This is a genomic window from Aestuarium sp. (assembly GCF_023253315.1).
In the GTDB taxonomy this organism is placed as follows: domain Bacteria; phylum Pseudomonadota; class Alphaproteobacteria; order Rhodobacterales; family Rhodobacteraceae; genus Marivivens; species Marivivens donghaensis.
Genome location: NZ_JALRGW010000005.1, coordinates 1 through 55,824 on the forward strand (window position 1 = coordinate 1; position 55,824 = coordinate 55,824).

A 55,824-nucleotide genomic window follows, 5' to 3' on the forward strand; every position below is an offset into this window, starting at 1 on the left:
ATGGTGTTGGCCAATAACAAAACTGGAGACTGAAATGCTGAAACAAACAACTCTTGCTGCCCTCGCGCTGACTGCAACCTTTGCTGCGGCCACCTCTGCTTCTGCCGCTGACGCATACTTTGGCGTTCAGAACGCTGTGAAAGACAGCGGCGACCTCACGATCGGCTACGTGAACTCGCCTGCGGATGGCGTCATCGAAATCTATGACTACGACGGCAGCGTCAAAGGTCGCCTGCTCGGCACTGAGGCAGTCAAAGCTGGCGGCAACATCAACACAGAGGTCGACATTACGAACTACCCCGCGTCCAAAGTGATCGCAGTCCTGAAAGTCGGCGGCCAAGAGCTTACGACGAAAACGCTCTACGTGAACAACTAAGTTAGACCTGTGTCTCTCTCACGGGGTCGCCTAAGGGTGGCCCCGAAAACATTTAGAACCATTCTAAACCTTGACTTCGATGCCTTGAGGGCAGATATGTAAGTCCGACAGAAAAGGTTGGCTTCCATGTTTATCCAGACCGAATCCACGCCGAACCCGGCGACACTGAAATTCCTGCCTGGTCAGGCCGTTCTCGAAGTTGGCACCGCCGATTTCCCGACCGCTGACGCTGCTGCGCAATCCCCGCTTGCTTCCCGTATTTTCGGAATCGACGGCGTAAGCGGTGTGTTCTTTGGCACTGACTTTGTGACCGTGACCAAATCCGACAGCGTTGAATGGGACCATATCAAGCCAGCGATCCTTGGCGCGATCATGGAGCATTTCCAGTCCGGCGCTGCTGTGATGAGCGGCGAAGGCTCTGGTGGTCACGCGGACAACCATAGCGAAGAAGACACCGATATCGTCAACCAGATCAAAGAACTACTCGATACCCGTGTGCGTCCTGCGGTGGCTCAAGACGGCGGCGACATCACGTTCCATGGCTTTGATCGCGGCATCGTTTACCTGCACATGCAGGGTGCCTGCGCGGGTTGCCCGTCTTCGACCCTGACCCTGAAAATGGGCATTGAGAACCTGCTGCGCCACTACATTCCCGAAGTGCTCGAGGTGCGCCCCGTTGCTGCATAAGTCACCAACGATACTGGCATTTGATACATCGGCGGCGCATTGCGCCGCCGCTTTGTTACAGGGTGACACGATCACCACCCGCATCGACGAAATGGCCAAGGGTCAGGCAGAGCATTTGATGCCGATGTTGACCGAAGTGCTCTCTGACGCGGGGCTCACGTGGTCAGATCTGGATGCGATCGGTGTCGGCACTGGGCCTGGTAATTTTACGGGTATCCGCATTTCCGTCTCAGCGGCGCGTGGTCTGGCCCTTGGCCTATCGATCCCCGCGATTGGGGTGAATGGGTTTGAGGCGCTGACACATGGCCTGCCCCTCCCCATCACAGCACTGATCGACGCCCCACGGGGCAGCGCATACCTCCAGCATTTCACCGTTGATGGTCCACAATCGCCCGAAATGATCGTGGTCGCGGATCATCCCATCGACGGGCCTATCGCGCCTGTGCTGAGTGCCGCCGATCATGTTGCAAACATTGCCCGCGTCGCGGCAGAGCGTTTAGGCCAGACCCAACCACGCCCTGCACCGCTCTATGTGCGGGCGGCGGATGCAGCCCCCCCGCGCGACCCTGCACCGGTGATCCTTCCATGAACGCCGACGCGCTCGCCCAAATTCACGCGGAGTGTTTTTCGACGCCACGACCGTGGTCAGCGGATGAACTCCGGGGGATGATGGACGACAGGTTCACGGCATGTATCACGTCAGAGAACGGTTTTGCCGTGATCCGCGTTGTTCTGGACGAGGCGGAACTATTGACGATCTGCGTGGCGCCCTCTGCGCGCGGCACGGGCGAAGGGCGCGGACTGCTGGAACTCGCACTCCACACGGCAAAAGAGCGCGGCGCAGAAAATATGTTTCTTGAGGTTGCGTCGAATAACGCAACAGCTATCGGGCTTTACCGCTCTGTCGGTTTTGTCGATTCGGGATTTCGTAAAGATTACTACAGAGCACCCGACGGTGCGCGGATTGACGCGCTTTTGCTCCAATTACCGCTCTCGCAACGCTAAATTATTGATCATCTGATCAAAGCGACACCAAGTGACGTGAGAATCCGGTTGACCCCCAGAGCGTAAACAGCCCTAATTCCAGCAGACACGAGAGATGTCCGCCCACGCGGGCCGCTGCGGCTCCGGGGCAAAACCAGTTGGGAGATACTAAATGACCCTCGTCACAAAATTCCTCGGCGCATCTGCTGCCCTTGCTCTGTCCGCAGGCGCTGCGCTGGCCGATCCGGCAATCATTTTTGACCTTGGCGGCAAATTCGACAAATCCTTCAACGAAGCAGCATTCGGCGGCGCAACCCGCTGGGCCGAAGAAACCGGCGGCAGCTTTGCTGAATTCGAAATCACCTCGGACGCACAGCGTGAACAGGCGATCCGTCGCTTTGCCGAAGATGGTAACAACCCGATTGTTATGGCTGGCTTCTCTTGGGCAACCCCGCTGGCAGCTGTTGCACCTGAATACCCTGACCTGAAGTTCTCGATCATCGACATGGTTGTTGATGCACCGAACGTTCAGTCGGTTGTGTTCAACGAACACGAAGGTTCGTACCTCGTTGGTATGCTGGCTGCGATGGCGTCTGAGGACGGCACTGTTGGCTTTATCGGCGGCATGGACATCCCGCTCATCCGCAAATTCGCATGTGGCTACGCTCAAGGCGCACTGGCTGTGAACCCTGACGCGACCGTCATCGCAAACATGACTGGCACCACTCCTGCTGCATGGAACGATCCGGTAAAAGGTTCGGAACTCACCCTCGCACAGATCAGCCAAGGCGCTGACGTGATCTACGCGGCGGCTGGCGGCACTGGTGTTGGCGTTCTGCAAACCGCTGCTGACCAAGGCGTCTATTCGATCGGCGTCGACTCCAACCAGAACTACATGCACCCGGGTTCGGTTCTGACCTCGATGATGAAGCGCGTGGATAACGCTGTTTATGACGCGTTCAAAGCAGGCGCTGAGCTCGAAGCGGGCTTTAACGTGATGGGTCTGTCGAACGGTGGCGTTGGTTATGCGCTCGACGAAAACAACGCTGACCTGATCACCGACGAAATGAAAGCAGCGGTTGACGCGGCATCTGCTCAGATCGCATCGGGCGAGCTGGTTGTTCACGACTACATGTCGGACGAAACCTGCCCAGTTCTCGACTTCTAAGTCGAACGATCCACGCATATTGGGCCGCGCCGTTATTATCCGGCGCGGCTTTTCTATCTGCCCGAGGGACAGAGAATGACCGCACCCGCACCTGCCATCGAACTCGTCGGAATTTCCAAGGCCTTTGGGCCAGTTCAGGCAAACAAAGACATTTCCATTCGCGTTATGCCCGGCACGATCCACGGGATCATTGGGGAAAACGGCGCGGGGAAATCCACGCTCATGTCGATTCTTTATGGGTTCTACAAGGCGGACGCGGGCGAGGTATTCATCAACGGGCAAAAGACCGACATCCCAGACAGTCAAGCGGCAATTGCGGCAGGTATCGGGATGGTGTTCCAGCACTTTAAACTGGTTGAGAATTTCACCGTCCTCGAAAACGTCATCTTGGGCGTTGAGGACGGTTTTTTGCTGCGCCCGTCGCTGACCAAAGCGCGCAAAGAGCTAAAGCAGCTGTCCGAAGAATACGAACTCCACGTGGACCCAGATGCGATTATCGAAGAGATCGGCGTCGGGATGCAGCAACGTGTTGAGATCCTCAAGGCGCTCTACCGTCAGGCCGACATTCTAATCCTCGACGAACCGACAGGCGTTCTGACCCCTGCTGAGGCGGACCAACTATTCCGTATCCTTGGTCGTCTGCGTGAAGAGGGCAAAACGATCATTCTGATTACCCATAAGCTGCGGGAAATCATGGAAATTACCGACACGGTTTCGGTCATGCGTCGCGGGGAAATGACCGCGACCGTCAAAACCGCAGAAACCGATCCCGCCCAGTTGGCTGAGCTGATGGTCGGCCGCAAGGTTCTGCTTCAGGTCGATAAGGTCCCTGCAAAACCGGGTGACGTGATCCTGGACGTGCAGAACCTAAACGTCACAGATGCGCAGGGCGTCCATCGTGTCAAAAACGTATCGTTCAACATCCGCGCCGGGGAAATCCTCGGCATCGCGGGCGTTGCGGGGAACGGTCAGTCCGAACTGCTCGAAGTGCTGGGCGGCTACGAAAAGGGCACTGGCACCATCACAGTGAACGGCCAACCAATTGACCTAACCGGCAAATACTCCGACGGGCAAAGCCGCCGCAAACGTGGCATCGCGCACGTGCCAGAGGATCGTCAGCGCGAAGGTCTGGTGATGAACTTCTCTGCGTGGGAAAATACGGCGTTCGGCTACCACAGCGACCCGCGCTACCAGAAAAACGCGCTGTTTATGGATCACGCTGCGATCAAAGCCGACACCGCCGAAAAGATGGAACGTTTCGACGTGCGCCCACCCAATCCACTTTTGGCCGCCAAGAACTTTTCTGGTGGCAACCAACAGAAAATCGTTGTGGCGCGTGAGATCGAACGCAATCCCGATGTGCTTCTGATCGGTCAGCCAACCCGTGGCGTCGACATCGGCGCTATCGAATTCATTCATAAACAAATCGTTGCCCTACGCGACCAAGGCAAAGCAATCCTCCTCGTGTCAGTCGAGCTGGACGAGATCATGTCGCTCTCTGATCGGATCGCCGTGATGTTTGACGGACGGATCATGGGCGAACGCCTGCCGCAAGACACTAATGTTCAGGAACTCGGCCTGCTAATGGCTGGTGTTCAAGGGGATGCCGCTTGATGCAAAAGATGCCGAACTGGGCCGATGTGGTCCTTGTCCCTGTGTTGTCGCTGGTCTTGGCCGCGATCATCTCTGCCATCGTAATTTTGGCGATCGGGCACAACCCGATTGATGCGCTCGGCATCATGGTCAAAGGCGCGTTGGGCAATAGCGCGAATGTGTCCTACACGCTCTACTACGCGACCAACTTTATCTTCACGGGCCTTGCCGTGGCGGTTGCCTATCACGCACGCATGTTCAACATCGGCGGAGAAGGTCAGGCCTATATCGGCGGCCTCGGTGCGGCACTGGCTTGCCTTTACATCCCTTGGCCACATTGGACGCTCGCGCTGATCGGTGGCGGCGTTGCCGCGGCGGTCTTTGGCGCGGCTTGGGCAGCGATTCCTGCCTACCTTCAAGCAAAACGCGGTAGCCACATCGTGATCACCACGATCATGTTCAACTACATGGCCTACCCGCTGCTGAACTTCCTCCTGAATGGCCCGATCAAGGCCGGCGGCATGGAACCCGCAACCCCATCGTTTGCTGAGGCGATGCATCTGCCAAACCTCTCGGCCATCCTCGGCGCGGTTGGCATCAGTTTCTCTGACCGTGGCCCTGCGAACTTTGCCCTGATCATCGCGCTTCTGGCCTGCGTCTTCGTTTGGGCGCTGATTTGGAAAACCAAGCTCGGCTACGAAACCCGCGCCTTTGGCGAAAGCGAAACAGCTGCAAAATATGCGGGCATTAAACCGACAAAGATCATCATGATCGCAATGCTCATTTCGGGTGGTCTGGCGGGCATGATGGCCATCAACAACGTCATGGGCGAAGCGGAACGTCTGGTTCTCAACGCGGTTGAGGGCGCGGGTTTCATCGGCATCGCGGTTGCCCTAATGGGCCGCAACCACCCCGTTGGCATCCTGATCGCCGCGATCCTATTCGGCATCCTCTACCAAGGCGGCGCAGAGCTGTCGGCCGAACTGCGCATCCCGCGCGAAATGGTCACCGTGATCCAAGCACTCGTCATCCTATTCACAGGCGCGCTCGACAATATGGTGCGCATGCCGATCGAAAAACTCTTCGTGGCATTTGGCCGTAAGGGGGCAAACTGATGGACCTTCTCGCGTTTTTCGACATTGCGGTTCTCGACGGCACAGTGCGCCTCGGCGTGCCGCTTCTTCTTGCGTGCCTTGCGGGCCTCTACTCTGAACGGGCAGGGATTTTCGACATTGGCCTTGAGGGGAAAATGCTGATCGCAGCCTTCCTCGCGGCTGGCGTATCCTTTACCACGGGCAGCGTTTGGCTGGGCCTCATCGCTGGTGTTTTGGCCTCGGTGATCTTGTCGCTCCTGCACGGTCTGGCCTCGATCACCTTCCGTGGAAACCAGCTGATTTCTGGCGTTGCGATCAACTTCTTCGCTTCTGGCATCACCGTCGTCGCGGCCCAAGCATGGTTCGGCGAAGGTGGCCGCACGCCGTCGCTATCGGGTGCAGCCCGTTTTGAATCGATCCAATTCCCAGGCGCATTGACCCGCATCCGCGACATCGCCAAAGCTGACCTCCCGATGAAGGTCTATTCCGAACTGCTGTCGGGTCACACGATCATCGTTTACCTCTGCATCCTGATCGTTCCCTTCGTTTGGTGGACCCTCTATCGCACCCGCTTCGGCCTGCGCCTCCGTGCTGTTGGCGAAAATCCAGGCGCGGTAGATACAGCAGGTATCGCTGTTTATCGCATGCGCTATTCGGCTGTGATTATCTGTGGCGTGCTCTGCGGTCTTGCGGGCGCTTACCTGTCCACTGGGCTTCAGGCAGGCTTTGTCCGTGAAATGACCGCGGGCCGTGGCTACATCGCCCTCGCCGCGCTGATCTTTGCGAAATGGCGTCCATGGCAGGCCTTGGGTGCAACGATGCTCTTTGGCTACCTGCAGGCCCTCGCTATTCGCCCTGACATCCTTGAACGGGCCATTGGTATCCGCGTCCAGACTCAAGTCCTCGACGCCCTGCCATATGTCCTAACCGTTATCGTGCTTGCTGGTTTCGTCGGCAAAGCCATCCCGCCGCGTGCGGGCGGAGAAGCCTATGTCAAAGAACGCTAAACTACTAAAAATCATCCGCGATCACGCAGGCGAGGAACCCGTCAAACTGGGCCTGATCCTCGGCTCTGGCCTCGGTCACCTTGCTGGCGCGGTCGAAGGCGTGGCGATCCCCTATTCCGAACTGCCGGGGTTCCCCCATGCAGGCGTGTCGGGCCACAACCCAAACCTCGTGATCGGCACGCTCGAAGGCGTGCGCGTCGCGGTCTTTGGTGGTCGGGCGCACTATTACGAACGCGGCAAACCCGATGAAATGCGCATCCCGCTAGAGGTCCTCTGCGAACTCGGCGCTGATACGGTCATCGCGACCAATGCCGCAGGGTCGCTCCGCCCCGATATGCCGACGGGCTCGATCATGGCGCTGACGGACCACATCAACTTCTCTGGCCTCAATCCGCTGATCGGTGAACCCTCGGACAAACGCTTTGTCCCGATGATGGACGCCTACGAGCCTGAGTTACGTGAAAAGCTCCTCTTTGCAGCCGCCTACGAAGAGGTCAGCCTGCATCAGGGCATCTATGCATGGTATTCTGGCCCCTCGTTCGAAACACCAGCCGAAATTCGCGCGATCCGCACGCTGGGCGCCGACGCCGTTGGCATGTCCACTGTGCCAGAAGTCATCCTCGCGCGCTTCCTCGGCCTCCGTGCCGCCGCCATCTCGACCATCACCAACATGGCCGCAGGCATGAGCGATGAGGCGATCAGCCACGAACATACCAAGGCGATGGCCCCTCTCGGCGCCGCCAAACTGGAAAAAGTCCTCCGCCGTTTCCTGCGCGACCTCTGATATAGCCTTTGTGCTTTAAATATCTCGGGGGTGTGGGGGCAGCGCCCCCACGCGACCCTTATCGACCGTGGGTCCGATCATAGGAATTTACCTGCGGCGGCACCCATCCCTCCAATGCCCCGTCCGCTGGTGTCAAAACCTGCATTGAGAGCGGATAGCAGGCTGCTATATCGGACGAATGTTCCGATCCACAATCCCCACCGGGGCATGCGCTCAGCACGGCCAGCAGATCGACCTCCGCAAAGAGATCGAGGTGGTCGCCTTTGCGCACGGGGCTAGCCTTCATGAAATACTGGCCCGTATCGCGGGTAAAGCCTGTGCACATGAACACGTTCAGCACATCGTGCACACGCGGTTCGGCCTCGGTCAGGCTCACGTCCTGATCGTCTGCTAGGGCACGCGTCAGGTTTGAATGACAGCAATAGTGGTAGTGATCCCCGCCCAAGGCACGGCCCGTGTAGGGGTCGCACCGCGTGCCGATCACGTCATGCACACGCCCCCCAAATTCATCCGCGCCATACCATGCAAGGCTGTCCACTACGACGGTCGCAATGGGACGCAGATAGGGGAAACAGGACCAGAGCTGGTCGCCTTCGGTCACATGCGTACCGTGGAGTGCGCGCGTTTTCCCTGAATAGAACCGCTCGTCCAGATTCTGCGCGTTGAACAGGTTCAAATCGCCGACCTGCGGTCCCTCAGGGCAGCCGATGCGTAGGAACGACCCAGCAGGCACGCGGATCGTCGCGGCATCGCGAGGCGGCACGATGACCACGGGCCCTTCGACAGCCGAGTCGAGCGCCGCGCGATACAAATCCATCGCTGGGCGTGGCAAAGTTTCGGTCGGGTAACAGATTACCGGAGCGATAGCGCGTCGTTTTTCTGCATCTTCTGGGATATTTGACACGTTTTGAACCTATCTGAGTGATCGACCCTCAATATCCCGCCCAATTTGATCCCAATCAAGTTTATTCCCCCGCTTTGGTTTCAAATGGCCACAGTTCCCAATTTGGAGTGCCTCCCAATGTCTTACGTATCCGAAATTGTTGATCACGTCCGTGAACAGGCGCGCATCGAACAAGATGCCATTAACCCAGATTTGAACGCGGTGAACGAACTGCACCTCACACGTGGTGAAATGCGAAAGATCGCCAACATGCCAGCCGAGCAGGTTGAGCGAATGGAAGCGATGGCTGGGCTTTTTGATGTGAAAGTCGACAGCCTACGCGCCTCTGGTGAACAAGTCGAAGTTGCGCGTCGCTGCGCCTATTGCGGCGAAAACGGCGCCTGCAAATCTGCTCTGGCCAAGGGTGCCTCTGCCGAAGATATGACCTTCTGCCCGAACGCGAGCACCTATCGCGCACACCGCAACGGATAAAATAATAAAGCCCCGGATCATCCGGGGCTTTTTAGTCTAAAGTCATGGCTGGATCATGCTTCGTAATAGGCGAACATTTGATCCAATACGGGTAAATTCCGCACAGCTCTGATATTCTTAGGTTTTTCGTAAGTATAATATCCAATCCACTGCTCCATCGCGTCAGTCGACAGAACGATTTTTGCAGCAGCCTCTGGATTTCGAATGGCGATGTTCATCATAGGCTCCGATCACTCGATACTCCGCCCTGACCACATCATAGCACTATACGAACGAATATTAACTTATCTTTTTGCATATGCAGCATGAGTACGCTGCATGGCAGAAACGCAAAAGGCCCTGCACATGGCAGGGCCCTCACCTTTAGCGTGCAATCGCTGGCAATTAGCCTTGGCGTTCGACCAACATCTTCTTGATGCTCGCAATTGCCTTCGCAGGGTTAAGACCCTTCGGACAGGTTTTTGCGCAGTTCATGATGGTGTGGCAGCGGTAGAGTTTGAACGGATCTTCCAACTCGTCCAGACGCTCGCCGGTTGCCTCATCACGGCTGTCGATGATCCAGCGATATGCGTGGAGCAGCGCAGCAGGTCCAAGGTATTTATCAGAGTTCCACCAGTAGCTCGGGCAGGAGGTAGAGCAGGACGCGCACATAACGCACTCATACAGACCGTCGAGTTTCTTGCGATCCTCGATCGACTGGCGCCATTCTTTTGCCGGACGGTTGGTTTTGGTTTCCAGCCACGGCATGATCGACGCGTGCTGTGCGTAGAAGTGGGTGAGGTCAGGAATAAGGTCCTTGACCACTGGCATGTGCGGCAGCGGGTTGATCTTAACGTCGCCCTTGATCTCATCCAGACCGTAGATACAGGCCAGCGTGTTGATCCCGTCGATGTTCATCGCACAAGAGCCACAGATACCTTCGCGGCACGAACGGCGGAACGTCAGGGTCGGGTCGATCTTGTTCTTAATGTAGATCAGGCCGTCCAGAACCATCGGACCGCAATCGTCCATATCGACGAAATAGGTGTCGATGCGCGGGTTTTTCCCGTCGTCAGGGTTCCAGCGGTAAATCTGGAACGACCGGAGGTTCGTTGCACCTTCGGGCTTGGGCCAGGTTTTGCCGACGGTGAGGCGGCTGTTCTTGGGAAGCGTAAGTTGAACCATGGGTTTAGGCTCCTGCGATTAAGGTCATGCCCCCGCGCCGCCCGTCAGTGCGCGAGACGCACAGGCGGTCGTGGAGGAACGGCTGAGAATATTGGACACCATGTAATTGGTGTCTGCGGTAGGTCCGGTTACGGCCGCTGCGGCAAGAGCCGTCAGTTCTACATCGGTCGAGTTTTCGATGATGCAGGTGGTCATAGCCGTGGCGATGGATTCGGGGATCGTGTGACCTCCGGGCAGTTCGGTGTTCATCACAATGGGAACCACAACAGCGCGAGCGGCGTCAGTTTTTGCCTCTGCCGTCATCTCTGCCATGTTGTCTGTGGCGCATCCTGCCAGAGCGGCAACGATGGTCCCTAGTGCGATAATCCGTTTCATGCCTGTCATCCTTTTCATTAACGCAGGTCCGGCTGTCGGATTGGGTCCTGTCCAGTGAGGTCAACGACACAACGTTCGTAGACCAACATCGGATCGGCACCGCGTAGGTAATCGGACGAAACCCCGATTGACCCACCAACATAGCCCCCTGTGGACGAGTTTACGCCAAGCGTCAGATGTCCGGTAGGACCTTGCGCCATACGCGCCCGCTCTTCGCATCTTTCCGCCGCCTTTTCGGGCGACATCGGACCACAGGCAGACAAGGCCAGAAGGCAGAGGATCAACGCAGCACGCAATATCCTACCCCCCCTTGCAAGGCCGCCCCACCTGGCAAACAGCTGGTGGACGACGCGACAGGCACAGTCGACGTTTGCGGCGCATCGACGATCCAGACCGCTTCGGGTGTAGCCGAGACAGTCCCGCCAACACGCGCAACGCACTGGTTAAACGCGCCCTCGAGGATACCCCGAGAAACCGAACGGCCAAACAGGGCACCAGCGCCAGACGACGAATAGTTCGGACGGTTCAAGGCCGCGTCATATTGCGCTTGGCATTCCGCGACCGAGGTCGCTGGCGTCATCGACAGGACCTGCTCGCCACAACCAGCGAGCAAGGGGCCTGCGACAACAGCCAATGCAATAAACGCGAACCGCATTAGAACGTCCGTGCTTTCGGCGCGATCTTCTTGAGGCTGATACCGCCTTCCGCTTCAGTGGTGAGCGGATCGACGACAACCGGACGATATGTCAGGTCCACCTTGTTCCCATCAACGCGGGAAATGGTGTGAACACGCCAGTTTTCGTCGTCACGGGTCGGGAAGTCCTCGTGTGCGTGCGCACCGCGGGATTCCTTACGTGCCTCAGCGCCATGGATGGTGGCCAGAGCGTTCGGCATAAGGTTTGCCAGCTCGAGCGTTTCCATCAGGTCAGAGTTCCAGACCAAGCTGCGGTCGGTGACCGACAGGTCATCCATTTTCGCAGCGATGGCGGTCATCTTCTCGACGCCTTCTTTCATTGTTTCAGCGGTACGGAACACAGCTGCATCCGACTGCATTGTTTTCTGCATTTCGAGACGCAGTTCAGCAGTTGCCATGTTGCCCTTCGCGTGACGCAGACCGTCGAAACGATCGAACGCTTTGTCGATGGACGCTTGGTTCAGGGTCGGGTTCGCGCTGTCTGGGTTCACAACCTTACCAGCGCGGATCGCGGCCGCACGGCCAAACACAACGAGGTCGATCAGAGAGTTCGAACCCAGACGGTTTGCACCGTGAACCGAAGCACAGCCAGCTTCACCAACAGCCATCAGGCCCGGAACAACAGCGTTCGGGTCTTTCGCGGTCGGGTTCAGCACTTCGCCCCAGTAGTTGGTCGGAATACCGCCCATGTTGTAGTGAACCGTCGGCAGAACCGGGATCGGCTCTTTGGTCACGTCAACACCAGCAAAGATTTTCGCGGACTCGGAAATACCCGGCAGACGTTCTGCAAGAGCCGCCGCAGGAAGGTGGTTGAGGTGCAGGTGGATGTGATCGCCATCTTTACCTACGCCACGGCCTTCGCGGATTTCCATGGTCATCGAGCGGGAAACGTAGTCACGCGGTGCGAGGTCTTTGTACTGGGGCGCATAACGCTCCATAAAACGCTCGCCTTCGGAGTTGGTCAGGTAACCGCCTTCGCCACGTGCACCTTCGGTGATCAGACAGCCAGAGCCGTAGATACCAGTCGGGTGGAACTGAACGAATTCCATATCCTGCAGAGCCAGACCAGCGCGAGCTACCATGCCGCCGCCGTCACCCGTACAGGTGTGCGCCGAAGTCGCAGAGAAGTATGCGCGGCCATAGCCACCCGTTGCCAGAACGACCATCTTTGCATTGAAGACGTGGAACGTGCCGTCGTCGAGCTTCCAGCACACAACGCCAGTGCACTGACCGTCTTCGGACATGATGAGGTCGATCGCAAAGTATTCGATGTAGAACTCTGCGTTGTTCTTCAGCGATTGGCCGTAGAGCGTGTGCAGGATCGCGTGACCGGTGCGGTCAGCCGCAGCACAGGTGCGCTGAACGGGTGGGCCGTCACCGAATTCAGTGGTGTGACCACCGAACGGACGCTGATAGATTTTGCCTTCTTCGGTGCGCGAGAACGGAACGCCGTAGTGCTCCAGCTCGTAAACCGCTTTGGGGGCTTCGCGTGCGAGGTATTCCATCGCATCGGTATCACCAAGCCAGTCAGAGCCCTTAACAGTGTCAAACATGTGCCACTGCCAGCTGTCCGGACCCATGTTGCCCAGCGATGCCGCGATACCGCCCTGCGCCGCAACAGTGTGCGAACGGGTAGGGAAAACTTTAGAGATACACGCAGTGCGCAGACCCTGTTCGGCCATGCCGAGGGTCGCGCGGAGGCCAGCGCCGCCAGCGCCGACAACTACCACGTCGTATTCGTGAACTTCGTATTCGTATGATGCCATCGGTCGTATTCCTTACAGAGCCAGCTTCGCGAGCGCGAACAGGCCCGTTGCCATCAGAGCATAAGTGAAGGCGGTCATGAAAATAACTGACGCCTTGCGAGCGGTGCCGCGGGCGTAGTCTTCGATCATCATCTGGAAACCAGCGTTAAAGTGTTTCAGGCCGAAAACCAGAACGAGGCCCGTCAGGATCGCAGGGATCGGACGAGCAAAGGTCGCCTGAACAGTCGCATAGTCGCTGCCCAGCGCATGGCCAAAAATATAGAGGAAGGTCGGCACGATCAGCGCGAGGCCAACAGCGCTCACCTGCATGTAGCGGTGATGTTCGGTGCCAGTGCCCGAAGCGCCTTTGCCTACGGCACGTTTACGGTCGGTTAGATAACGCATCCCGTTCTCCTTACACGATCACGATGGTCAGGATGGTCAGAACGACCGACCCGATGATGCAGGCCCAGCCCAGCTTTTCAGCGGTAGGGATGTCCATCCCGTGACCCGCATCAAAGTAGAGGTGACGCAGACCAGCGAGGAAGTGGTACCAGATGCCCAGCGCCGAGAGGGTCATCACAACGTCACCCACGAACGAGGTCAGGATAGCGTTTGCAAAGTTAAAGTAGCTTTCCGACGTCGCTGCGGCGAACAGCCACCAAACGACCAGAAGCGTCGAAACGATCAGTGCGTTACCGGTGATGCGCGTCAGGATCGACGTCATCGAAGTCAACTGTGGCCGGTAGTACGGGCCGATCATGAAAGGCGAAAGCGGACGTTCAACGCCCTTGGATTTTTCAGCCATGTGGGTCCCCTTTGGATTTGGGCAGCCATGCACGCAGGCGCACACGGGCCATCGCTGTCTGTTCTGACGTATAATTCCCGCTCTGTCACGCTATCCAATCAGGGTGATACCCCGAAAAATGTCTATTTTAGCGTTAACAGAACGGTTTGTGATCACGTAATTTTAACCTGTGATCACAAAACCAATTCCCGACAGAAACTATAAAGAAACAAAGGCGCGACTCGCGTCACGCCCCTGTTTTGCGTTTTAGATCGGCATCAGCGCCCAATAGTCGAGGTCAAGGAGCACACCTGGAAGATATTTACCATCCTCGCCCTTCAACTGACCCACCGACCCGTCGCTGGTCGCAACCAACCGCAAGCGAATAGCACCAACACCCGGCACATCCGTCTCTGCCTTATCCAGAACTTCGGACCACGCCTTAACCGTTGTCCCCGCGAAACACGGGTTCGCGTGAGCACCACCGTTCAGACCAACGATCATCTGAGCGTTCGCCAGACCATTGAACGACAAAGCCCGCGCCATCGAAATCACGTGGCCGCCGTAGATCAAACGACCCTCGGGGCGGAAGGTCAGGTCAAAGTGGACCTTGGCCGTGTTCTGCCACAGACGCGTTGCGATCATGTGCTCGGCCTCTTCTATGGTGACACCATCAACGTGGTCGATCACTTCGCCGATCTCATAATCACCCCAACGGTGTGCTTCACCCGCGAGGCCAAAGTCATAATCGTCAAAGGTCAGACCTTCGGGAACGACCAGATCCTCAACCGATAGAACCTTCTTCAGTTCGGGTAGAACAGCTTCGGGCGCTGGCGCATCGAGGTTGCCTTTGCGGACCATGACCCAGCGGACATACTCCAGCACAACCTCGTCGTTTTGGTTGAACCCGCGCGTGCGCACATAGACGACGCCCGTTTTCCCGTTAGAATTTTCCTTAACCCCGATCACTTGGGATTCAGAGCGCAGCGTATCGCCCGGATAGACAGGAACCAGCCAGCGCCCTTCGGCATAACCAAGGTTCGCAACCGCATTCAACGATACGTCAGGCACGGTTTTGCCGAACACCACGTGGAACGCGATTAGATCGTCCAAGGGCGATCCATCCAGACCGCAATCCGCTGCAAAAGCGTCCGACGAATACAGCGCATGACGCGCTGGGTAGAGCGCATGATAGAGTGCGCGTTCGCCCTCGGCCACGGTGCGAGGCACCGCATGACGGATTACGTCGCCGACTTTGTAGTCTTCGAAGAAGCGGCCTGAATTGGTTTTGGTCATAGCTGTCCTAACTTCATGTCTGGGGAATAGTCGGCGTCCACGTCTTTCACGACGGCTTGACCACAGCGCATCACGCCGCGGGCCGCATCAAAGGAATAGGTGGGATCGCCATGCAGGCTCCAACCCTTAGAGAGGGCTTCGGTCACCTTGTGGCAGAAAGCCGAGGTGTCATCCTCGGAGAGAAAACGATAGGCAATCATTGGGTCGCGTCCTGTGCTGGCCGCGACCCGATAGGAAGCGGCGTTAACCGAAGGGCATATAGCCCAGCAGGATATGGATATAGGCGATCACGCCGTAGACCAAGAGTGACCCGAACGCTGCGCCGATCTCTTTGCCCTTGGGCGCAGGAGCGGGTTTTTCCCAAACGGGGTTCTGTGCGTTGATCAGCACGATGGACACCACCGCCCAGATCAACATGCCGCCAAACAGCACGACCGAGGCCCAGTCGCCATTGGCGAGAAGGTGTGCGACCGACCACAAAATCACGCCGATCAGCATAGGGTGACGCATCTTGCGCGCGATGGCAGTTTTCATGCCCGATGCCGCAAAGAGATACATCGACACCAGCATCAGCGTGTTGTTCGCATGTTTGCCCCACGCGGGTGGCGCATAGGCCAGATCGGCCCACCACATGCGATAGCCAACAATCATCAAGCCGACCGACACAAAGAGCAGGATCGCAATCGGACCGCGCCCCTTGTCTCCCATAGCCGCCCGCTGTTCGGGTGCCAGTCGTTTGAAGAGATGTGCGCCGCTCCATAGCAATACGCCCAATATCAGTAGAATCATTCCGCCCCCTTTGGGCGGAACGCTCCGCCCGAATTAACTATCCAACGCGGCGATTGCCGCAGCTTTGGCAAGAGTTGCCCGCGCCGTCACAATATGCAGGTTTTCAACGATCTTGCCATCAACAACCGCAACACCAAGCCCCTGCGCCTCAGCTTCTTCAAAGGCCGCAATCTGACGCTGGGCCAGTTCAATCTCGGCTTCGGTCGGGGCAAAGGCAGCATTGGTGATTTCGACCTGTGCAGGGTGGATGAGCGATTTGCCGTCATAGCCCATATCACGGCCCTGTTCGCACTCGACCTTTAGGCCTTCGTCATCTTTAAACGCGTTATAGACGCCATCGATGGTAATCACGCCATAAGCCTTCGCCGCCAGTAGCGCAGCTTGCAGCGCATAAAGCAGCGGTTCGCGACGTTCAGCCTTGCGGGTATTCAGGTCTTTGGCGAGGTCATTGGTCCCCAGAACGAAACCTTCGATCGACGGGTGCGCTGCGATAGAGGCCGCGTTGATGATGCCCAGCGGGGTTTCCATCATCGCCCAGATTTTCTTATCCCCGATGATCGCGGCCAGCGCGTCAACATCAGCCGTGGAGTTTACTTTGGGCAGCAAGACCGCATCACACTCCATCTCGAGCGTTTCAGCCGCATCGTCTTTGCCCCATTCGGTATCCAGACCGTTGATCCGCACGACACGGTATTTGTTCCCGTAACCGCCCTGATACAGCGCCTCTTTCAGCGTGTGGCGTGCGTTAACCTTTTCATCGGGCGCAACAGCGTCCTCAAGGTCAAAGAGAATTGCGTCGACAGGAAGCCCCCGCGCCTTTTCCAAAGCACGCTCTTTCGAGCCAGGGATATACAGAGCTGAACGGAACGGACGGTCGGTCATGATTCTTCCTCGCAATAAAGTTGCGCAAAGATGACCTCATCCATTCGATTCATTCAACAGGCTTTTTGCCGCATCGCAGCGATACTTTGGGATGAGACGGTTAAATCTGCCCGAAACCGTCCCACAGCAGCTTTACCGAAATCAGCAAAAGCGCGCCCGTTACGATTTTGAAAAACGCCGCATCGGGGAGGATCCGCACCAAACGCGCACCAATCAGAACAGAGATCGCAGCAGGCACCATGAGAAACGCCGCGATCTTAAGGCTGCTAAAATTCACCTGCCCGAGCATCACGTAGGGGATCATCTTAATCCAATTGATGTACGCAAAGGCGATGGTCGATGTACCTGCAAAGGCGAGCTTTGACAGTTTCTGCGGCAGAACCCAAACCTGATAGGGCGGCCCACCTGCGTGGCTCACGAAGCTGGTAAAGCCCGTCAGGACACCCCAGAACAGGCCCGATGGCGTATGGGGTGCCTTTGCCGGAACCTCGCGATTACGGCGCCAAATAAGGTTCAGGGCGAACACTAAGCCGATCAAACCCACGAGGATCGTCACCCACCCTTTGGGCGTGATGCTGGCCGTCAGACCACCAATCGCGACCCCAAAAGTGGCCCCTGCACAGATGATCACGATCACCCGTTTGTTAAATTCATGCCGATAGGTCCAGACACCAACCACATCCGAGACGATATAGACGGGCAGCAAAAGACCAGCCGCAACCACGGGATCGATAACGAGGGCAAGCAGCGGAACGGCGAGATTGCTGACGACAGGCAAACCGCCCTTACTCATCCCGACGGAAATCGCCGAAAGAGTCGCCAAAACCCAAAAAAGAGTCCCGTCCATGCTGTTTTCCCTAGAATCACCCGCGTGATTCCCTGTGAAAATCCGCCACGGCATACCATTGTGTGCCGTTTTTTAGCGCAAACATCCTTTTAACAACAGGCGAAACCCTTTGCCGCATCGCAGCACTCTTGATTGCGGCGTTCCAAAAGACTACCCCTTGCGCCGACCACAACCCCTATCAAGGACGGAAAAATGGCTCGACCCAAGATTGCCCTTATCGGCGCTGGCCAGATCGGTGGCACCCTCGCCCACCTCGCAGCGATCAAGGAACTCGGTGATGTTGTTCTCTTCGACATCGCAGAAGGCACCCCGCAGGGCAAAGCCCTCGACATCGCTGAATCCGGCCCGTCGGAAGGCTTTGACGGCTCTTTCAAAGGCTCGAACGACTACGCTGACATCGCTGGCGCAGACGTTGTTATCGTGACTGCTGGTGTTCCCCGCAAACCGGGCATGTCCCGTGACGACCTGCTGGGCATCAACCTCAAAGTTATGAAATCGGTTGGCGAAGGCATCAAAGCTCACGCACCGGACGCTTTCGTGATTTGCATCACCAACCCGCTCGACGCGATGGTTTGGGCTCTGCAGCAATTCTCGGGCCTGCCCACCAAGAAAGTCGTCGGCATGGCTGGCGTTCTTGACTCGGCTCGTTTCAGCCACTTCCTCGCGACCGAATTCAACGTCTCCATGAAAGACGTTACTGCCTTCGTTCTCGGCGGCCACGGCGACACCATGGTTCCTTCGGTTCGTTACTCGACCGTTGGCGGCATCCCGCTCCCGGATCTGGTAGAGATGGGCTGGACCACTCAGGACAAACTGGACGCGATCGTTCAGCGCACCCGTGACGGCGGCGCAGAGATCGTTGGCCTGCTGAAAACTGGTTCCGCATTCTACGCACCGGCAACTTCGGCTATCGAAATGGCAGAAGCTTACCTCAAAGACCAGAAGCGCGTTCTGCCTTGCGCAGCATACTGTGACGGCGAAATCGGCGTTAAAGGTATGTACGTTGGCGTTCCGACCGTAATCGGCGGCAACGGCATCGAGCGCGTCATCGACATCAAGCTCAACAAAGAAGAGCAAGAGATGTTCGACAAGTCGGTTGATGCGGTCAAAGGTCTGATCGAAGCATGTAAAGCAATCGACCCGTCGCTGTCCTAATCGACACGACATTTGAATTGCAAAGGGCGGTCTTCGGGCCGCCCTTTTTCTATTTGCGACTCTTCACAGTCGAATCCGCCTTTACACGCATGGCGAATGCCGCAACGCAACATTTGTGATCACACCTTTAAAACCTGTGATCACAAATGTCGGATTTTACCGCTCACACTAAAAATAAACGTTCTTTGCACCGTAATCATGTGCTTAGACGGTACAAACCGAAGCACAGCGAGGGACACTCGATGAACATTCATGAATACCAAGCCAAGGCGCTTCTGCGCAGCTACGGCGCTCCCGTCTCCGACGGTCGCCCCGTTCTGAAAGCAGAAGATGCGAAAACTGCAGCTGGCGAACTCGACGGCCCGCTCTGGGTTGTTAAGTCGCAAATCCACGCAGGTGGCCGCGGCAAAGGCAAATTCGTAGAGCCTGAAGCCGGTGAAAAGGGTGGCGTTCGCCTCGCTTTCTCCGTCGAAGAAGCTGCCGAAATGGCAAAACAGATGCTGGGCAAGACCCTCGTCACCCACCAGACCGGTCCGGCTGGCAAACAGGTGAACCGCATCTACATCGAAGACGGTTCCGACATTGAGCGCGAACTGTACCTCGCTCTGCTGATCGACCGTCAGACCTCGCGCGTTTCGTTCGTTTGCTCGACCGAAGGCGGCATGGACATCGAAGAGGTTGCTGCGTCGACCCCTGAGAAGATCCTCTCGTTCTCTGTTGATCCGGCAACTGGCTACCAGCCTTACCACGGCCGTCGCATCGCTTTCGCTCTGGGCCTCTCGGGCACTCAGGTCAAAGAATGCGTTAAGCTGATGGGCATCCTCTACAAAGCTTTCATCGAGAAAGACATGGAGATGCTGGAAATCAACCCGCTCATCGTTCTCGAAGGTTCGGGCAGCCTGAAACTGCTGGACGCCAAAGTTGGCTTCGACGGCAACGCGATCTACCGCCAGCCTGACATCGCAGAACTGCGCGACACCACCGAAGAAGACCCGAAAGAGCTGGAAGCGTCGAAATTCGACCTGAACTACATCGCTCTCGACGGTGAAATCGGCTGCATGGTGAACGGTGCTGGTCTTGCTATGGCGACCATGGACATCATCAAACTCTACGGCGCAGAGCCTGCTAACTTCCTCGACGTAGGTGGCGGCGCGACCAAAGAGAAAGTGACCGAAGCGTTCAAAATCATCACCTCTGACCCGAACGTCAAAGGCATCCTCGTCAACATCTTCGGCGGCATCATGCGCTGCGACGTGATCGCAGAAGGCGTTATCGCTGCTGTTAAAGAAGTTGGTCTGAAGGTTCCGCTGGTTGTTCGTCTCGAAGGCACCAACGTCGAAAAAGGCAAAGAGATCATCAACAACTCTGGCCTCGACGTTATCGCTGCGGACAACCTGTCTGACGGCGCAGAGAAAATCGTGAAAGCGGTGAAAGGCTAAGACAATGGCAATCCTTGTAAACGAAAATACCAAAGTGATCTGCCAGGGCTTCACCGGCTCGCAGGGCACGTTCCACTCGGAACAGGCAATCGCATACGGCACCAAAATGGTTGGCGGTGTGACCCCTGGTAAAGGCGGTCAAGAGCACCTCGGCCTGCCAGTTTTTGACTCGGTTCACGAAGCGAAAGCAAAAACCGAAGCAAACGCGACCGTAATCTACGTTCCGCCGCCGTTCGCAGCAGACTCGATCCTCGAAGCGATCGACGCTGAAATGGAACTGATCGTCTGCATCACCGAGGGCATTCCGGTGCTCGACATGATGAAGGTAAAGCGCGCGCTGATCGACTCCAAGTCGCGCCTGATCGGCCCGAACTGCCCAGGCATCATCACCCCTGACGCATGCAAGATCGGCATTATGCCGGGTCACATCCACAAGCGTGGTTCGGTTGGCGTTGTGTCCCGTTCGGGCACCCTGACCTACGAAGCTGTGAAACAGACTGCGGACATCGGCCTCGGCCAGTCGACCGCTGTTGGTATCGGCGGCGACCCGATCAAAGGCACAGAGCACATCGACGTGCTGGACATGTTCCTCGACGATCCGGAAACCCAGTCGATCATCATGATCGGTGAAATCGGTGGTTCTGCAGAAGAGGAAGCAGCGGAATTCCTCGCTGAGCAGCGCAAAAAAGGCCGTTGGAAACCGACCGCTGGCTTCATCGCTGGCCGCACAGCCCCTCCGGGCCGTCGCATGGGTCACGCTGGCGCAATCGTCGCTGGCGGCAAAGGTGACGCAGAATCCAAGATCGAAGCTATGAAGTCGGCAGGCATCATCGTTGCAGACAGCCCTGCAACGCTCGGTGAAGCTGTGCTGAAAGCGATCAAGGGCTAAGATGCGCCCGCGTGCTCGTCATATGCAAAACGCAGCGGTCAGCCTCGTGCTGGCCGCTCGTCGCGCATTTTCGGGCAAAGCTATTGGCGGAGGCTGCTGATATGTGCCGCCTTCGCCCCATTTTCGATTTTTCGACCTCGCGCGAAACGCTCGCACCTCGTGTGTTTGTGATGCTGATTGCCGCGCTTGGTCTGATCCTCGTCAGCGCCTTTGCCTATGGCGCGTCGAACGATCCCGATCGCCTCTCTCCTCCGTTCGATACCTGCTACGAAACGCGTGATGGTAAGGTGTCCTACGTCGATGGCCTCGCCTCTGAGGGTTGGATTGATGTGGCTGACCGCGTTGGGGCGATTGCTCGACTGACTGATGCGTTCTTGCCGATCAACGTGCCAGAACAGCCGTCGGATTGGGCTGGGATCATGGCCTATCGTGCGTCCACCGCCCTGCCCGATGCGAACACCCTGTCCGAAGGCCGTGCGATCCTCGAACAAGAAGGCGCTACGCTTTTGCTCGCGGGCTACCGTGCCGACAATGGCGATCTGATGGTCGAGTGCGCGATCGCACTCCCTGACAGTCGCCTGACCGACAACTTCTTTGACGGTGCCGATCAATACGACGACCACGAAGTCACCGTAACCGATGGCTACCGCATGATGACCCTCTCGGGCATGCAGGCCGACGGCACCGAAGCCGCTATCTACGTCATTCAACTGGTTCCCGAGACAGATCCAGTCCCGCCCCTTGCCGCGTCGAACGCTGTGTTGACGCGCCTGACCATTCCCGCCCCCTCGAACTGAGGTTCAAACTATGAACGATCAATCCCCGAACGACGTGTTCCACGCATCTTCCTTCCTGCAAGGCCACAATGCGGAGTATATTGAGCAGCTCTACGCTCGTTATGCTGACAACCCAAATGCAGTCGACGAAAGCTGGCGCGATTTCTTCGCATCGCTTGGCGACACTCCGTCTGAGGCAAAAGCCGAAGCCGCTGGTGCATCGTGGACCCGCCATGACTGGCCGCCGGTTCCGAACGACGACCTGACCGCTGCGCTGGATGGCCAGTGGCCTGCAGACGCCAAAGCGGCTGGGGACAAGATCAAAGCGAAAGCCGCCGAAAAAGGCGCGTCGATCACCGAAGATCAAGTTCGCCTCGCGGTTCTGGACTCGATCCGTGCGCTGATGATCATCCGCGCCTATCGTATCCGTGGCCACTTGATCGCTGATCTCGATCCGCTGGGCATGCGCGACACCGTTCCGCATCCGGAACTTGATCCTAAATCCTATGGCTTCACGCCTGCGGACATGGATCGTCCGATCTTTATCGACAACGTTCTGGGTCTCGAAGTTGCGACCATGAACGAAATCATGGCAATCGTGCGCCGCACCTACTGCGGCACCTTTGCCCTGCAATACATGCACATCTCCGATCCCGAACAGGCGGGCTGGCTGAAAGAGCGGATCGAAGGTTTCGGCAAAGAGATCACCTTTACCCAGAATGGCCGTAAGGCGATCCTGAACAAACTGGTCGAAGCCGAAGGCTTTGAGAAGTTCCTCCATGTAAAATACATGGGCACCAAACGCTTTGGTCTGGACGGCGGCGAAAGCCTCATCCCAGCGATGGAACAGATCATCAAGCGCGGGGGCGCGCTGGGTGTGAAGGAAATCGTCATCGGTATGCCGCACCGTGGTCGTTTGTCGGTTCTGGCAAACGTGATGTCCAAACCTTACCGCGCGATCTTTAACGAATTCCAGGGTGGTTCGTTCAAACCCGAAGACGTTGATGGCTCGGGCGACGTGAAATACCACCTCGGCGCGTCGTCTGACCGTTCGTTCGACGGCAACGAAGTGCACCTCTCGCTGACCGCGAACCCGTCCCACCTTGAGGCGGTGAACCCCGTTGTTCTGGGTAAGGCACGCGCGAAAACCGACCAGATGAACGACCAGACCCGTCACTCGGTTCTGCCGATCCTTCTGCACGGTGACGCTGCATTCGCAGGTCAGGGCGTTGTGGCTGAATGTTTCGCCCTATCGGGCCTGCGCGGTCACCGCACTGGCGGCACCATCCACATCGTTGTGAACAACCAGATCGGGTTCACCACTGCGCCGCACTTCTCGCGTTCATCGCCCTATCCGACCGACAACGCACTGGTGGTTGAAGCTCCGATTTTCCACGTGAACGGTGACGACCCAGAGGCTGTTGTTCACGCTGCGAAAGTTGCGACCGAATTCCGTCAGAAGTTCCACAAAGACGTTGTCATCGACATCTTCTGCTACCGCCGCTTTGGTCACAACGAAGGCGACGAGCCGATGTTCACCAACCCGGCGATGTACAACCGCATCAAAAAGCACAAAACAACGCTCCAGCTTTACACAGAGCGTCTGGTCAAAGACGGCCTGATCCCCGAAGGCGAGATCGAGGATATGAAGGCCCAATTCCAAGCCCTTCTGAACGAAGAGTTCGAAGCAGGCCGCGAATACAAACCGAACAAGGCTGACTGGCTCGATGGCCGTTGGTCGCATATGGACCGTCAGAAACAGGGCAAATATCAGCGCGGCAAAACCGCGGTGAAAGAAGCGACCCTGAAAGAAGTTGGTAAGGCTCTGACCACCGTTCCTGAGGGCTTCAACCTACACAAAACCGTTGGTCGCCAGCTCGAAGCGAAAAAGGCGATGTTCGACAGCGGCACTGGCTTTGACTGGGCAACCGCAGAGGCGCTGGCCTTTGGTTCGCTCCAGCTCGAAGGCTACCCCGTTCGTCTGTCGGGTCAGGACGCAACACGCGGCACCTTCTCGCAGCGTCACTCGGCCTTCATCGACCAGCAGACCGAAGATCGTTACTATCCGCTGAACCACATCCGCGAGGGTCAGGCTCAGTACGAAGTGATCGACTCCATGCTGTCCGAATACGCGGTTCTGGGCTTCGAATACGGCTACTCGCTGGCTGAACCGAACGCTCTGACCATGTGGGAAGCCCAGTTCGGCGACTTCGCAAACGGTGCTCAGATCATGTTCGACCAGTTCATCTGTTCGGGTGAATCGAAGTGGCTCCGTATGTCGGGTCTCGTGATGCTCCTGCCGCACGGCTTCGAAGGCCAAGGTCCGGAACACTCTTCCGCACGCCTCGAGCGCTTCTTGCAGCTCTGTGGTGGTGACAACTGGATCGTTGCAAACTGCTCGACCCCAGCGAACTACTTCCACATCCTGCGTCGCCAATTGCACCGCAACTTCCGTAAGCCGCTGGTTCTGATGACGCCGAAATCGCTTCTGCGCCACAAACTCTGCGTCTCGGATATGGCTGACTTTTCCGAAGGTTCGTCGTTCCACCGCGTTCTGTGGGATGATGCGGACACCGAAAAGAAAACCGGTCGTTCGACAGCGAACCTCGTCTCTGACGACAAGATCAAGCGTGTCGTAATGTGTTCGGGCAAGGTCTACTACGACCTCCTCGAAGAGCGTGACGCACGCGGCATCGACGATGTCTACATCCTGCGTCTGGAACAGTTCTACCCGTTCCCAGCACAGTCGATGATGAAAGAGCTTGAGCGCTTTAAAGACGCCGAAATGGTTTGGTGTCAGGAAGAGCCGCGCAACCAAGGTGCATGGACCTTTGTTGAACCCAACATCGAATGGGTCCTCACCCGCATCAAAGCGAAACACAAGCGTCCAGTCTACGCTGGTCGCGCTCCATCGGCATCGCCCGCAACGGGCCTCGCCAGCCAACACAAAGCCCAACAAGAAGCCCTCGTTAACGAGGCGCTGACCATCGAAGGAAAATAACCATGAGCATCGAAGTCCGCGTGCCCACTCTGGGCGAAAGCGTCACCGAAGCCACCGTCGCAACTTGGTTCAAAAAACCGGGTGATGCGGTCGCCGTTGACGAAATGCTGTGCGAGCTGGAAACCGATAAGGTCACCGTCGAAGTGCCGTCTCCGGCAGCTGGCGTGATGGGCGATATCGTCGCAAACGAAGGCGACACCGTTGGCGTTGACGCCCTCCTCGCCCACATCAACGAAGGCGAAGGCGCTGCTCCTGCACCGCAAGCGGCGGCTCCTGCTGCTGCTCCTGCCGCCGCTGCTGCTGCACCTGCTGGCAAAGATGTTGAGGACGCACCGTCCGCAAAGAAACTGATGGCTGAAAACAACATGGCCGCTGGCTCTGTTGCTGGCACAGGCAAAGACGGCCGCGTGATGAAAGAGGACGTTCTGAACGCTCTTAACGCACCTAAAGCAGCGGCTCCTGCTGTACCGGCTGCTCCGCGCTCTGAAGCAAACGCTGCTCGCGAAGAGCGCGTAAAAATGACCAAGCTGCGCCAGACCATCGCGCGCCGCCTGAAAGAGTCGCAAAACACCGCCGCCATGCTCACCACCTACAACGAGGTGGACATGACCGAAGTGATGGCTCTGCGGAACCAGTACAAAGACCAGTTCGAGAAGAAGCACAAAGTCAAACTCGGCTTCATGTCCTTCTTCACCAAAGCTTGCGTGCACGCTCTGAAAGAAGTGCCGGAAGTGAACGCTGAAATCGACGGCACCGACATCGTTTACAAAAACTATGTAAACATGGGTATCGCTGCAGGCACTCCGACTGGCCTCGTTGTTCCGGTGATCAACGACGCAGATCAGATGTCCTTTGCTGACATCGAAAAAGCGATCGCTGACAAAGGCGCACGTGCACGTGACGGCAAACTGTCCATGGCAGAAATGCAGGGCGGCACCTTCACGATCTCCAACGGCGGTGTCTACGGCTCGCTGATGTCCTCGCCCATCCTGAACCCCCCGCAGTCCGGTATTCTCGGCATGCACAAAATTCAGGATCGTCCGATGGCTATCAACGGTCAGGTCGTCATCCGCCCGATGATGTATCTGGCTCTGTCCTACGATCACCGCATCGTTGACGGCAAAGGCGCTGTAACCTTCCTCGTACGCGTGAAGGAAGCCCTCGAAGATCCGCGCCGTCTGTTGATGGACCTGTAAGGCAAAGAGGCCCCGCCTCTTTCACCTTGCACTAACAACTCTCGGGGGGTCCGGGGGGCAGACAGCCCCCCGGCCTCTCAACAAAAGGCACCGATTGAACTCATGACCCCCGAACTCGAAGCCCTCGCATATGCCGCTTTGCTGCAAGGCCTACAGTTTGGCTGGATGTCGATCCGTGCAAACCTCGAACTCGGCGCTGGTGTCACAACAAGCCCCCGTGACCCTGACCGTTTGACCAAACCTTTGATGGAGATGGTCAGCACCAAAACGGGCCGCCTCTTCCGCGCCATGAACAACCACTTCGAGGCGCTGATCATGTTCACCATCGCGGTCCTTGTGGTCGTGCTGGGGGACAAAACAACCGGATTTTCCGCGGCCTGCGCTTGGACCTACCTCGCGGCCCGCGTTCTCTACGTTCCGGCTTACTATTTCGGCTGGCGCCCTTGGCGTAGCCTGATTTGGATGGTCGGATTTCTCGCAACAATGGCGATGATTGCATCTGCCATTCTCTTTTGACTACGCTTGCCACACTGGTGGCTACTGAACAGGAGACTGCTATGTCCAGCTATGACGTTATCGTAATCGGCGCCGGCCCTGGTGGCTATGTCTGCGCAATCCGTTGCGCCCAGCTGGGTCTGAAGACCGCAGTTGTCGAAGGTCGTGACACCCTCGGCGGCACCTGCTTGAACGTAGGCTGCATCCCGTCCAAGGCCCTTCTGCACGCGTCGCACTCGCTGCACGAAGCCGAAGAGAACTTTGGTAAAATGGGCCTCAAGGTCGCGAAACCCAAGGTCGATTGGGCAGCGATGCTGGATTACAAACAGGGCGTGATCGACGGCAACACCAAAGGCATCGAATTCCTGTTCAAAAAGAACAAGGTTGATTGGATCAAAGGTTGGGCCTCCATCCCCGAAGCTGGCAAAGTGAAAGTCGGCGACGACATTCATGAGGCGAAGAACATCATCATCGCAACAGGCTCTGAACCTTCTGCCCTACCGGGTATCGAAGTTGACGAGGAAACCGTTGTGACCTCGACGGGCGCATTGGCTCTGAAATCGATCCCAAAATCGATGGTTGTAATCGGCGCTGGCGTTATCGGCCTCGAACTCGGATCGGTTTACAAACGCCTCGGCGCTGATGTGACCGTCGTCGAATTCCTCGACGTGATCACCCCAGGTATGGACGGCGACGTTCAGAAGACCTTCCAAAAGATGCTCGCGAAACAAGGCCTCAACTTTGTCATGGGCGCTGCGGTTCAGGGTGTTGCCAAAGGCAAAGGCAAGAACACCGTCACCTACAAACTGCGTAAAGACGACAGCGAACACAGCATCGACGCCGAAGTCGTTCTGGTCGCCACAGGTCGACGCCCCTACACCGCAGGCCTCGGCCTCGACGCTCTGGGCGTAGAGATGACCCAGCGTGGTCAGATCGCGACCAACGGTCACTACGCGACCAACATTCCGGGGGTTTACGCCATCGGCGACGCAATCGAAGGCCCGATGCTGGCGCACAAAGCCGAAGACGAAGGCATGGCTGTTGCCGAGGTTATCGCAGGTCAGGCTGGTCACGTGAACTACGACGTGATCCCGGGCGTGATCTACACCGCACCCGAGGTCGCTTCGGTCGGTAAAACCGAAGAGCAGCTCAAAGCCGAAGGTCGCGCCTATAAGGTGGGCAAATTCTCATTCATGGGCAACGGTCGTGCAAAGGCTGTCTTTATGGGCGACGGTTTCGTCAAAATCCTCGCTGACAAGGCAACCGACCGTATCCTCGGTGCGCACATCATTGGACCAGCAGCAGGCGACCTGATCCACGAGATCTGCGTTGCGATGGAATTCGGCGCAGCTGCCGAAGATCTGGCACGCACCTGCCACGCGCACCCGACCTACTCAGAGGCGGTCCGCGAGGCGGCACTGGCTTGCGGCGACGGCCCGATCCACAGCTAAGACTTCCAAAGGGCGGCCCTCGGGTCGCCCTTTTCATTTGCGCTCCTGAAATTCCCCGATCCCGTCCAAACTCCGCCCCAATTCACAGGCACAAATGTCCTCAAGATGTAACGAGGAGCCTGCGATATGCGCGGAATGATGACCCTGTTTTCGGTCCTATTGACCCTAGCCCTTATGCCATCACAGGCAGAGGCCAAACGATATTCCATTCCGAACACAGGCTTTGGCGAGAACCTGCAATTCATCACCGAAACGGACCAAGTTGATCCCAACGGCAATCCGATGTCGCTTTGCTATCTTGGTGAAGGCATCGTTCTTTTGTCGGCCCAAATGACCTTTGAGGTTCAGGGCTATGTCCTCGCCGAGAACCGTTGCGAGGCCGATAGCTATTTCGAACTCACGCTCCAACAAATGATCATGGGCAAGGCCGCTGGCCTGTTCCCCGCCGACGTGCCCCTCTTTCCCGAAACCCCTGCTGATATCAAACTGCGCAACTATGGGTTCTATGGTCTGATCGCGTTCATCATAAGTGTCGGCTTGCTCACGAAACTCATCGCTTCCAGGGGTGGTTTGCAGGCCATGACCAGCAAACGCGGGTCGCGTAAGTCCCGCTATAACGACGAAACCGCCGTCCATGCCTTGGCTGCGATGTGCTATGTCGCGACCTGCGATGGTGACTATGACCAACGCGAGATCAAACAGATTTCCCAGACGTTGAGCGCTCTCACAGGTTGCGTTTATACGCCGAAACAGATCATCGAGATGCTGAATTACACCGCCCAAGACAGCGACGCGGTTTCGGCCATTGGTGCGGACCTAAGCGAAAACGACCGCCATATCGTGATGGAGGCCGCAATGCGCATCGCCTTTGCAGACGGCAAGGTTGAGCAGGGCGAATATGACGCCATCGCCCGCATCGCGACCCTCTTGCAGGTTTCAGCACAGGTGATGCGCGATCTGATCCAGAAAATCGCGAACGCAGGCGCGGGACAACCCGCGACGGTCTAACCCCTAAGGAGCCGTAGACCTTGGGTCACATCAGCCCGCACGGCAAGCCGCAGCCCTGGTTCGTCGCCTGCCTTGAGCGCTGATAGGATCAGACGATGATGGGGTGGCGGCTCCTTGCGGTTCAGACGCCCATAGAGCGCCCGCATCGTTGGTCCCATCTGGAGCCAGACCGTTTCCGTCATCATCAACATCGCGGGCGCCTGCGCCCGCAGATAGAGCGTGCGGTGGAACTCTAGGTTCATGCGGATATAGCCAATCGCATCATGCCGCGCGACCATCTGACTGACCGCCTGATTGATCGTCTCGAGCCGTTCGATCAGAGCAAAGTGCGCACGTGGCAAAGCGCGACTCGCCAGTTCGGGTTCAAGCATCGCACGCAGGGCCGCCAATTCCTCGATCCGTTCATTGGACAGTTCTGGCGTTGATACGCGCCCCGATGAGGACAAGAATAACGCCCCTTCCGCAACCAAACGACGGACGGCTTCGCGGGCGGGGGTCATGGACACGTCGAACTGTTTGCCAATGCCACGCAGGGTCAACGAAGCCCCCGGCATGATCTCTCCGTGCATGACCTGCATACGCAGGGTGCGATACACCCGTTCATGGGCAGCGGCAGAGGGATCAGTGGGGCGGCTAGACGGTATCATGTGTCGTTTGTGATCACAAAAATTGCGCTCGTCAATCGCTGAACCGCACCCGATGCAGAACCTGACCTTCGGTTTTCAACCAGTGACGAGGTTCCTCATAGTCGGGGTAAATGTCCGCCACGACATCCCAAAATGCTTGGGAATGGTTCATCTCGACCAAATGCGCGACCTCATGGGCCGCCACGTAATCAAGCACCTTTGGCGGTGCCATAATCAGCCGCCAACTATACATCAGATCACCTGCAGAGGTGCACGACCCCCACCGCGACCGCGTGTCCCGTAGGCTCAGTCGCCCATAGCTACGCCCCAGTCGGGCTGCATAACGATCTGATGCTTCGGCCAATGCATCACGGGCCTGATGTTTCAGAAAGGCCAGAACGCGCGTCCCTGCCCGATCAGGCTCGTTGGGCACCTCTAGAACCTCGCCCGTGAACCGCACCCGTTTGGCAGTCGTGCCCAAAACGGGAACCTCATCCCCGCGAAATAGAACCGTTCCGTTGATCCGAACGGTGCGCTCTTCTCCGATCTTGTCCAGATGTGACCGCAGCCAAAGCTCCCGTTCCCGCACAAAGGCGATTCCTTCGCGTTCATCCACGCGGGTCGGCATTGTCAGCGTCACGCGACCATCCAACCGCGAGATTCGCAGCGAAATTCGCCGCGCACGTGCAGAACGGCGCAGATTCACCGAAATCGGGGGGTTGCCAGCAAGCGTTATACGGCTCATATGCCTGTTCCTGATGTAAACCGGTGTCAAAGCCTTTGACACCATGGATGGCTTATGGCAGGTGGCATCATTCCACCGCAAGAGCGTGACAGATTGAAGGGATAGCCATGCCCAATGAAGAATGGGGAACAAAACGGATTTGCCCAACCACAGGCAAGCGTTTTTACGACCTGAATAAAAACCCGATCGTTAGCCCCTACACGGGCGAGGTCGTGAACATCGACACTTCGAAAACCCGCACCATGATTGCGGACGCCGAAGACGCGCAGACCAAAAAAATGAAGGTCGAAGACGCGGATGATGATCTGATCCTCGACGATGATGACGACGAAGACGTAGATCTGGGCGATGATGTGCTCGACGAAGACGACGACGATACCGTGTCGTTCGATGATCTGGGCGACGTTGCTGCAGGCGACGACGAAGACTAAAAAATTCCGGCTCGGGCGAAATTTGCACTTGCACCCGCCCGAGCCAGCGCATAATCAGCGCAGCACGGCAGAAATGCCTACATTGATGGGGCCTTAGCTCAGCTGGGAGAGCGCCTGCATGGCATGCAGGAGGTCAGCGGTTCGATCCCGCTAGGCTCCACCAAATCCCCGCCTTTACACCTTGATCACGTAGTCTTTGACCGTTGTTTCAATGACTTCCCACGTGCCCGAAAACCCTGGTCGGATGACAAAGCTATCGCCCGCTTTAACGGTTTTCTCTGATCCATCATCCCCGCGCAGGATCGAGTGTCCCGCAAGGATGCGGCAGTATTCCCATTCGTCATAAGACACCTTCCAAACCCCCGGTGTCGCCTGCCAAATCCCCGCATAGATGCCGTCGCGATCCTCGATGTCCCACGAGGTAAAGACGGGATCGCCTGCGATGACCTTGGACGGGTCTGGGCGGCTCTCGACAGGATCAGCGGCGGATCGGGTGATGGATTGAAGTAGCGTCATGGGGGTCCCCTTGTTTGCAGCGATCAAATCCGAACCCATGCGTGATTGCCACATCTTTCTGAACAAAGCCCGAGGCTTGCCGTTATAGGTTGCATGATCGTCCCTGAACGCTAGGGTCGCGCCATATTTTATAACGTTGATCTTGGACTATCGGATGGCACCCTCTTTTGGCACCAGTGGCTTGCGTGGACTTGTCACTGAACTCACACCCGAGCTGGTGACAGCCTATGTACAGGCGTTTTTGTCGGTCTGCCCTCATGGTGGTGCGCTCTTTGTTGGTCGGGACCTGCGGCCATCGTCACCTGACATCGCGGACCAAGTGATTGCTGCCGCTCGTGCCGTCGGTATTCGTGCGGTGGATTGCGGTGCAGTGCCGACTCCCGCACTGGCCTTGGCCTCAATGTCCGCAGGCGCGGCAGCCGTGATGGTAACAGGCAGCCACATCCCCGCCGATCGCAACGGGCTAAAGTTCTACGTGCCGTCGGGTGAGATCAGCAAAGAGGACGAGGTCGCAATCAGTGCGGCCTATGCCGCGAGACAGGCTCCCGCAGCGGGCAATGGCGCGCTCGACCAGATCGACGCCACTACCCCCTATATCGCCCGCTATGTGACCGCTTTTGGCGCTGAGAGCCTCGCTGGGCTGACCATCGGCGTCTATGAACATTCCTCTGTCGCGCGTGACATCATGGCGGATGTTTTGACAGCCTTGGGCGCGACTGTCGTGCGCTTTGGTCGGTCCGAAGTATTCATCCCCGTCGATACCGAAGCTGTCGATCCCGAGACGCGCACCATGCTCGAAACACTCTGCCGCGAACATGGGCTCGATGCGATTGTGTCGACCGACGGGGACGCGGACCGTCCGATGGTCACGGATGCAAACGGTCAAGTCATTGTCGGCGATGTGCTGGGCGTGATGACCGCGCTCTTGCTCACTGCGGATACGATCTGCACCCCCGTGTCATCGAACGACATGGTGCGCCGTATGCCAGAGTTTGGATCGGTCCACCTGACGCGGATCGGATCGCCCTATGTGATCGCCGCAATGGAAGAGGCGCAAAAGAACCCAGCTAACCATGTGGTCGGATTTGAAGCCAATGGCGGGTTCCTGATCGGGTTTGAGGCGACCTTGAAAGGCCCGCTGCCCCCGCTTATGACCCGCGATAGCCTATTGCCGATTATCGCCCCGCTTGCCTCGGCAAACTTGGCGGGCAAATCCTTGGCCGACTGCGTTGCCGAACTTCCGCCATGCTTTACCGCCGCTGACCGCGTGCAAGAGATCAACCGCGATAAGGCGGCCGTATTCCTGTCGACCCTGATCGAAGATGACACTGCGCGAGAGACCTTTTTCGCGTCCTCAGGCAGCATCAAAAACATTGATCTGACCGACGGCCTGCGGGTGAATTTTGACAATGGTCAGGTCGTTCACCTTCGCCCATCGGGCAACGCCCCCGAATTCCGCGTTTACGCACAATCCCAGAGCGCCGCAGACGCGGTCGAACTGGTTGAGACATATATGGCCCGCGTGGCCGCAGAGGTTTTGTAAGAATGACAACGCAACAACGAACCGCACTGGTAACGGGCTCTTCGGGCTTTATCGGGTTTCACCTTTGCCAAAAGCTGCTCGACGATGGGTTCCGTGTTGTCGGCATCGACAACCTGTCGGCCTACTACGATGTCGCGCTGAAACAGCGCCGCCAATCGATCCTTCTACAGAACCCGAACTTCCGCGTCATCAACGACAATATCGAAGCGCCGGGCCTGATGATGTCCCTCTTTGCAGAGGAAACCCCTGACGTCATCATCCACCTCGCAGCACAGGCAGGCGTGCGGTATTCCATCGACAATCCGCGTGCCTATCTGGAAAGCAACATCGTCGGCACCTTTGAAATTCTAGAGGCCGCCCGCGCCTATCCGCCCGCGCACATGCTGCTGGCCTCGACCTCTTCGGCCTATGGTGCGAACACGGTGATGCCCTATCAGGAAACCGTCAAAGCGGACCATCAGATGTCCTTCTATGCCGCCACCAAAAAGGCGACAGAGGCGATGGCGCATTCCTATGCGCACCTCTACCACCTGCCCGTGACGATGTTCCGCTTCTTTACGGTCTACGGCCCGTGGGGACGCCCCGATATGGCACTGTTCAAGTTCACAAAGGCGATCCTGAACGGTGATCCGATCGACGTTTATAACCACGGCGATATGAAGCGCGACTTCACCTATGTGACCGACCTCGTTGAAGGCATCCGCCTGCTGATTGACGCAGTTCCCGAACGTCTGGACGAGGTGCCCGAGGGCGACAGCCTTTCCCCTGTGGCCCCGTGGCGCGTGGTGAACATCGGCAACTCTGACAGTATTCAACTGACCGATTTCATCGCCGCGATCGAAGAGGCGACAGGCAAAACCGCAACCCGCAACATGATGCCGATGCAAGCGGGCGACGTGCCCGCGACCTGGGCCGATGCATCGCTTTTGCAGACGCTGACGGGTTACAAACCACAAACGAATGTCCGCGACGGGGTGCAAGCCTTTGTCGATTGGTATCGCGATTACTACGAGGTCTAAGATGAAGATTGCCGTTGCAGGACTGGGCTATGTGGGCCTCTCGAACGCTGTGCTTTTGTCGCAAAACAACGAGGTGACCGCAGTCGATATTTCGGAAAACCGCGTGCAGATGGTGAACGGTGGCAAATGCCCGATCGTTGACAAAGAGATGCAAGAGTATCTGTCGCGTGGGAACCTCAACCTTTCCGCCACGACCAGCACGGATGCCTACCGCGATGCAGAGTTTGTGATCGTCGCGACGCCCACGAACTACGACCCGCAGAACAACTACTTTGACACCTCCTCGGTCGAGGATGTCATCCGTGCCGTTATTGCACAAAACCCCAAGGCAACGATTGTCGTTAAATCGACGATCCCCGTGGGCTTTGTCGAACGGGTTCGCGAAGAGTTAAACACCAACCAAGTGATCTTTTCGCCTGAATTCCTGCGCGAAGGCCGCGCCCTCTATGACAACCTGCACCCCAGCCGGATCATCGTTGGCGAACGTTCGGACCGTGCCCGCCGCTTTGCAGATCTTCTGCTTGAAGGGGCAATCACCAAAGACGTTGAGGTTCTTTTCACCGACCCGTCCGAGGCCGAAGCGATCAACCTCTTTGCCAATACCTACCTCGCCATGCGTGTCGCGTTCTTTAACGAACTCGACAGCTATGCCCTGTCGCGCGGCATGGACAGCCGTCAGGTCATCGAAGGCGTAAGCCTCGATCCCCGTATCGGCAGCCACTATAACAACCCGTCCTTTGGCTACGGCGGCTACTGCTTGCCCAAGGATACCAAGCAGCTCCTCGCGAACTACTCTGAGGTGCCGCAGAACCTCATCGCGGCGATTGTGGATGCGAACAGAACCCGCAAAGACTACCTGTCTGACCGCATTATCGCGATGAAGCCGAAGCAGGTCGGCGTTTATCGCCTTGTGATGAAGGCAGGGTCGGACAATTACCGCCAGTCGTCGGTGCAAGGCATCATGAAGCGGGTAAAGGCCAAAGGGATCAAGGTCGTGGTCTACGAACCCGTCCTCGATGCGCCTGATTTCTTTGGGTCAGAGGTTATCCACGACCTGAACGCCTTCAAACACCAATGCGATGTGATCATCGCCAACCGTATGACCGACGATATTCGGGATGTCGCGGATAAGGTCTTTACCCGCGACCTCTTTGGCGAGGACTAAGAGGAACGCCCGCTGAATGTGGCGGGCGTTTTTGTTTATCCAGCGAGCAGGGCTGCATTGCCCCCTGCGGCTGTTGTGTCGATGCACAGGTGCCGTTCGTGCGTCACATGCCCAAGGTCAGGCATATCCGTGATCAGCGGAATGATCGGCCCCTTACGACGCGCAAGTGCCTCCACATAGGGGCGCGCACCGTTGCCCCACCAGATCGCACCGTGGAACCCGTTCAGCGTGGCGAGCGCAGAGGGCGCCAGTTCACCCTGCACCGCAATCGCGACACCGCCCAAGGCCTCGACCGCTGCGACCTGTGCCGCTACAGCCTCTACCCCTGGACCCATGCAAAGGATCGGGCCGCGTGGCAGGATAGAGAGCGTATTGGCCTCACCCGTTGGACCGGGGAGTTCGATCTGACGAATGATGCCATTAGACTTAGCCGCGTTGATTGCGTCTTGGGTATCCGACAGGTCCGCAGCCGTTTCCCAATCCGCGCCCTTTGCTGCCGATTTCGGTGCCGCAAATCGATAGAGGTACTGCGGACCGCCAGCTTTTGGTCCAGTGCCCGACAGCCCCTCACCGCCAAACGGCTGGCTACCGACGACTGCGCCGATCTGGTTACGGTTCACGTAAAGGTTCCCGACATGGATGCCGTCCGCGACTTCTTGGACGCGGTTATCAATGCGGGTGTGCAGTCCAAAGGTCAGGCCAAAGCCCTTTGCGTTCACCGCATCAATCACCTTTTGCAGGTTCGCCCCCTTAAAGGTCGCAACATGCAGCACTGGTCCGAAAATCTCGCGCTCCAGATCTTCGATCCCGTTCACCTTGATCATAGTCGGCGCGATGAAGTTACCTGCATTCGGCACGGGCAGTTGATGCAGGACGGACCCATTGGCGGCGTCGATATAGGCACCGATTTCTGAATAAGCGTCTTGGTCGATGACTGGGCCGACGTCAGTGTTCAGGTTCCACGGATTACCAACAACCAGCTCGTCCATCGCGCCCTTGATCATATCGATCACATGCGGCGCGACGTCCTCTTGGATGTAAAGGCAGCGCAGGGCGGAACACCGCTGACCCGCCGATTGGAAGGCCGAGGCCACAACATCGCGCACGGCCTGTTCTGGCAGCGCGGTCGAGTCGACGATCATCGCATTCAGACCACCCGTTTCCGCAATTAGCGGCGCAGACGGCGACATATGCTTCGCCATGGACTTACGGATGATCAGCGCCGTATCGGTCGAACCCGTGAACACCACGCCCGCAATCCGTTTGTCCGATGTCAGCGCAGCCCCCACCGTGCCACCCTGCCCCGGCAGAAGTTGCAGCGCAGAGGCGGGAACGCCCGCTTCGATCATCAGGCGCACGGCGATGGCGGCAACAACGGGCGTTTGTTCTGCTGGCTTGGCCAGAACAGCGTTCCCAACGGCCAACGCTGCCGCAATCTGGCCCGTGAAAATCGCCAAGGGAAAGTTCCAAGGGCTAATCGCGGTAAAGATACCCCGTGGGAAGTGATCCGCCTCTTCGGCCTGATCCGCGTAGTAGCGCAGGAAATCGACCGCCTCGCGCACTTCACCAACAGCATCGAGCAACGTCTTGCCTGCCTCTTGGGCAAGGGCCGCAAAGATCAGACCGTAGTTTTCCTCATAGAGGTCAGCCGCCTTGCGCAAGACCGCCGCACGTTCAGCAACAGGCGCATACCACACCTTTGCATCCGCAATGGCGCGTTCAACGGTTGCGCTGTCAGCCTCGACCACGGTCGCGATGGTTTCACCCGTTGCAGGATTGATCACGGGAACCTCCACGCCTGTCGCTGGCGACACCGTGATTGGGCCAGCGTTGGGCAAGGCCACATCACGCGCGGCAAAGACCTCTGCCAGCGTTTGTTCATCGCTCAAATCCCAACCCTTGGAGTTTGTGCGCCCAGCGCCGAAAATCTCGGATGGGAGGACAAGGCCTGATGGGGCCGCCGCTGTCTTGACCGCTTCAAACGGGTCGGTCGCGATCAATTCGGGCGAAACGGCCTCGTCCACGATCTGGTGCACGAACGACGAGTTCGCACCGTTTTCGAGCAAGCGACGCACGAGGTAAGCGAGCAGGTCACGATGTGCGCCGACAGGCGCATAAATGCGGCAGCGACCTTTGGTGTCCTTGAGCACGATGTCATGCAGACGTTCACCCATGCCATGAAGGCGCTGGAATTCGAACGGACGACCCTCTGCCATTTCCAGAATAGCGGCAACGGTATGGGCGTTATGTGTCGCGAACTGCGGGTAGATGTGGTCGGTGTAGTCGAACAGCTTTTTCGCGTTGGAAATATAGCTCACATCGGTCGCAACCTTCGAGGTGAACAGCGAAAACCCGTCGAGGCCTTGCACCTGCGCCAGTTTCATTTCGGTGTCCCAATAGGCACCCTTTACAAGGCGCACCATGATCCGACGGTCGAGGCGTGTTGCGGTTTCATAAAGCCAATCCAGCGCCGCCCCTGCCCGCTTACCATAGGCCTGAACCACAACGCCAAACCCGTCCCAACCCGCGAGGCTTTCGTCGGACAGAACCGCCTCAATCACCTTGAGCGAGAGAACCAGACGGTCCTGTTCTTCGGCGTCGATGTTGAACCCCATGCCTGCCGCTTTGGCCTTTTGCGCAAGTTCCAGAACCACGGGCACCAGTTCGGCCATCACGCGGTCCTCGTGAGCGACCTCGTAACGCGGGTGAAGCGCGGAGAGTTTGATCGAAATCCCAGGGTTCGCTTCAACGCTACCTTTGGTGCACGACGCCGCGATCCCATCGATAGCGTTGGAATAGGCGATCGCATAACGGCGGGCATCCTCGGCGGTGCGCGCAGCCTCGCCCAGCATATCGTAGCTGTAGGTGTAGCCCTGCGCCTCTAGCTTTGCCGCGCGGTCGAGCGCCTTTACGATGGTTTCGCCCAGAACGAACTGGCGGCCCATTTCCTTCATCGCACGCCCAACGGCTGTGCGGATCACGGGTTCGCCCAGACGTTTGATCGCGCCACGCAGAACGCCAGCCATCCCCGGCTTTTCATCGTCGAGCACGCGGCCCGTCAGCATCAGCGCCCAAGTCGAAGCGTTCACCAGCGACGATGACGCTTCACCCAAATGTTTGCCCCAGTCCGACGGCGCGATCTTATCTTCGATAAGTGCGTCGATGGTGTCCGCGTCTGGCACGCGCAGCATGGCTTCGGCCAAACACATGAGCGCGACGCCTTCACGGGTCGATAGACCGTATTCAGACAGGAAGTGCTCCATCAGACTCGGATCCGCAGAGGAGCGGATATTCCGAACCAAATCCGCCGCACGCGCCGAGATTTTGGTGCGCGTCTCTGCCGACAAATCGGCCTGCTGGATCAGCGATTGAAGCAGGTCAGCTTCAGGAGCGAATTTCATAGAGCGTGTGAACGCGGTCATGGGCCGTGCAGGCATTGCTGTCACCTAGAATGGAAGTTTCAGCTATAATCCTGTTTTGCCAAGAATTTTGAAATGGGTCTTTTGACTGTATTGATGCTAATTTGCAATCAATTGACCCGCAAATTGATCAATTTTCAAATCATGACTCCTTTCAGTCCACTTATGGCAGTGAATTTTCCCATTTGAAATCTGACCCCCGAGTCTTTCAAATCACTGCTTATTTCTTCTCGAATTTTTAACCATTTCCCAAAATACTCTGCGAAGGTTCCGCGCATTTTTATGAAAATGTTTGGAATTTCCGCGCACTTACTGCGGTTCACTTGCTACATTTACCCCACGGCCCTACCACGGCCCCATTGCGACACCTTTGGATAGAAAATGATTACACCGATTATACTTTGCGGCGGTTCTGGCACACGGCTCTGGCCGTTGTCCCGTAAGTCCTATCCAAAGCAGTTCGTGCCGCTTGTTGGTGATAAGACCCTGTTCCAAGGTTCGGCCCTCCGCATGACAGGCTCCGATTTCGCGGCGCCAATCGTAATCACCAATTCCGATTTCAGGTTCATCGTGACCGAGCAGTTGCAAGAGGTCGGCATCGACCCCGGCGCGATTATGATCGAACCCGAAGGACGCAACACTGCGCCTGCGGTCCTCGCTGCGGCCCTTTATGTCGCGCGCAAAGACCCTGATGCGGTTCTGCTGGTCGCGCCATCCGACCATATCATTCCTGATACCAAAGCGTTCAAGACCGCGATTGAGGCTGGCTTCAGCGCCGTTGACAGCGGTCAACTTGTAACTTTTGGGATCACCCCAACCCATCCCGAAACGGCCTACGGCTATCTCGAACTATCGACCCCGTCGGACGGCCAGCCAGTTGCGCTCAAACGGTTTGTCGAGAAACCAGACGCCGAACGCGCCGTGCAGATGTTGGCCGAGGGGTCGTTCCTCTGGAACGCTGGTATATTCCTCTTCCGCGCTCGCGACATCATCGCAGCCTTTGAAACCCATGCCCCCGACCTGATCGCCCCCGTAACGGCAGCGATTGAAACGGGTCATGTCGACCTCGGCTTCTGCCGCCTCGGGCCTGAGGCGTGGGCGGGTGCCAAAGACATCTCTATCGACTATGCCGTGATGGAAAAGGCCGACAACCTGTCGGTCGTACCCTTTGACGGCGGCTGGTCCGACTTGGGCGGCTGGGATGCCGTCTGGCGCGAAAGCGACGCGGATACCAACGGCGTGGTCACCTCTGGCGAAGCAACCGCGATTGACTGCGCCGACAGCCTGTTGCGGTCTGACAGCGACCGACTAGAGGTCGTGGGCATCGGTCTGAAAAACGTCATGGCCATCGCGATGAACGATGCGGTTTTGATCGCCGACATGTCCCGCGCCCAAGACGTGAAGAAAGCCGTCGACGCGCTCAAGGCCAAAGGATCGACGCAGGCGACCACCTTTCCCAAAGATCACCGCCCGTGGGGCTGGTTCGAAAGCCTCGCCATCAGCGACCGCTTTCAGGTCAAACGCATTCACGTGCACCCCGGTGCGGCCCTGTCATTACAGAGCCACCACCACCGTGCCGAACACTGGATTGTCGTGACGGGCACCGCCGAGGTCACCATCGACGACAAGGTCCAATTGGTGACGGAAAATGAATCGGTCTACATCCCCCTCGGCGCGGTACATCGCATGAGAAATCCAGGCAAAGTCCCGATGGTCCTGATCGAGGTCCAGACGGGTGCCTACCTCGGTGAAGATGACATCATTCGATACGAAGATGTCTATGCTCGCGGACAAGGAGCGAAAGGCTAACCTTCATGAAAAAAGCTCTTATTACGGGGGTAACTGGCCAAGACGGCAGTTACCTAGCGGAATTCCTATTGTCTAAAGGCTATGAAGTTCACGGGATCAAACGCCGTGCATCATCCTTTAACACCCAGCGCGTCGACCACATTTACGAAGATCGACACACCGACAATGCGCGCTTCAAACTGCACTACGGCGACCTGACGGACACATCGAACCTGACCCGCCTGATCCGCGATATTGAGCCCGATGAGATTTATAACTTGGGCGCGCAGTCCCATGTGGCAGTGTCGTTCGAGGCACCTGAATACACCGCCGACGTTGATGCGATGGGCACCCTACGTACCCTTGAGGCAATCCGTTTCCTCGGCCTCGAGAAAAAGACGCGGTTCTATCAGGCCTCGACCTCTGAACTCTTCGGCCTCGTCCAAGAAACCCCGCAGCGCGAGACGACACCGTTTTACCCGCGTTCGCCCTACGCGGTGGCGAAAATGTATGCCTATTGGATCGCCGTGAACTACCGCGAAAGCTACGGCATGTATGCCTGCAACGGCATCCTTTTTAACCATGAATCCCCGCGTCGTGGTGAGACATTCGTGACCCGCAAGATCACCCGCGGATTGGCGAACATCGCGCTCGGCCTCGAAGATTGCCTCTACATGGGCAACATCGACAGCCTGCGCGATTGGGGCCACGCCAAAGACTACGTGCGGATGCAGTGGATGATGCTCCAACAGGACGCGCCCGAGGATTTTGTTATCGCGACAGGGGTCCAGTATTCCGTACGCGAATTCATCACGTGGACCGCCGCAGAGTTGGGCATTTCAGTCGAGTTCACAGGCAAAGGCGTCGATGAGGTAGCGACTGTGGCGGGCATCAAAGGCGACTTGGCCCCCGCGCTGAAAGTGGGGGACGTGATCATGCGCATCGACCCGCGCTACTTCCGCCCCGCAGAAGTTGAAACGCTATTGGGTGATCCGACCAAGGCCAAGAAAGTGCTCGGCTGGGTGCCAGAAATCACCGCCCAACAGATGTGCGCCGAAATGGTCGCCGAGGATCACAAATCCGCGCGGCGCCTCCAACTACTCAGGGAATACGGGCTCGAACTGCCTGTGGCACTGGAGGGCTGACATGACCTACGATCTGACGGGCAAACGCATCTGGGTCGCGGGACACCGCGGTATGGTCGGTGGCGCGGTCGTGCGGCGTCTAGCGTCCGAGGGCTGCGAGGTCATCACCGCAGGCCGTGAGGTGGTCGATTTGGTGAACCAAAAGGCCGTCCACGATTGGATGGCTGCAACCAAACCCGACGCAATCGTGCTCGCTGCCGCGAAGGTCGGCGGCATCCACGCGAACGCTACCTACCCCGTGGATTTCCTCTACGAGAACCTGATGATCGAGGCGAACATCCTCCATGCCGCCAATGAGGCCGATGTGGAACGCCTGCTGTTCCTCGGCTCTTCCTGTATTTACCCCAAATTCGCGGACCAACCGATCCAAGAAGCCAGCCTCCTCACGGGTGCATTGGAGCCGACGAACGAATGGTATGCGATAGCGAAAATCGCGGGCCTCAAACTGGTTCAAGCCTACCGCAAACAACATGGCCGCGACTGGATTTCGGCCATGCCGACGAACCTCTACGGTCCGGGCGACACTTACGATCTAGCGACCAGCCACGTCCTTCCTGCGCTATTGCGCAAGTTCCACGAAGCCAAAGAGCGTGGTGACAAAGCGGTCGTCGTTTGGGGCACGGGCACTCCGCTACGAGAATTCCTGCATTGCGATGATCTGGCTGACGCTCTGGTGTTCCTCCTGCGCAACTATTCGGGCGACTACCACATCAACGTGGGGTCTGGCGTTGAGGTGACGATCAGAGAACTGGCCGAAACCATCGCAGAGGTCGTCGGCTATGACGCGGCCCTGACGTGGGACACCACAAAGCCCGACGGTACCCCGCGCAAGCTGATGGACAGTTCGCGCCTGCATGCGTTGGGCTGGAACAACGCGCGTGATCTCAAAGTAGGGATCGCGCAGACCTACGCGGATTGGATCACCAATGGCTAGGGTCGCTTTTGATGACGTGATCTATGACGTCCTCGGCGTGCCGATCACCGCGACAAACCTCCAATCCGCCGCTGACCGCATTCATGGGTGGAAAGGTGGGCAGTCTCGCTATGTCGGCTGCCGCGATGTGGCGAGCCTGATGGTCATGGCAGAGACACCCGACCTTCTGGCGATTGCGAAAAACGCGGCGATGAACGTGCCCGACGGCGCACCTGTCGCGCTTCTTGGGCGGATCAAGGGCCATGCGGTCAGCCGTACCTGCGGCCCTGACCTGATGGAAAAACTACTCACCGATCCCGCCTATCATGACCTAAAGCACTTCTTTTACGGTGGTAAAGACGGGATCGCAGAAGCGCTTGCGCAGAGGTTTACAGCCCATGGTGCCCAGATCGTTGGAACCTATTGCCCGCCCTTTCGCCCTCTGACGCCGACCGAAGACGCGAGGGTCATTGCGCAAATCAACAACAGCGGTGCCGACGTCGTTTGGCTCGGGATTTCGTCGCCAAAGCAAGACATCTGGATGGCGGATCACCTTGGGCGCATCAACGCAACGATGATCGGCGTCGGGGCCGCGTTCGATTTCCATTCTGGTGCCGTTGAACGCGCCCCGAAATGGATGCAACGCATTGGATTGGAATGGTCGTTCCGGCTGCTTCAGGAACCTCGCAGGCTGTGGCGGCGGTATCTCATCCTCGCCCCGAAATTCGTGTTTCGCGTCCTGACCACAGGCACAGGGACGGTATAGCGATGTCCAGTCTGTCAGGGTTACGCGTTGTTTTCGCCACCACCGTCCTGCCCGATGAGCGGGCCAATGGCGGTGAGATTTGTTCGCAGGAATTCATCGACGTTCTGCGCGACAATGGCGCCGAGGTCAGGGTCGTTGGATATGAACGGGTGGGTCGCGGCCCGCTGCCCCCCGATCCATCGGTCTATTCTGCTGGGCCGTGGTTTATCGAGATGGCCGATGCGGGGTGGCGCCGGATGTGGTGGCTGGCGCGGGCGTTCCTCACCCATGCGCCCTTTACCCAGACCAAGTTCAAAAGCACCGAATATGTCCGCGCGTTGCGAAACGCGATGCGTGACGGGGCCGACGTCCTGATCATCGACCACGCGCATATGGGTTGGGTCGCGGAATTGCCCGACCTGCCCACCCGCAAACTGTTCATCGCGCACAATTTGGAACATTCACTCTATAATGACATCGCGCAGAACGGTTCGACTGCAAAACGAGCGATATATGGCCGTGAGGCACAGTTACTCATGGCCAAAGAGACGACTCTGGGGGCCGAATGCAGCGCCACCGTCACCCTATCCAACGCGGACCGCGATGGCCTTGCCCGTTTGGGCATCCCCGCCGACAAGATCACCGTCATCGACCTGCCCGGACAAGCGTTCGACTTGACCCAGCCCGCGCCGCCGAAATCCTATGACATCGGCCTCATCGGAAGCTGGCAGTGGGACGTAAACCGCCAAGGCATCCTGTGGTTTCTCGCCGACTTCTTACCCCATCTGCCGACCAACCTCACCGTCGCCATTGCTGGCAGTGGTTCGGAGACGTTGCCAACCAACGATCCCCGCGTGAAGAAACTGGGGCGCGTTCCCGACGCGGGGCAGTTCATGCGCGCTTGCCGTGCGCTCGCCGTCCCGACGGTCGTAGGATCGGGCATCCAGCTCAAAACCATCGAAGGCATTTCGGTTGGCGTCCCGATGGTCGTGACGCCCTTGGCCTTGCGCGGGATCAATGACGCGCCATCGCATGTCCGAACCGCTCAGACCGGCGTGGAATTTGCGGCGGCCCTGACCGAAGCGATGACCTCCACCCCCACGGAAATCGATCCCCAATGGGCCAGCCGCCGCCGTGAGCGATTCCGCGAAACCCTTCTGTCGGTCTTCGAACAGATCGGGGGCGCCGCATGACACAGAACGTTCTGGTCAATTCGCTTCCCAAGAGCGGGACGCATCTGCTCGAAAAGGCGCTCATGGTCTTGGGTGGCGCGGCGCGTGAAAATGGGCGAACCGTTCTCGAACGGGCGACGGATAAGATCGGTCTCACACCGCCACCTTTCCTCGACCGTCGAACGGCGGGGCGTTGGGGACGGCTGCGCGGCTACGGAAATCGCGATCAGAGCGTGCATCCCACGGACGTTCCCGTCGGGGTCTTTTCGCCCTATTTCGTTCCCCGCTCCGTGTTCGAAAGCTGGCTCCGAAACCGCCCGCTGACCTCTTTTGGCAAAGCACATATGCCATTCAGCCCCGCCGCAATAGAGGCCTTTGACGCCACTCAGACGAAGGCCATCACCATCCTGCGTGACCCTCGCGCTGTAGCGGCCTCGATGATCCCCTATGTCTTGGATGCGCGGAACTGGAACCACTATTTGCGCCCCTTTTACGAGACACTGACAGAGGACGAACGCGTCGATTTCACCATACACGGCGGTTACGCCAATCCGCCAGGACTGGTTGTCAAATCGCTGAATGACGCGTTCGAGAGCGTGCTTAATTGGGGCCAGCATGACGGCACACTGATCATAAAATTCGAAGACCTCATTGGGCCCCAAGGGGGCGGTACAGCAGACGCGCAATCGGCGTGTTTTCAGGCCATCGCCGCGCATCTCAACGTCCCTATGACCGATGATCTCTGGGCAAAGGTTGACCAAGTCTTTGACCCGTCCTCACCAACCTTTCGCGGCGGGCGGATCGATGGATGGCGGGATCGGCTGACAGCGAGCCAAATCGCGCGGATTGAGGCCTCTCTCGCCCCTGCTCTGATGCGACGGGCGGGCTATGTCGACTGAGAAAACAGCCATAAAGGGCAGCGTGATCCTCGCTATTGCCCGCGTCAGCACCATGGTGCTCGGCTTTGGGATCAATGTGCTTTTGGCGCGCGTTCTGCCCATTGAGAGCCTAGGCACGTATTTTCTTTTGACGAGCTTTGCTCAAGTGGCGGCCTTGATTGCGCTCGGAGGGTTTAACCAAAGTACGGTGCCGCTGCTGTCGGGATCTGATCGTGGATGGCCAGTCCTTCGGGGTAGCGGGCTGTTCCTCGTCATAGCGTTCAGCATCACCTGCGGCTTTGCAGTCCTGTTTATGCCCCTAATCCTGATGTCAGACGGGACCGTGCCCTACATGGCGATCCTGCTTATTTGGATTATCGCACGCGCCACGACCCAAGCCATTGCTCATATACTGCGCGCCTTCGGACGTATGACCGACTTTGGCCTGCACGAAGTGTTTTCGTTCAACCTTATGCTGTTCATCGCCTGCGCTTTGGCCTTCTTCCTCGGACAAACCCCCGACTTAACGCAGATAGTGTGGATCACGGCGATTGCTGCTGCGCTCTGTGTTCCGTTGTCCTTCGCCAGCCTTGTCCCTGCCTTGCGGGCGCTGCCGAAAATGCGAGGGATCGACTTTGCACCCGTGGCTAAAACCAGCCTTCCGCTCGCGATTATCGTTATCGCGAATACGGCCCTGTCAGAGGCACACCTGTGGATCGCAGGCAAATTGGGCGACACGGAAACGGTCGCATTATTCGGGGCTGCCTTGCGCGTCATGCGGTTGCTGGCGCTGCCGCTCATGGCCGTCAACATGGCCATCGGACCGCAGATCGCAAACCTCCGGAAGGCCGATGAAACGGCGCCGCTCGAAAGGCTTTTACGCCAGTCGGCGATGGTGATTATGGCGATATCGCTCACGGTGATGAGCGGTTTGGCAGTAGCTGGCCCGTCTGTACTCAGCTTCATTTTCGGGGATGCCTTTGCCGCCGTTTGGCCCGCATTCCTCATCCTTTTGGTCGGGCAAGCCGTCAATGCCACGACAGGGTCACCGATGCTCGTCTTGACCGTCACCAACGGTCAGCGGGCCGCCATGATCTTTGCCGTCGTCGCGAGCATCTTGGGTGTCGGCGTGTCGCTCATACTCGGACAAATTGATCCGCTCTGGGGCGTCGCCATTGGGGCAAGCGTGACGGTGATCGTCCAGAACCTACTGGCGGTTTGGTATTGCGCGACCCGCATGGGGATCAAGACATACCCCACCCTGCGCTTTGGTAAGGAGCTGTTCTGATGGCTGTGAAACCGGTATTTCTGCTCTCCCTTCCGCGATCTGGGTCCACCATGTTGCAGCGGGCCTTGGGGCGGCATCCGAACATCGCGACACTATCAGAGCCGTGGTTTCTTTTGGGCCTGATCCCACCCACCGCGATCGACGAAGCCGTCGCAACCTATGAATATTCCACCTATCGCATGGCGATTGAGGACCTCACGGCTGCGTTCCCCAACGGGGTGGACGATTGGAATGACGCAATGCGCAGCGCAGCGCAAGTGATCTATGACCGCCTCTGCCCCAATGAACAGGCGATCTATTTCTTAGATAAAACGCCACGCTATGCCTTAGCACCCAAGGCCGTGACCGCGTTGTTCCCTGATGCCCCCGTGATCATCTTGTGGCGCAATCCGCTGGCCATCGCTGCGTCTATGATGACGACGTGGAGCAAAGGACGCTGGAACCTGTTTCGGTTCAAACAGGATTTGGACATCGCGCTCCCCCGCCTCATCGACTTTGCACGGGCCAACGATTCCGCGCTGACGATGCGGTACGAAGAAGCCTCCGCGAACCTCGACGCGGTGACGGCTGCGGTCTGTGATCGTCTCGGCATCGCCAGCGCGAAATTGAGCGAAAACACCGACGTCATGCTCTCGGGGCGCATGGGGGATCCGACGGGTGGGATGAAGCAGGTCGCGGCGAATGATCGATGGAAGGCGATGTATTGCAACCCGCTGCGCCGGTGGTGGGCGCGGCGGTATCTGGATCGGATCGGGCGGGATAGCTTGGCCGTAATGGGCTATGACATCGACACGCTGAAATCAGAGCTGAAGACTTGCAACGGTCTTTTCAGGCACCTCGGCACGGACCTGATATTGATGCCTTGGGGGACATTGCGGGCGGTGTTCGTGCTGCCCTTGATTGGGCGACAATTGTGCCGACTGTTCGCGGGCCAGCCCGTGACGGAGGTCGATTGATGCAGGCCGTCCTGACACAGGATCACGCCCCTTCGGTCGGACTTGGGGTGCGGCTGGTTTATACCTCAGTTCTGTTTTTGCTCGCTATGGCCGCAGACCCGACGGATAGCGGTCTGGGCCTGCCGCTGACGTTTCAGTTCCTGCCCGCACTCATCGCGATTTTCGGCGGTGCGGCCTATCTGGCCCAAGGGTTCCGCCCCGTCGGGGGCATCATTTGGCAAGACATCGCCTTTGCTGTTTTGATCACCATGATCACCCTCGGCGGCGCGTCAACGAGCTATGTCACTGGCGATACCGCCGACAGCTTCCTGCGCCTCGCGCTCTCTGCACTGAGCTATATTCCGATCCGCATGATGGCGAGCGTGCCTGAGGACCTCGATTGGTTCATGCGCAAACTGACGTGGCCTGTGATTGTCATCGGCCTCCTGATGTCGGCGCAGCTATTCTACTGGCAAATCGTCGGCCCGTTTCTGACGCAGCGGTCGGGCATTAACCATATTTTCCATGAAGAGGTTTTCCTCATTGGCCTAGCGACAATTGTTGCTGCGATTGGCTTGGTAGATCGCCCTATTCTAAGGGTAACCATCATGGCTACGCTGATTTTGGGGCAGTTTTTTACCTTTAAAATCACGGGCTTCCTAACGGCCTTTGCCACCATCGGCATCTTGCTTTTGATCCCGATCCATTGGGTGAGCCAAACCCCGAACCGCTCTGTCGTGTTGCGATTTCTAAACATAATTTATGCACTGATCGGTGTCGGCGTATTTCTAACTTGCCTTCCGATGTTCGTTGATCACCTGCCGTCGGGCAGTCGATCAGTCAGGCTCTACACCTACGCGATACGCTGGCAAGAATTCCTCGATGCGCCAGTCTTTGGGGCGATGTTTCGTGGCTCCCCGCTCGTCTCCGTTCAGCGGCAAAACCTCATCATCCCGAGCCACAGTGACCTCCTCGACCTTCTCGCTTTTGGCGGCACGGTGGGGATGCTCGCGCTGGCGCTGCCCGTTCTTACCTTTGTTTTCAGCATCTTCCACCTCAGACACATGACCTCGGAGCGACTGGTCGCGCTGTTTGGCTACAGCCTCGTCGTGATGCTGGTCATTGTGATGGCGTTTAACCCCGTGTGGCTCCAACCCAAGATGGGTGGATTCTTGTGGATGGGGCTCGCGCTCATGGCGGGGGTTCTGTCGCGTTTACCCTTCAACACGAGGTCCGTTGCACCATGATCCCTACCATCGCCGTCCTTTTAACCTGTTTTAACCGTCGCGCCAAAACGCTCGCCGCGCTTGAAGCACTGTTCAAACAAGACGGCGCTGGGACGACGTTTACGCTGAATGTGTTTCTGGTCGATGATGGCAGCACCGACGGCACGGGCGATGCGGTGCGCGGGGCCTTTCCACAGGTGCATGTCATTGATGGCACGGGCGACCTTTATTGGAACGGTGGAATGCGGCGGGCGTTTGAAGGGGCTGTGGAACATTCGTTCGACTACATGCTTTGGCTCAACGATGACACTAATCTGAACAGTGATGCGATCCCTCGGTTGCTTGAGACCGCTCAGATGCTCGCCCAACAGGGAAAAGACAAAACAGCCGTTTTTGGTTCGACCTGCGATCCGCAAACGGGCGACCTGACATATGGTGGCTTCCAACGGCGAAAGGGGCCGATTTTACGATTGCAGCACGTTGGCCCTGACCAAAACCATCCTCGCGAAGTCACAACTATGGCAGGCAATTGCGCCCTCGTCAGCAAGGCTGCCGTCGATGCGGTCGGAAACCTAGAACCTCGGTTTTTCCATGCGTGGGGCGATGTGGATTACGGGATGCGGCTGCGCGATGCGGGGGGTAGCGTGTGGCTTGCACCGGGGTATTTGGCGCAATGTGACCCCAACCCCGCCGCGCAACGGTGGCGCGACGATCCGAGCCTGAGCCTGCGGGATCGCCTAACGCACCTGAACTCTTTTCGGGGACTTTATCCCCCTGATTGGCTTTTGTTCATGCGTCGACATGGCGGGCTACTGTGGCCGTTGGCGTGGGCCATTCCCTATGTCCAACTCATCACCCGCCACCTTAGGTTCAAGCTATCGGCGTAAGCGTCACACTCTGAATACGACGCGCCGTCGGGGCGAGGTCATAGCCAGCTGCCACCGTCACTCCGTTGCGGGTTTCGACGCCACCGCCGTCGTAGGTCAGCACCATGTCATACACCCCGTTCCAACCATTGAGCGTGACACTTTCAGCAGCGCGGGAGGTTGGGACATAGCTCGTGCCTGTCCCGATCTCGACCTGAACACCGAGCGCGACGACGGTTTCGCCTGCGGTCGCGCTAAACGGCCCGATGCCAAACTTGCCAGAGGTGCTGCCCGCGTTCGGGGTAAAGGTGTAAGTCACTGTATAGACCCCGCCCCCAAGCGCAGCATTGACGATATCAGTGATCGCCCCCGCAGCAGCACTATGCACGCCTAAGGCGCCGACTGTGCCAGACAGCGAGCTATCGACGCCCGCATCGACATTCCGCAGCGAAAGGAACATCGCGCCCGAGGTCCCTGCCATATACCAGACACGCACGCGGAGGTTCTGGCCCGCTGACCAGCCGTCCGTATCTGCCTGCAGCCGATGCCACTTTGCCCCACCGCCAGCGACCGACATGCCAGAAAAATACCCCAAAGCATTGAGCGCTAGTGGCGTCGATGTAGACACAAGATCCGCCCAATCGGTGAGGTTCGGCTCTGACCCGTGGACAAGGTTGGTTGACGCGGGTTCGACCAACAATCCCCGTGGGGCGAGCGTTTGGGGATCATAGTCGAAACGTGGTTGGTCATTGCCCACAACCTCGAGCGCTCCGGCAGAGTTGATACGCGTGCCCGACGACCCACGCGAAAGCGCAACGCCCGCGGGGAGGCTTTCGGTCAGAAACGACAACACGATAGGACCATTACCCGCAATTGCAGGGCGCTGCCCCAATTCAGCGATGGAAAATCCCAGCATGATCAGACCACATAGCCGTGGATGCCCGTGGCCGTTGTCCCCGTCGCGTGGACCTCCTTGATCCCCACTGGCAGGATCGACTTATCGCCAACTGTCACGGTGCGCAGCGTGTCAGCCACAGTTTTCACGACCAACACACCGCCTGTTTCGACGTAAAGCGCGACCGCAACGTCCGCCAATTCGACACCATCGGCAGGCGTCACTGGCACGATGTCTCGCGCTGGACCAGAGAGGGACAACGTGCGGTTCTGAAATGGGTTCGACATGGTTACTCCGTTCTGTCAGCGGGCAAATTCGCCCTGTTGACAGACACAATAACAATGCCGCGTTAATCCCCGTTCAACCGACCGTACGCTGGGTCATTCGCGGGCACGCAACACCCGTGCGGGCTTTGCAGCTAAGGGGCGCAGGGCAAAGGCCAGCCCCGCCAACAACGTGGTCCCCATACCGCCCAGAACGATCAGCGCGGCGTTGGACCAGATCGGCGCAAAGCTCGTCTCCATCACAAAGGTCGTCACGGCCCAACCGCCTGCGATCCCCGCGATCAACGCGACGATCCCGGCCGCCAATCCCAATAGGACCGAGCGGAGCGCGAAGCTACGTAGGATCAACCGTCGATCCGCGCCGAGCGTTTTTAGGACCGCCGATTCAAACACTCGCGCTCGTTCGCCCGAGGCCGCAGCGCCGATTAGCACGAGGAAACCCGTGACCAGCGTAGCAAGCGCACCATACCGCGTGGCCGCAGCGATGCCCGCGACAACGATCATGACTTGATCAATGGCATCGCGCACACGGATCGCGGTTATGTTGGGATAGCTATTGGCGAGGTCACGCAGGATCGCTGCCTCAGCTTCGGGTTGGGCGTAGACGGTGCTGATCCAGCTATGCGGCGCACCCGCGATGGCCGCGGGGTTCAGCGTCATGACAAAGCCCATGCCCGCATTGCTAAAGTCCACTTCGCGGAAGCTGGTGATGGTCGCGGTGATGTCACGGCCAAGGATGTTGACCGTGATTTCATCCCCTAGGGTGAGGCCCATCTCGTCGGCTTCTTCGGCGGCAAAGCTGACCTGCGGTGGACCATCGTAACCTTCGGGCCACCATGTGCCTTCGGTCACGGTCGTGCCATCGGGTGGCGTATCGCCATAGGTTAGCCCACGGTCGCCACGAACGACCCAGTGATCGACCACATCCGTTGCTTTAACCCCGTTGATGCGAGTCACGATCCCGCGCAGCATCGGTGCGGCCTCATAGTCTTTGACCGCTGGATCGGTGTCCAAACGCGCGCGAAATCCGTCGATCTGATCGGGCTGGATGTCGACAAAGAAATAGGAGGGCGCGACATCGGGCAATTCATCTGAAATGGCCGCACGAAGGTTGCCGTCAATTTGGCCGACCGCCGCCAGAACCGACAAACCGAGGCCGAGGGATAACACGACCGACGTCGCCTCTCCCCCTTTGGCACCGATGGAGGCCAGTGCCAGTCGAAGGGTCGGACGCCCCCGCGCGGCACGGCGGAACCTACGGGCTAAGGCACGGACGCCTTGGGCCGATAGAACCAACAATCCCAGCGCAAAGGCAATCCCGCCTGCGGTCCAGATGGTCAAACGCACGGTGCCCGTGAACCAAATCGCCAACCCAACCAGCAGCGCAACCAGGAGCACCGTGATCGCGATATAGCGGGCGGCAGGAAGGGTCGTGCCCGCGTCGCTTGCATCGCGGAACAGGGTCGCCGCGCGGACTTCCTCGGACCGCGCCAACGGCCAGAGGGTAAAGAGCGCTGCCGTGATCAGCCCGTAGATGCCCGCTTCGATCAGGGGGCGGGGATAGACGGCAAATTCAACAGGGATGGGCAATTGCGCCGCGATCATGGGCGCGAACAAGAGCGGAATCATAGCCCCCATAAGGATGCCCAGCCCGACTCCGAACAACGTCAGAATGCCGATCTGGATAAAGTAGGTTTGAAAGATCACCCGACGTGTAGCGCCAAGGGTTTTCAGGGTCGCGATGACTTCGGTCTTGCCCGTCAGGTAGGACCGCACGGCAGCCGACACACCGACCCCGCCCACAGCCAAGCCTGACAAACCCACCAAGACCAAGAACGACCCAAGCCGATCGACAAAGCGTTCTACGCCCCGCGCCCCATCACGGCTATCGCGCCACCGCATTCCAGTGTCACGGAAACGCTCTTGGGCCACCTGTTCCAGCGCGGCGAGGTCGGATCCCTCAGGCAGTTTGAGGCGGTAGTTCGTGTCCATCAATGTCCCCGCCGCCAAGAGGCCAGAGTTCGCGAGGTCACGCGTCAACACAATCGACCGCGGCCCAAGCCCAAACCCACCAGCCGCGTTGTCGGGATATTTCGCAAGGATCGCGGTGAGGACGAAATCTTGGGTGCCGAGGCGGACAGTGTCGCCTGTAACAACGCCCATCCGTTCGGCAAGCACGCGTTCAACCACGATCCCCGGCGTGCCATCCACACCCGCAAGCGCCGTATCCAGTGGCATCGCAGGGTCCAACGTCACGGAACCGATCAAGGGGTAAGCCGAGTCCACGGCCATGACCTGCGTCAGACCGCGTTCAACCGTGTCCCGTGTCACAACGAGCATGGATCGGAAATCGACCGTTTCTGATACGGTATCCGCGATACTCTCCATCCACGCGCGTTCTTCGTCAGAGGCGAAACGATAGGTCAGTCCGACCTCTGCGTCCCCACCCAAGAGCGCCGCGCTTTCACGCTCTAACCCTGCGGTGATTGAGGACCGAACCGTGCCAACAGCGGCAATCGCCATGACGCCCAGCGCCAGACACGCAAGGAAAATGCGGAACCCCCGCAGACCGCCGCGCAGTTCACGGCGGGCGAACCGATATGATAATGACAGGCTCATGCGGCGGACCCGTCGATACGACCATCCCGAAGGCGCACCACGCGATCACACCGCGCCGCGAGGTCGTTCGAGTGCGTCACCATCACAAGCGTCGCCCCATGCCGATCACGAAGCCCAAACAACAGGTCAATAATCGCAGCGCCATTGGTTTCATCCAGATTGCCCGTTGGTTCATCTGCCAACAGTATCTTGGGCCGCGAAACGGACGCTCGGGCCAGTGCGACCCGCTGCTGCTCTCCGCCCGACATTTGCGAGGGGTAATGGTCGGCCCGAGACGCCAAACCAACCGCCGCCAGTTCCGCCTCGGCGCGTTCAAAAGCATCACTGACACCCGCCAACTCCAGTGGGGTCGCGACGTTTTCTAGGGCGGTCATTGTGGGAATGAGGTGGAAGGATTGGAACACAACCCCCATATTATCTCTGCGGAACCGCGCCAGAGGGTCTTCGCCCATACGGGTGATATCCGTGCCCAGCGCCGTGATCCGTCCCCCTGTGGCGGTCTCTAGCCCGCCCATCAACATGAGGAGCGATGATTTGCCCGACCCGCTTGGCCCGACAAGCCCCAAGGTTTCCCCCTGCGCCACGTCCAGCGTAATGTCGTGCAAAATATCCACTGGTCCCGCATTGCCCATCAATGACAGGGATACATCTAAAAGGGACAACGCTGGTTTGGTCATAAAGAGGGCTTTCCGTTCAATGCTTTCCTATAAATATGGAGCGCTTCGCCGTGCCTGCAACATCGCTGCGGCAATTGTGATCGGCACAGGCGCTGTTCAGGCCGAAACGATTACGATTGCAGCACTTGGTGATAGTCTAACCCAAGGCTACGGGCTGATCCCCGAGGACGGTTTTGTTCCGCAGCTAGAGGGCTGGTTGATTGAACAAGGCGCGGATGTGTCTGTGCTGAACGCAGGTGTGTCTGGGGATACGACTGCAGGCGGGCTCAGCCGTGTTGCCTGGACCCTAACGCCCGATGTGGATGCGATGATTGTAGCACTAGGTGGCAACGACCTGCTCCGAGGAATTCCCCCAGAGGTGAGCCGCGCCAATATCGACGGGATTTTGACCGCCGCAAAGGATGCAGGCGTCCCCGTTCTCTTGATCGGGATGGAAGCACCGAACAACTACGGCCCAGACTATAAACTGGCCTTTGACACACTCTACCCCGACCTCGCGGCGCAGCACGGGGTGCTGTTCTATCCCAGTTTCCTGAGCGCACTCTATCCCGATGGCGACCTGACCGCTGCGCGTGATCTGATCCAAGCGGATGGTGTTCACCCCAATGCCCAAGGCGTCGAAATCATCGTCGATGCCATTGGCCCCTACGTCCTGCAACTGATCGAGCAAACCCAATGACCGCCAAAGCCTATTGGGTGGCGCATGTCACCGTCACTGACCCCGACCTCTACGCCGCCTACCGTCAGGCCGCCGCACCCGCAATTGCTGAGGGCGGTGGTGTGATCCGTGTGTTGGCAGGGGAACAGATCACGGGCGCAGGGAACGCGAGGCCCCAGACAGTCGTCGTGGAGTTCCCGTCCCTCGAAGCGGCGAAGACCTGCTATTTCGGCGAGGCCTACCAATCCACCGTCGCCCAACGAGACGCGGGGGCAGAGGTGGACTTGGTCATCGTTGAAGGCGTTATGCCGTCGTAGGTTTCGGCCAATACTGACGCGCCGCCGCCAACGCGAATTGCGCCACGAGGCCCCCACCGACCAGCATCAGATCGGTCCACACATTATCGCCCAGCACGCGACCAACGCCCTGCAACCAGATGCACAGGACTGATCCCAAGGCGAACACAGGCAGCGCCTGACGGCCCAAGAGCGCGAAAGGCGCCATCGCCTTGGTCCCTGTGAGCCAACGCACACCGCCAAAGGCAGACAGCACATAGGCCAGCGCCAAGATGTGCAAGAGGCGCGGGACGCTGAGGAATGTTTTGTCGAACGCGGTGATGAACCACGGCAGGTGGAATGTTTCTTTGGCGAGCCACATCGTTTGGCCAAAGACCTTTGAGAACGGTGGGACTTGGACCGTGAGCACGCCAACGATCAAAAGGAAAATCGCAGGCACCAAGAGCCACCATGTGACAGGTACAAATCGTCTCCCCTGTTTGTAATAGACCCCCGTCAACAGGCCGACCACAAAGATCAGTTGCCATGAGAACGGGTTAAAAAACCAGCCGCCCTGCATCGGAAAGTTCGGCAAATTGATCCGCCACATCGCCGCCGAGAACCACAGCGCGATGGACACCAGTAGAACGGTCCGCGGCGCACGCCATGCAAAGTAAAACGCAATCGGCGAGACAAAAAGCAGCACGAGATAAAGCGGCAGAATGTTCACATAGCCAAACTGGTGGGTCATGAGGATCAACCCGACCGAGGTTTCCAGTGGGTTATACCACAAGTGCTTCATCGCGTTGATGAACAGGATCTCACCATTCCCCATCCACAGCGCAACCGCGGCCGCAGCCGCAACCGCCGCAAAGGTTGTAAGAATATGCACCTGATAAAGCGTCCACGCCCGACGCCACAACCGCGCGAGCCCAGTCC

The 55,824-nt window shown here is 58.0% G+C and carries 58 protein-coding genes and 1 tRNA gene (1 of these 59 only partly in view); 36 read left to right on the forward strand and 23 right to left on the reverse strand.

From position 1 onward, the window contains the following. The first annotated feature begins 34 nt into the window (after positions 1 to 34). From AC1QQ2_RS04525 to AC1QQ2_RS04565, 9 genes are all read left to right on the forward strand, one after another. The gene (locus AC1QQ2_RS04525) at positions 35 to 376 is read left to right on the forward strand and encodes a hypothetical protein (protein ID WP_479712246.1); all 342 of its coding nucleotides are present in this window, start codon (positions 35 to 37) and stop codon (positions 374 to 376) included. A gap of 126 nt (positions 377 to 502) precedes the next feature. Next, a complete protein-coding gene (locus AC1QQ2_RS04530; protein WP_067550664.1) occupies positions 503 to 1,063 on the forward strand; it encodes a NifU family protein in 561 nt (186 codons plus the stop codon). Continuing rightward, positions 1,056 to 1,652 (forward strand): tRNA (adenosine(37)-N6)-threonylcarbamoyltransferase complex dimerization subunit type 1 TsaB, encoded by a 597-nt coding sequence (gene tsaB, locus AC1QQ2_RS04535; RefSeq protein WP_479712329.1) that lies wholly within the window; start codon positions 1,056 to 1,058, stop codon positions 1,650 to 1,652. Before AC1QQ2_RS04530 ends, tsaB begins: the two co-directional genes overlap by 8 nt. Continuing rightward, complete coding sequence (gene rimI, locus AC1QQ2_RS04540; RefSeq protein WP_479712247.1) at positions 1,649 to 2,068, forward strand: ribosomal protein S18-alanine N-acetyltransferase; 420 nt, start codon at positions 1,649 to 1,651, stop codon at positions 2,066 to 2,068. Before tsaB ends, rimI begins: the two co-directional genes overlap by 4 nt. Positions 2,069 to 2,219: 151 nt before the next feature. Next, positions 2,220 to 3,215, forward strand: a complete 996-nt coding sequence (locus tag AC1QQ2_RS04545; RefSeq protein WP_479712248.1) for a BMP family lipoprotein — start codon at positions 2,220 to 2,222, stop codon at positions 3,213 to 3,215. Positions 3,216 to 3,290: 75 nt separating this feature from the next. Next, the gene (locus tag AC1QQ2_RS04550) at positions 3,291 to 4,829 is read left to right on the forward strand and encodes an ABC transporter ATP-binding protein (protein WP_479712249.1); all 1,539 of its coding nucleotides are present in this window, start codon (positions 3,291 to 3,293) and stop codon (positions 4,827 to 4,829) included. Continuing rightward, complete coding sequence (locus AC1QQ2_RS04555; protein ID WP_438986154.1) at positions 4,829 to 5,923, forward strand: ABC transporter permease; 1,095 nt, start codon at positions 4,829 to 4,831, stop codon at positions 5,921 to 5,923. The genes AC1QQ2_RS04550 and AC1QQ2_RS04555 overlap by 1 nt, the downstream gene beginning before the upstream one ends. Continuing rightward, the gene (locus AC1QQ2_RS04560; RefSeq protein WP_479712250.1) at positions 5,923 to 6,909 is read left to right on the forward strand and encodes an ABC transporter permease; all 987 of its coding nucleotides are present in this window, start codon (positions 5,923 to 5,925) and stop codon (positions 6,907 to 6,909) included. Before AC1QQ2_RS04555 ends, AC1QQ2_RS04560 begins: the two co-directional genes overlap by 1 nt. After that, complete coding sequence (locus AC1QQ2_RS04565) at positions 6,893 to 7,693, forward strand: purine-nucleoside phosphorylase (RefSeq protein ID WP_067550670.1); 801 nt, start codon at positions 6,893 to 6,895, stop codon at positions 7,691 to 7,693. Before AC1QQ2_RS04560 ends, AC1QQ2_RS04565 begins: the two co-directional genes overlap by 17 nt. Before the next feature lie 58 nt (positions 7,694 to 7,751). On the opposite strand, the gene AC1QQ2_RS04570 is transcribed toward AC1QQ2_RS04565, so the two are convergent. Further along, positions 7,752 to 8,597: an urea carboxylase-associated family protein gene (locus AC1QQ2_RS04570; RefSeq protein ID WP_479712251.1), complete on the reverse strand. Its 846-nt coding sequence runs from the start codon at positions 8,595 to 8,597 to the stop codon at positions 7,752 to 7,754. A 117-nt stretch (positions 8,598 to 8,714) separates the two neighbouring features. Here AC1QQ2_RS04570 and AC1QQ2_RS04575 point away from each other — a divergent pair, with 117 nt between their 5' ends. Then, positions 8,715 to 9,068, forward strand: coding sequence for a hypothetical protein (locus AC1QQ2_RS04575; RefSeq protein ID WP_479712252.1), 354 nt, complete (start codon positions 8,715 to 8,717; stop codon positions 9,066 to 9,068). Between the two features lie 53 nt (positions 9,069 to 9,121). Here the strand turns inward: AC1QQ2_RS04575 and AC1QQ2_RS04580 are convergent, their stop codons facing one another. From AC1QQ2_RS04580 to AC1QQ2_RS04640, 13 genes are all read right to left on the reverse strand, one after another. Beyond that, positions 9,122 to 9,286, reverse strand: coding sequence for a hypothetical protein (locus AC1QQ2_RS04580; RefSeq protein WP_479712253.1), 165 nt, complete (start codon positions 9,284 to 9,286; stop codon positions 9,122 to 9,124). Between the two features lie 166 nt (positions 9,287 to 9,452). Beyond that, on the reverse strand, positions 9,453 to 10,232 hold the full coding sequence (locus AC1QQ2_RS04585; RefSeq protein WP_067550673.1) for a succinate dehydrogenase iron-sulfur subunit: 780 nt from the start codon (positions 10,230 to 10,232) through the stop codon (positions 9,453 to 9,455). Positions 10,233 to 10,256: 24 nt separating this feature from the next. After that, positions 10,257 to 10,607 (reverse strand): hypothetical protein, encoded by a 351-nt coding sequence (locus AC1QQ2_RS04590; RefSeq protein WP_479712254.1) that lies wholly within the window; start codon positions 10,605 to 10,607, stop codon positions 10,257 to 10,259. 17 nt (positions 10,608 to 10,624) lie between these two features. Further along, entirely contained in the window at positions 10,625 to 10,903 is a 279-nt protein-coding gene (locus AC1QQ2_RS04595; protein ID WP_156529591.1) for a hypothetical protein, read from the reverse strand. Beyond that, entirely contained in the window at positions 10,888 to 11,262 is a 375-nt protein-coding gene (locus tag AC1QQ2_RS04600) for a hypothetical protein (protein WP_479712255.1), read from the reverse strand. Before AC1QQ2_RS04600 ends, AC1QQ2_RS04595 begins: the two co-directional genes overlap by 16 nt. Then, a complete protein-coding gene (gene sdhA, locus AC1QQ2_RS04605) occupies positions 11,262 to 13,067 on the reverse strand; it encodes a succinate dehydrogenase flavoprotein subunit (RefSeq protein ID WP_067550676.1) in 1,806 nt (601 codons plus the stop codon). Before sdhA ends, AC1QQ2_RS04600 begins: the two co-directional genes overlap by 1 nt. A gap of 12 nt (positions 13,068 to 13,079) precedes the next feature. Beyond that, a complete protein-coding gene (sdhD, locus tag AC1QQ2_RS04610; protein WP_067550677.1) occupies positions 13,080 to 13,451 on the reverse strand; it encodes a succinate dehydrogenase, hydrophobic membrane anchor protein in 372 nt (123 codons plus the stop codon). A 10-nt stretch (positions 13,452 to 13,461) separates the two neighbouring features. After that, positions 13,462 to 13,854 (reverse strand): succinate dehydrogenase, cytochrome b556 subunit, encoded by a 393-nt coding sequence (gene sdhC, locus AC1QQ2_RS04615; protein ID WP_105234308.1) that lies wholly within the window; start codon positions 13,852 to 13,854, stop codon positions 13,462 to 13,464. 246 nt (positions 13,855 to 14,100) lie between these two features. After that, positions 14,101 to 15,129 (reverse strand): MaoC family dehydratase, encoded by a 1,029-nt coding sequence (locus AC1QQ2_RS04620; protein WP_479712256.1) that lies wholly within the window; start codon positions 15,127 to 15,129, stop codon positions 14,101 to 14,103. Further along, on the reverse strand, positions 15,126 to 15,329 hold the full coding sequence (locus AC1QQ2_RS04625; protein ID WP_249944565.1) for a DUF1737 domain-containing protein: 204 nt from the start codon (positions 15,327 to 15,329) through the stop codon (positions 15,126 to 15,128). Before AC1QQ2_RS04625 ends, AC1QQ2_RS04620 begins: the two co-directional genes overlap by 4 nt. Positions 15,330 to 15,372: 43 nt before the next feature. Beyond that, positions 15,373 to 15,918 carry an NnrU family protein gene (locus AC1QQ2_RS04630; protein WP_249946992.1) on the reverse strand — a complete coding sequence of 182 codons (546 nt, stop codon included), beginning with the start codon at positions 15,916 to 15,918 and terminating at the stop codon, positions 15,373 to 15,375. A 33-nt stretch (positions 15,919 to 15,951) separates the two neighbouring features. After that, positions 15,952 to 16,800 (reverse strand): HpcH/HpaI aldolase/citrate lyase family protein, encoded by an 849-nt coding sequence (locus tag AC1QQ2_RS04635; RefSeq protein ID WP_249946991.1) that lies wholly within the window; start codon positions 16,798 to 16,800, stop codon positions 15,952 to 15,954. Positions 16,801 to 16,900: 100 nt separating this feature from the next. Beyond that, positions 16,901 to 17,647 (reverse strand): sulfite exporter TauE/SafE family protein, encoded by a 747-nt coding sequence (locus tag AC1QQ2_RS04640; RefSeq protein WP_479712257.1) that lies wholly within the window; start codon positions 17,645 to 17,647, stop codon positions 16,901 to 16,903. A 192-nt stretch (positions 17,648 to 17,839) separates the two neighbouring features. Here AC1QQ2_RS04640 and mdh point away from each other — a divergent pair, with 192 nt between their 5' ends. The 9 genes from mdh (at position 17,840) to AC1QQ2_RS04685 (ending at position 29,057) form a co-directional block, all read left to right on the forward strand. Beyond that, on the forward strand, positions 17,840 to 18,802 hold the full coding sequence (mdh, locus tag AC1QQ2_RS04645) for a malate dehydrogenase (protein ID WP_067550684.1): 963 nt from the start codon (positions 17,840 to 17,842) through the stop codon (positions 18,800 to 18,802). A 242-nt stretch (positions 18,803 to 19,044) separates the two neighbouring features. Then, positions 19,045 to 20,241, forward strand: a complete 1,197-nt coding sequence (sucC, locus tag AC1QQ2_RS04650) for an ADP-forming succinate--CoA ligase subunit beta (RefSeq protein ID WP_067550685.1) — start codon at positions 19,045 to 19,047, stop codon at positions 20,239 to 20,241. Between the two features lie 4 nt (positions 20,242 to 20,245). Beyond that, positions 20,246 to 21,130 (forward strand): succinate--CoA ligase subunit alpha, encoded by an 885-nt coding sequence (gene sucD, locus AC1QQ2_RS04655; RefSeq protein WP_249946989.1) that lies wholly within the window; start codon positions 20,246 to 20,248, stop codon positions 21,128 to 21,130. 101 nt (positions 21,131 to 21,231) lie between these two features. Then, entirely contained in the window at positions 21,232 to 21,927 is a 696-nt protein-coding gene (locus tag AC1QQ2_RS04660) for a hypothetical protein (RefSeq protein WP_479712258.1), read from the forward strand. A 10-nt stretch (positions 21,928 to 21,937) separates the two neighbouring features. Continuing rightward, complete coding sequence (locus AC1QQ2_RS04665; protein WP_479712259.1) at positions 21,938 to 24,907, forward strand: 2-oxoglutarate dehydrogenase E1 component; 2,970 nt, start codon at positions 21,938 to 21,940, stop codon at positions 24,905 to 24,907. A gap of 2 nt (positions 24,908 to 24,909) precedes the next feature. Beyond that, positions 24,910 to 26,103, forward strand: a complete 1,194-nt coding sequence (gene odhB / locus AC1QQ2_RS04670) for a 2-oxoglutarate dehydrogenase complex dihydrolipoyllysine-residue succinyltransferase (RefSeq protein ID WP_479712260.1) — start codon at positions 24,910 to 24,912, stop codon at positions 26,101 to 26,103. 102 nt (positions 26,104 to 26,205) lie between these two features. Beyond that, a complete protein-coding gene (locus AC1QQ2_RS04675; RefSeq protein WP_479712261.1) occupies positions 26,206 to 26,619 on the forward strand; it encodes an MAPEG family protein in 414 nt (137 codons plus the stop codon). A 41-nt stretch (positions 26,620 to 26,660) separates the two neighbouring features. Continuing rightward, the gene (gene lpdA, locus AC1QQ2_RS04680) at positions 26,661 to 28,049 is read left to right on the forward strand and encodes a dihydrolipoyl dehydrogenase (protein ID WP_067550690.1); all 1,389 of its coding nucleotides are present in this window, start codon (positions 26,661 to 26,663) and stop codon (positions 28,047 to 28,049) included. A 126-nt stretch (positions 28,050 to 28,175) separates the two neighbouring features. Continuing rightward, positions 28,176 to 29,057, forward strand: coding sequence for a tellurite resistance TerB family protein (locus tag AC1QQ2_RS04685; protein WP_479712262.1), 882 nt, complete (start codon positions 28,176 to 28,178; stop codon positions 29,055 to 29,057). On the opposite strand, the gene AC1QQ2_RS04690 is transcribed toward AC1QQ2_RS04685, so the two are convergent. Both AC1QQ2_RS04690 and AC1QQ2_RS04695 read right to left on the reverse strand, forming a co-directional pair. Further along, positions 29,054 to 29,704 carry a GntR family transcriptional regulator gene (locus AC1QQ2_RS04690; RefSeq protein WP_105234297.1) on the reverse strand — a complete coding sequence of 217 codons (651 nt, stop codon included), beginning with the start codon at positions 29,702 to 29,704 and terminating at the stop codon, positions 29,054 to 29,056. The genes AC1QQ2_RS04685 and AC1QQ2_RS04690 overlap by 4 nt on opposite strands. Positions 29,705 to 29,735: 31 nt before the next feature. Further along, complete coding sequence (locus AC1QQ2_RS04695) at positions 29,736 to 30,428, reverse strand: M48 family metallopeptidase (RefSeq protein WP_479712263.1); 693 nt, start codon at positions 30,426 to 30,428, stop codon at positions 29,736 to 29,738. A 107-nt stretch (positions 30,429 to 30,535) separates the two neighbouring features. Between AC1QQ2_RS04695 and AC1QQ2_RS04700 the strand changes: the two genes are divergently transcribed. Further along, positions 30,536 to 30,859, forward strand: a complete 324-nt coding sequence (locus tag AC1QQ2_RS04700; protein ID WP_479712264.1) for a TIGR02300 family protein — start codon at positions 30,536 to 30,538, stop codon at positions 30,857 to 30,859. An 87-nt stretch (positions 30,860 to 30,946) separates the two neighbouring features. Further along, a tRNA-Ala gene (locus tag AC1QQ2_RS04705) sits at positions 30,947 to 31,022 on the forward strand. A gap of 11 nt (positions 31,023 to 31,033) precedes the next feature. Here the strand turns inward: AC1QQ2_RS04705 and AC1QQ2_RS04710 are convergent. Further along, positions 31,034 to 31,375: a cupin domain-containing protein gene (locus AC1QQ2_RS04710; protein WP_479712265.1), complete on the reverse strand. Its 342-nt coding sequence runs from the start codon at positions 31,373 to 31,375 to the stop codon at positions 31,034 to 31,036. 154 nt (positions 31,376 to 31,529) lie between these two features. Between AC1QQ2_RS04710 and AC1QQ2_RS04715 the strand changes: the two genes are divergently transcribed. The 3 genes from AC1QQ2_RS04715 to AC1QQ2_RS04725 are packed head-to-tail and all read left to right on the forward strand — an operon-like array spanning position 31,530 to position 35,102. Beyond that, positions 31,530 to 32,918 (forward strand): phosphomannomutase, encoded by a 1,389-nt coding sequence (locus tag AC1QQ2_RS04715; RefSeq protein ID WP_479712266.1) that lies wholly within the window; start codon positions 31,530 to 31,532, stop codon positions 32,916 to 32,918. A 2-nt stretch (positions 32,919 to 32,920) separates the two neighbouring features. Continuing rightward, positions 32,921 to 33,937, forward strand: a complete 1,017-nt coding sequence (locus tag AC1QQ2_RS04720; RefSeq protein ID WP_479712267.1) for a GDP-mannose 4,6-dehydratase — start codon at positions 32,921 to 32,923, stop codon at positions 33,935 to 33,937. 1 nt (position 33,938) lies between these two features. Then, positions 33,939 to 35,102 (forward strand): nucleotide sugar dehydrogenase, encoded by a 1,164-nt coding sequence (locus tag AC1QQ2_RS04725; RefSeq protein ID WP_479712268.1) that lies wholly within the window; start codon positions 33,939 to 33,941, stop codon positions 35,100 to 35,102. Positions 35,103 to 35,137: 35 nt separating this feature from the next. Here AC1QQ2_RS04725 and putA read toward each other — a convergent pair whose 3' ends face one another. Beyond that, on the reverse strand, positions 35,138 to 38,539 hold the full coding sequence (gene putA, locus AC1QQ2_RS04730; RefSeq protein ID WP_479712269.1) for a bifunctional proline dehydrogenase/L-glutamate gamma-semialdehyde dehydrogenase PutA: 3,402 nt from the start codon (positions 38,537 to 38,539) through the stop codon (positions 35,138 to 35,140). Between the two features lie 363 nt (positions 38,540 to 38,902). Here putA and AC1QQ2_RS04735 point away from each other — a divergent pair, with 363 nt between their 5' ends. From AC1QQ2_RS04735 to AC1QQ2_RS04780, 10 genes are read left to right on the forward strand one after another with little or no spacing between them, the layout of a single operon-like run. Beyond that, positions 38,903 to 40,330, forward strand: coding sequence for a mannose-1-phosphate guanylyltransferase/mannose-6-phosphate isomerase (locus AC1QQ2_RS04735; protein WP_479712270.1), 1,428 nt, complete (start codon positions 38,903 to 38,905; stop codon positions 40,328 to 40,330). Positions 40,331 to 40,335: 5 nt separating this feature from the next. Next, positions 40,336 to 41,454 carry a GDP-mannose 4,6-dehydratase gene (gene gmd, locus AC1QQ2_RS04740; protein WP_479712271.1) on the forward strand — a complete coding sequence of 373 codons (1,119 nt, stop codon included), beginning with the start codon at positions 40,336 to 40,338 and terminating at the stop codon, positions 41,452 to 41,454. A gap of 1 nt (position 41,455) precedes the next feature. Next, a complete protein-coding gene (gene fcl, locus AC1QQ2_RS04745) occupies positions 41,456 to 42,388 on the forward strand; it encodes a GDP-L-fucose synthase (RefSeq protein WP_479712272.1) in 933 nt (310 codons plus the stop codon). Next, positions 42,381 to 43,133, forward strand: a complete 753-nt coding sequence (locus tag AC1QQ2_RS04750) for a WecB/TagA/CpsF family glycosyltransferase (protein ID WP_479712273.1) — start codon at positions 42,381 to 42,383, stop codon at positions 43,131 to 43,133. The genes fcl and AC1QQ2_RS04750 overlap by 8 nt, the downstream gene beginning before the upstream one ends. A 2-nt stretch (positions 43,134 to 43,135) precedes the next feature. Next, positions 43,136 to 44,305: a glycosyltransferase gene (locus tag AC1QQ2_RS04755; RefSeq protein ID WP_479712274.1), complete on the forward strand. Its 1,170-nt coding sequence runs from the start codon at positions 43,136 to 43,138 to the stop codon at positions 44,303 to 44,305. Then, positions 44,302 to 45,183 (forward strand): sulfotransferase domain-containing protein, encoded by an 882-nt coding sequence (locus tag AC1QQ2_RS04760; RefSeq protein ID WP_479712275.1) that lies wholly within the window; start codon positions 44,302 to 44,304, stop codon positions 45,181 to 45,183. The genes AC1QQ2_RS04755 and AC1QQ2_RS04760 overlap by 4 nt, the downstream gene beginning before the upstream one ends. Further along, entirely contained in the window at positions 45,173 to 46,450 is a 1,278-nt protein-coding gene (locus AC1QQ2_RS04765) for an MATE family efflux transporter (RefSeq protein ID WP_479712276.1), read from the forward strand. The genes AC1QQ2_RS04760 and AC1QQ2_RS04765 overlap by 11 nt, the downstream gene beginning before the upstream one ends. Continuing rightward, entirely contained in the window at positions 46,450 to 47,406 is a 957-nt protein-coding gene (locus tag AC1QQ2_RS04770) for a sulfotransferase family protein (RefSeq protein ID WP_479712277.1), read from the forward strand. The genes AC1QQ2_RS04765 and AC1QQ2_RS04770 overlap by 1 nt, the downstream gene beginning before the upstream one ends. Further along, positions 47,364 to 48,632: a hypothetical protein gene (locus AC1QQ2_RS04775; protein ID WP_479712278.1), complete on the forward strand. Its 1,269-nt coding sequence runs from the start codon at positions 47,364 to 47,366 to the stop codon at positions 48,630 to 48,632. The genes AC1QQ2_RS04770 and AC1QQ2_RS04775 overlap by 43 nt, the downstream gene beginning before the upstream one ends. Beyond that, entirely contained in the window at positions 48,629 to 49,498 is an 870-nt protein-coding gene (locus AC1QQ2_RS04780; protein ID WP_479712279.1) for a glycosyltransferase family 2 protein, read from the forward strand. The genes AC1QQ2_RS04775 and AC1QQ2_RS04780 overlap by 4 nt, the downstream gene beginning before the upstream one ends. Here AC1QQ2_RS04780 and AC1QQ2_RS04785 read toward each other — a convergent pair. The 4 genes from AC1QQ2_RS04785 to AC1QQ2_RS04800 form a co-directional block, all read right to left on the reverse strand. Then, entirely contained in the window at positions 49,482 to 50,393 is a 912-nt protein-coding gene (locus tag AC1QQ2_RS04785) for a phage head spike fiber domain-containing protein (RefSeq protein WP_479712280.1), read from the reverse strand. The genes AC1QQ2_RS04780 and AC1QQ2_RS04785 overlap by 17 nt on opposite strands. Before the next feature lie 2 nt (positions 50,394 to 50,395). Then, on the reverse strand, positions 50,396 to 50,659 hold the full coding sequence (locus tag AC1QQ2_RS04790) for a spike base protein, RCAP_Rcc01079 family (protein ID WP_105234280.1): 264 nt from the start codon (positions 50,657 to 50,659) through the stop codon (positions 50,396 to 50,398). Between the two features lie 93 nt (positions 50,660 to 50,752). Next, positions 50,753 to 53,275 carry an ABC transporter permease gene (locus AC1QQ2_RS04795; protein WP_479712281.1) on the reverse strand — a complete coding sequence of 841 codons (2,523 nt, stop codon included), beginning with the start codon at positions 53,273 to 53,275 and terminating at the stop codon, positions 50,753 to 50,755. Further along, positions 53,272 to 53,952 (reverse strand): ABC transporter ATP-binding protein, encoded by a 681-nt coding sequence (locus tag AC1QQ2_RS04800; protein WP_479712282.1) that lies wholly within the window; start codon positions 53,950 to 53,952, stop codon positions 53,272 to 53,274. The genes AC1QQ2_RS04795 and AC1QQ2_RS04800 overlap by 4 nt, the downstream gene beginning before the upstream one ends. Positions 53,953 to 53,971: 19 nt before the next feature. On the opposite strand from AC1QQ2_RS04800, the gene AC1QQ2_RS04805 reads away from it, so the two are divergent. Continuing rightward, on the forward strand, positions 53,972 to 54,631 hold the full coding sequence (locus AC1QQ2_RS04805) for an arylesterase (RefSeq protein ID WP_479712283.1): 660 nt from the start codon (positions 53,972 to 53,974) through the stop codon (positions 54,629 to 54,631). Further along, positions 54,628 to 54,927: a DUF1330 domain-containing protein gene (locus tag AC1QQ2_RS04810; RefSeq protein WP_249946967.1), complete on the forward strand. Its 300-nt coding sequence runs from the start codon at positions 54,628 to 54,630 to the stop codon at positions 54,925 to 54,927. Before AC1QQ2_RS04805 ends, AC1QQ2_RS04810 begins: the two co-directional genes overlap by 4 nt. On the opposite strand, the gene AC1QQ2_RS04815 is transcribed toward AC1QQ2_RS04810, so the two are convergent. Then, positions 54,914 to 55,824, reverse strand: the 3' portion of a protein-coding gene (locus AC1QQ2_RS04815) for an OpgC family protein (RefSeq protein WP_479712284.1). 217 nt of this gene lie beyond the right edge of the window; the window shows 911 of its 1,128 coding nt (coding positions 218–1,128); its start codon lies off the right edge, out of view; it ends in the stop codon at positions 54,914 to 54,916. The two genes, AC1QQ2_RS04810 and AC1QQ2_RS04815, sit on opposite strands and share 14 nt — an antisense overlap.

Coding starts and splice junctions, on each gene's coding strand:
- AC1QQ2_RS04525 (WP_479712246.1), top strand. CDS start 35: ATGCTGAAACAAACAACTCTTGCTGCCCTCGCGCTGACTGCAACCTTT.
- AC1QQ2_RS04530 (WP_067550664.1), top strand. CDS start 503: ATGTTTATCCAGACCGAATCCACGCCGAACCCGGCGACACTGAAATTC.
- rimI (WP_479712247.1), top strand. CDS start 1,649: ATGAACGCCGACGCGCTCGCCCAAATTCACGCGGAGTGTTTTTCGACG.
- AC1QQ2_RS04545 (WP_479712248.1), top strand. CDS start 2,220: ATGACCCTCGTCACAAAATTCCTCGGCGCATCTGCTGCCCTTGCTCTG.
- AC1QQ2_RS04550 (WP_479712249.1), top strand. CDS start 3,291: ATGACCGCACCCGCACCTGCCATCGAACTCGTCGGAATTTCCAAGGCC.
- AC1QQ2_RS04555 (WP_438986154.1), top strand. CDS start 4,829: ATGCAAAAGATGCCGAACTGGGCCGATGTGGTCCTTGTCCCTGTGTTG.
- AC1QQ2_RS04560 (WP_479712250.1), top strand. CDS start 5,923: ATGGACCTTCTCGCGTTTTTCGACATTGCGGTTCTCGACGGCACAGTG.
- AC1QQ2_RS04565 (WP_067550670.1), top strand. CDS start 6,893: ATGTCAAAGAACGCTAAACTACTAAAAATCATCCGCGATCACGCAGGC.
- AC1QQ2_RS04575 (WP_479712252.1), top strand. CDS start 8,715: ATGTCTTACGTATCCGAAATTGTTGATCACGTCCGTGAACAGGCGCGC.
- AC1QQ2_RS04580 (WP_479712253.1), bottom strand. CDS start 9,286: ATGAACATCGCCATTCGAAATCCAGAGGCTGCTGCAAAAATCGTTCTG.
- AC1QQ2_RS04585 (WP_067550673.1), bottom strand. CDS start 10,232: ATGGTTCAACTTACGCTTCCCAAGAACAGCCGCCTCACCGTCGGCAAA.
- AC1QQ2_RS04590 (WP_479712254.1), bottom strand. CDS start 10,607: ATGAAACGGATTATCGCACTAGGGACCATCGTTGCCGCTCTGGCAGGA.
- AC1QQ2_RS04600 (WP_479712255.1), bottom strand. CDS start 11,262: ATGCGGTTCGCGTTTATTGCATTGGCTGTTGTCGCAGGCCCCTTGCTC.
- sdhA (WP_067550676.1), bottom strand. CDS start 13,067: ATGGCATCATACGAATACGAAGTTCACGAATACGACGTGGTAGTTGTC.
- sdhD (WP_067550677.1), bottom strand. CDS start 13,451: ATGCGTTATCTAACCGACCGTAAACGTGCCGTAGGCAAAGGCGCTTCG.
- sdhC (WP_105234308.1), bottom strand. CDS start 13,854: ATGGCTGAAAAATCCAAGGGCGTTGAACGTCCGCTTTCGCCTTTCATG.
- AC1QQ2_RS04620 (WP_479712256.1), bottom strand. CDS start 15,129: ATGACCAAAACCAATTCAGGCCGCTTCTTCGAAGACTACAAAGTCGGC.
- AC1QQ2_RS04625 (WP_249944565.1), bottom strand. CDS start 15,329: ATGATTGCCTATCGTTTTCTCTCCGAGGATGACACCTCGGCTTTCTGC.
- AC1QQ2_RS04630 (WP_249946992.1), bottom strand. CDS start 15,918: ATGATTCTACTGATATTGGGCGTATTGCTATGGAGCGGCGCACATCTC.
- AC1QQ2_RS04635 (WP_249946991.1), bottom strand. CDS start 16,800: ATGACCGACCGTCCGTTCCGTTCAGCTCTGTATATCCCTGGCTCGAAA.
- AC1QQ2_RS04640 (WP_479712257.1), bottom strand. CDS start 17,647: ATGGACGGGACTCTTTTTTGGGTTTTGGCGACTCTTTCGGCGATTTCC.
- mdh (WP_067550684.1), top strand. CDS start 17,840: ATGGCTCGACCCAAGATTGCCCTTATCGGCGCTGGCCAGATCGGTGGC.
- sucC (WP_067550685.1), top strand. CDS start 19,045: ATGAACATTCATGAATACCAAGCCAAGGCGCTTCTGCGCAGCTACGGC.
- sucD (WP_249946989.1), top strand. CDS start 20,246: ATGGCAATCCTTGTAAACGAAAATACCAAAGTGATCTGCCAGGGCTTC.
- AC1QQ2_RS04660 (WP_479712258.1), top strand. CDS start 21,232: ATGTGCCGCCTTCGCCCCATTTTCGATTTTTCGACCTCGCGCGAAACG.
- AC1QQ2_RS04665 (WP_479712259.1), top strand. CDS start 21,938: ATGAACGATCAATCCCCGAACGACGTGTTCCACGCATCTTCCTTCCTG.
- odhB (WP_479712260.1), top strand. CDS start 24,910: ATGAGCATCGAAGTCCGCGTGCCCACTCTGGGCGAAAGCGTCACCGAA.
- AC1QQ2_RS04675 (WP_479712261.1), top strand. CDS start 26,206: ATGACCCCCGAACTCGAAGCCCTCGCATATGCCGCTTTGCTGCAAGGC.
- lpdA (WP_067550690.1), top strand. CDS start 26,661: ATGTCCAGCTATGACGTTATCGTAATCGGCGCCGGCCCTGGTGGCTAT.
- AC1QQ2_RS04685 (WP_479712262.1), top strand. CDS start 28,176: ATGCGCGGAATGATGACCCTGTTTTCGGTCCTATTGACCCTAGCCCTT.
- AC1QQ2_RS04690 (WP_105234297.1), bottom strand. CDS start 29,704: ATGATACCGTCTAGCCGCCCCACTGATCCCTCTGCCGCTGCCCATGAA.
- AC1QQ2_RS04695 (WP_479712263.1), bottom strand. CDS start 30,428: ATGAGCCGTATAACGCTTGCTGGCAACCCCCCGATTTCGGTGAATCTG.
- AC1QQ2_RS04700 (WP_479712264.1), top strand. CDS start 30,536: ATGCCCAATGAAGAATGGGGAACAAAACGGATTTGCCCAACCACAGGC.
- AC1QQ2_RS04710 (WP_479712265.1), bottom strand. CDS start 31,375: ATGACGCTACTTCAATCCATCACCCGATCCGCCGCTGATCCTGTCGAG.
- AC1QQ2_RS04715 (WP_479712266.1), top strand. CDS start 31,530: ATGGCACCCTCTTTTGGCACCAGTGGCTTGCGTGGACTTGTCACTGAA.
- AC1QQ2_RS04720 (WP_479712267.1), top strand. CDS start 32,921: ATGACAACGCAACAACGAACCGCACTGGTAACGGGCTCTTCGGGCTTT.
- AC1QQ2_RS04725 (WP_479712268.1), top strand. CDS start 33,939: ATGAAGATTGCCGTTGCAGGACTGGGCTATGTGGGCCTCTCGAACGCT.
- putA (WP_479712269.1), bottom strand. CDS start 38,539: ATGCCTGCACGGCCCATGACCGCGTTCACACGCTCTATGAAATTCGCT.
- AC1QQ2_RS04735 (WP_479712270.1), top strand. CDS start 38,903: ATGATTACACCGATTATACTTTGCGGCGGTTCTGGCACACGGCTCTGG.
- gmd (WP_479712271.1), top strand. CDS start 40,336: ATGAAAAAAGCTCTTATTACGGGGGTAACTGGCCAAGACGGCAGTTAC.
- fcl (WP_479712272.1), top strand. CDS start 41,456: ATGACCTACGATCTGACGGGCAAACGCATCTGGGTCGCGGGACACCGC.
- AC1QQ2_RS04750 (WP_479712273.1), top strand. CDS start 42,381: ATGGCTAGGGTCGCTTTTGATGACGTGATCTATGACGTCCTCGGCGTG.
- AC1QQ2_RS04755 (WP_479712274.1), top strand. CDS start 43,136: ATGTCCAGTCTGTCAGGGTTACGCGTTGTTTTCGCCACCACCGTCCTG.
- AC1QQ2_RS04760 (WP_479712275.1), top strand. CDS start 44,302: ATGACACAGAACGTTCTGGTCAATTCGCTTCCCAAGAGCGGGACGCAT.
- AC1QQ2_RS04765 (WP_479712276.1), top strand. CDS start 45,173: ATGTCGACTGAGAAAACAGCCATAAAGGGCAGCGTGATCCTCGCTATT.
- AC1QQ2_RS04770 (WP_479712277.1), top strand. CDS start 46,450: ATGGCTGTGAAACCGGTATTTCTGCTCTCCCTTCCGCGATCTGGGTCC.
- AC1QQ2_RS04780 (WP_479712279.1), top strand. CDS start 48,629: ATGATCCCTACCATCGCCGTCCTTTTAACCTGTTTTAACCGTCGCGCC.
- AC1QQ2_RS04785 (WP_479712280.1), bottom strand. CDS start 50,393: ATGCTGGGATTTTCCATCGCTGAATTGGGGCAGCGCCCTGCAATTGCG.
- AC1QQ2_RS04790 (WP_105234280.1), bottom strand. CDS start 50,659: ATGTCGAACCCATTTCAGAACCGCACGTTGTCCCTCTCTGGTCCAGCG.
- AC1QQ2_RS04795 (WP_479712281.1), bottom strand. CDS start 53,275: ATGAGCCTGTCATTATCATATCGGTTCGCCCGCCGTGAACTGCGCGGC.
- AC1QQ2_RS04800 (WP_479712282.1), bottom strand. CDS start 53,952: ATGACCAAACCAGCGTTGTCCCTTTTAGATGTATCCCTGTCATTGATG.
- AC1QQ2_RS04805 (WP_479712283.1), top strand. CDS start 53,972: ATGCTTTCCTATAAATATGGAGCGCTTCGCCGTGCCTGCAACATCGCT.
- AC1QQ2_RS04810 (WP_249946967.1), top strand. CDS start 54,628: ATGACCGCCAAAGCCTATTGGGTGGCGCATGTCACCGTCACTGACCCC.